General features: G+C 70.5%; 51 protein-coding genes and 1 riboswitch (1 of these 52 only partly in view). Of the genes, 32 read left to right on the top strand and 19 right to left on the bottom strand.

The genetic code is table 11. The features are described from left to right. Nucleotides 1-1,005 carry the 3' portion of a S8/S53 family peptidase gene (locus SK224_RS12250; protein ID WP_320434957.1) on the top strand. The gene continues 225 nt to the left of window position 1, outside the view, so 1,005 of the gene's 1,230 nt are visible here — the last part of the coding sequence; the start codon falls outside the window, past its left edge; it ends in the stop codon at nucleotides 1,003-1,005. Nucleotides 1,006-1,035: 30 nt separating this feature from the next. On the opposite strand, the gene SK224_RS12255 is transcribed toward SK224_RS12250, so the two are convergent. From SK224_RS12255 to cofG, 9 genes are read right to left on the bottom strand one after another with little or no spacing between them, the layout of a single operon-like run. Beyond that, the gene (locus SK224_RS12255) at nucleotides 1,036-1,431 is read right to left on the bottom strand and encodes an SseB family protein (protein WP_320434958.1); all 396 of its coding nucleotides are present in this window, start codon (nucleotides 1,429-1,431) and stop codon (nucleotides 1,036-1,038) included. After that, nucleotides 1,424-1,657, bottom strand: coding sequence for a hypothetical protein (locus SK224_RS12260; protein WP_137418815.1), 234 nt, complete (start codon nucleotides 1,655-1,657; stop codon nucleotides 1,424-1,426). The genes SK224_RS12255 and SK224_RS12260 overlap by 8 nt, the downstream gene beginning before the upstream one ends. Further along, nucleotides 1,633-2,949 carry a hypothetical protein gene (locus SK224_RS12265; protein ID WP_320434959.1) on the bottom strand — a complete coding sequence of 439 codons (1,317 nt, stop codon included), beginning with the start codon at nucleotides 2,947-2,949 and terminating at the stop codon, nucleotides 1,633-1,635. The genes SK224_RS12260 and SK224_RS12265 overlap by 25 nt, the downstream gene beginning before the upstream one ends. Continuing rightward, entirely contained in the window at nucleotides 2,946-3,263 is a 318-nt protein-coding gene (locus tag SK224_RS12270) for a hypothetical protein (protein ID WP_320434960.1), read from the bottom strand. The genes SK224_RS12265 and SK224_RS12270 overlap by 4 nt, the downstream gene beginning before the upstream one ends. Beyond that, a complete protein-coding gene (locus SK224_RS12275; RefSeq protein ID WP_320434961.1) occupies nucleotides 3,263-3,667 on the bottom strand; it encodes a YbaB/EbfC family nucleoid-associated protein in 405 nt (134 codons plus the stop codon). The genes SK224_RS12270 and SK224_RS12275 overlap by 1 nt, the downstream gene beginning before the upstream one ends. Before the next feature lie 10 nt (nucleotides 3,668-3,677). Further along, nucleotides 3,678-4,301, bottom strand: a complete 624-nt coding sequence (gene cofC / locus SK224_RS12280) for a 2-phospho-L-lactate guanylyltransferase (RefSeq protein ID WP_320434962.1) — start codon at nucleotides 4,299-4,301, stop codon at nucleotides 3,678-3,680. After that, nucleotides 4,298-5,308 (bottom strand): glucose-6-phosphate dehydrogenase (coenzyme-F420), encoded by a 1,011-nt coding sequence (gene fgd, locus SK224_RS12285; RefSeq protein ID WP_320434963.1) that lies wholly within the window; start codon nucleotides 5,306-5,308, stop codon nucleotides 4,298-4,300. Before fgd ends, cofC begins: the two co-directional genes overlap by 4 nt. Continuing rightward, nucleotides 5,305-6,789, bottom strand: a complete 1,485-nt coding sequence (locus SK224_RS12290; RefSeq protein ID WP_320434964.1) for an NAD(P)/FAD-dependent oxidoreductase — start codon at nucleotides 6,787-6,789, stop codon at nucleotides 5,305-5,307. Before SK224_RS12290 ends, fgd begins: the two co-directional genes overlap by 4 nt. After that, nucleotides 6,786-9,377: a 7,8-didemethyl-8-hydroxy-5-deazariboflavin synthase CofG gene (gene cofG / locus SK224_RS12295; protein ID WP_320434965.1), complete on the bottom strand. Its 2,592-nt coding sequence runs from the start codon at nucleotides 9,375-9,377 to the stop codon at nucleotides 6,786-6,788. The genes SK224_RS12290 and cofG overlap by 4 nt, the downstream gene beginning before the upstream one ends. A 114-nt stretch (nucleotides 9,378-9,491) precedes the next feature. Here cofG and SK224_RS12300 point away from each other — a divergent pair, with 114 nt between their 5' ends. Next, the gene (locus SK224_RS12300; protein WP_320434966.1) at nucleotides 9,492-9,884 is read left to right on the top strand and encodes a hypothetical protein; all 393 of its coding nucleotides are present in this window, start codon (nucleotides 9,492-9,494) and stop codon (nucleotides 9,882-9,884) included. A 24-nt stretch (nucleotides 9,885-9,908) separates the two neighbouring features. Here SK224_RS12300 and SK224_RS12305 read toward each other — a convergent pair whose 3' ends face one another. After that, on the bottom strand, nucleotides 9,909-10,739 hold the full coding sequence (locus tag SK224_RS12305) for an ABC transporter permease (RefSeq protein ID WP_320434967.1): 831 nt from the start codon (nucleotides 10,737-10,739) through the stop codon (nucleotides 9,909-9,911). Continuing rightward, on the bottom strand, nucleotides 10,736-12,058 hold the full coding sequence (locus SK224_RS12310; RefSeq protein ID WP_320434968.1) for an ABC transporter ATP-binding protein: 1,323 nt from the start codon (nucleotides 12,056-12,058) through the stop codon (nucleotides 10,736-10,738). Before SK224_RS12310 ends, SK224_RS12305 begins: the two co-directional genes overlap by 4 nt. A gap of 115 nt (nucleotides 12,059-12,173) precedes the next feature. Here SK224_RS12310 and SK224_RS12315 point away from each other — a divergent pair, with 115 nt between their 5' ends. The 6 genes from SK224_RS12315 (at nucleotide 12,174) to SK224_RS12340 (ending at nucleotide 17,344) form a co-directional block, all read left to right on the top strand. Further along, on the top strand, nucleotides 12,174-13,232 hold the full coding sequence (locus tag SK224_RS12315; protein ID WP_320434969.1) for an enoyl-CoA hydratase/isomerase family protein: 1,059 nt from the start codon (nucleotides 12,174-12,176) through the stop codon (nucleotides 13,230-13,232). Nucleotides 13,233-13,234: 2 nt separating this feature from the next. Further along, nucleotides 13,235-14,059, top strand: coding sequence for an LssY C-terminal domain-containing protein (locus tag SK224_RS12320; protein WP_320434970.1), 825 nt, complete (start codon nucleotides 13,235-13,237; stop codon nucleotides 14,057-14,059). Beyond that, a complete protein-coding gene (locus SK224_RS12325) occupies nucleotides 14,056-14,574 on the top strand; it encodes a hypothetical protein (protein ID WP_320434971.1) in 519 nt (172 codons plus the stop codon). Before SK224_RS12320 ends, SK224_RS12325 begins: the two co-directional genes overlap by 4 nt. Nucleotides 14,575-14,645: 71 nt before the next feature. Continuing rightward, entirely contained in the window at nucleotides 14,646-15,572 is a 927-nt protein-coding gene (locus tag SK224_RS12330; RefSeq protein ID WP_320434972.1) for a J domain-containing protein, read from the top strand. 52 nt (nucleotides 15,573-15,624) lie between these two features. Next, entirely contained in the window at nucleotides 15,625-16,932 is a 1,308-nt protein-coding gene (locus SK224_RS12335) for an SLC13 family permease (protein ID WP_320434973.1), read from the top strand. A 34-nt stretch (nucleotides 16,933-16,966) separates the two neighbouring features. Further along, nucleotides 16,967-17,344: a PPOX class F420-dependent oxidoreductase gene (locus tag SK224_RS12340; protein ID WP_320434974.1), complete on the top strand. Its 378-nt coding sequence runs from the start codon at nucleotides 16,967-16,969 to the stop codon at nucleotides 17,342-17,344. 18 nt (nucleotides 17,345-17,362) lie between these two features. Here the strand turns inward: SK224_RS12340 and SK224_RS12345 are convergent, their stop codons facing one another. After that, nucleotides 17,363-18,943, bottom strand: coding sequence for a D-alanyl-D-alanine carboxypeptidase (locus SK224_RS12345; protein WP_320434975.1), 1,581 nt, complete (start codon nucleotides 18,941-18,943; stop codon nucleotides 17,363-17,365). A 37-nt stretch (nucleotides 18,944-18,980) separates the two neighbouring features. Beyond that, a riboswitch (TPP riboswitch) is annotated at nucleotides 18,981-19,091 on the top strand. Between SK224_RS12345 and SK224_RS12350 the strand changes: the two genes are divergently transcribed. The 7 genes from SK224_RS12350 to SK224_RS12380 all read left to right on the top strand — a co-directional run bounded on the left by SK224_RS12350 (nucleotide 19,084) and on the right by SK224_RS12380 (nucleotide 26,017). Next, nucleotides 19,084-19,722 carry an ECF transporter S component gene (locus tag SK224_RS12350; protein WP_320434976.1) on the top strand — a complete coding sequence of 213 codons (639 nt, stop codon included), beginning with the start codon at nucleotides 19,084-19,086 and terminating at the stop codon, nucleotides 19,720-19,722. Its footprint overlaps the riboswitch before it by 8 nt. Continuing rightward, complete coding sequence (locus SK224_RS12355; RefSeq protein ID WP_320434977.1) at nucleotides 19,719-21,182, top strand: ABC transporter ATP-binding protein; 1,464 nt, start codon at nucleotides 19,719-19,721, stop codon at nucleotides 21,180-21,182. Before SK224_RS12350 ends, SK224_RS12355 begins: the two co-directional genes overlap by 4 nt. Further along, complete coding sequence (locus tag SK224_RS12360) at nucleotides 21,179-21,964, top strand: energy-coupling factor transporter transmembrane component T (RefSeq protein WP_320434978.1); 786 nt, start codon at nucleotides 21,179-21,181, stop codon at nucleotides 21,962-21,964. The genes SK224_RS12355 and SK224_RS12360 overlap by 4 nt, the downstream gene beginning before the upstream one ends. Nucleotides 21,965-22,067: 103 nt before the next feature. Then, nucleotides 22,068-22,829, top strand: coding sequence for an SDR family NAD(P)-dependent oxidoreductase (locus SK224_RS12365; protein WP_320434979.1), 762 nt, complete (start codon nucleotides 22,068-22,070; stop codon nucleotides 22,827-22,829). Continuing rightward, nucleotides 22,826-23,596 carry an enoyl-CoA hydratase/isomerase family protein gene (locus tag SK224_RS12370; protein WP_320434980.1) on the top strand — a complete coding sequence of 257 codons (771 nt, stop codon included), beginning with the start codon at nucleotides 22,826-22,828 and terminating at the stop codon, nucleotides 23,594-23,596. The genes SK224_RS12365 and SK224_RS12370 overlap by 4 nt, the downstream gene beginning before the upstream one ends. Before the next feature lie 32 nt (nucleotides 23,597-23,628). Continuing rightward, nucleotides 23,629-24,471: an NAD(P)-dependent oxidoreductase gene (locus SK224_RS12375; RefSeq protein WP_320434981.1), complete on the top strand. Its 843-nt coding sequence runs from the start codon at nucleotides 23,629-23,631 to the stop codon at nucleotides 24,469-24,471. A 64-nt stretch (nucleotides 24,472-24,535) separates the two neighbouring features. Continuing rightward, on the top strand, nucleotides 24,536-26,017 hold the full coding sequence (locus tag SK224_RS12380; protein ID WP_320434982.1) for a DUF4407 domain-containing protein: 1,482 nt from the start codon (nucleotides 24,536-24,538) through the stop codon (nucleotides 26,015-26,017). A gap of 156 nt (nucleotides 26,018-26,173) precedes the next feature. Here the strand turns inward: SK224_RS12380 and SK224_RS12385 are convergent, their stop codons facing one another. From SK224_RS12385 to SK224_RS12405, 5 genes are all read right to left on the bottom strand, one after another. After that, complete coding sequence (locus tag SK224_RS12385) at nucleotides 26,174-26,707, bottom strand: hypothetical protein (RefSeq protein WP_320434983.1); 534 nt, start codon at nucleotides 26,705-26,707, stop codon at nucleotides 26,174-26,176. Nucleotides 26,708-26,856: 149 nt separating this feature from the next. Then, nucleotides 26,857-27,699, bottom strand: a complete 843-nt coding sequence (locus SK224_RS12390; RefSeq protein ID WP_413816800.1) for a Cof-type HAD-IIB family hydrolase — start codon at nucleotides 27,697-27,699, stop codon at nucleotides 26,857-26,859. Between the two features lie 116 nt (nucleotides 27,700-27,815). Beyond that, complete coding sequence (locus tag SK224_RS12395) at nucleotides 27,816-29,234, bottom strand: glycoside hydrolase family 1 protein (protein ID WP_320434985.1); 1,419 nt, start codon at nucleotides 29,232-29,234, stop codon at nucleotides 27,816-27,818. Nucleotides 29,235-29,304: 70 nt separating this feature from the next. Then, the gene (locus SK224_RS12400) at nucleotides 29,305-31,161 is read right to left on the bottom strand and encodes a beta-glucoside-specific PTS transporter subunit IIABC (protein WP_320434986.1); all 1,857 of its coding nucleotides are present in this window, start codon (nucleotides 31,159-31,161) and stop codon (nucleotides 29,305-29,307) included. Between the two features lie 187 nt (nucleotides 31,162-31,348). After that, nucleotides 31,349-32,278: a PRD domain-containing protein gene (locus tag SK224_RS12405; RefSeq protein ID WP_320434987.1), complete on the bottom strand. Its 930-nt coding sequence runs from the start codon at nucleotides 32,276-32,278 to the stop codon at nucleotides 31,349-31,351. Nucleotides 32,279-32,358: 80 nt separating this feature from the next. On the opposite strand from SK224_RS12405, the gene rlmN reads away from it, so the two are divergent. From rlmN to SK224_RS12465, 12 genes are all read left to right on the top strand, one after another. Then, entirely contained in the window at nucleotides 32,359-33,612 is a 1,254-nt protein-coding gene (gene rlmN, locus SK224_RS12410) for a 23S rRNA (adenine(2503)-C(2))-methyltransferase RlmN (protein WP_320434988.1), read from the top strand. Nucleotides 33,613-33,677: 65 nt separating this feature from the next. Then, on the top strand, nucleotides 33,678-35,636 hold the full coding sequence (locus tag SK224_RS12415) for an ABC1 kinase family protein (protein WP_320434989.1): 1,959 nt from the start codon (nucleotides 33,678-33,680) through the stop codon (nucleotides 35,634-35,636). 74 nt (nucleotides 35,637-35,710) lie between these two features. Then, nucleotides 35,711-36,175 carry an NUDIX domain-containing protein gene (locus SK224_RS12420; protein WP_320434990.1) on the top strand — a complete coding sequence of 155 codons (465 nt, stop codon included), beginning with the start codon at nucleotides 35,711-35,713 and terminating at the stop codon, nucleotides 36,173-36,175. A gap of 113 nt (nucleotides 36,176-36,288) precedes the next feature. Then, the gene (locus tag SK224_RS12425; protein ID WP_320434991.1) at nucleotides 36,289-36,969 is read left to right on the top strand and encodes a GntR family transcriptional regulator; all 681 of its coding nucleotides are present in this window, start codon (nucleotides 36,289-36,291) and stop codon (nucleotides 36,967-36,969) included. Continuing rightward, a complete protein-coding gene (locus tag SK224_RS12430; RefSeq protein WP_320434992.1) occupies nucleotides 36,966-38,489 on the top strand; it encodes an MmgE/PrpD family protein in 1,524 nt (507 codons plus the stop codon). Before SK224_RS12425 ends, SK224_RS12430 begins: the two co-directional genes overlap by 4 nt. Beyond that, nucleotides 38,489-39,385 carry a methylisocitrate lyase gene (gene prpB / locus SK224_RS12435; RefSeq protein ID WP_320434993.1) on the top strand — a complete coding sequence of 299 codons (897 nt, stop codon included), beginning with the start codon at nucleotides 38,489-38,491 and terminating at the stop codon, nucleotides 39,383-39,385. The genes SK224_RS12430 and prpB overlap by 1 nt, the downstream gene beginning before the upstream one ends. 26 nt (nucleotides 39,386-39,411) lie before the next feature. Then, entirely contained in the window at nucleotides 39,412-40,602 is a 1,191-nt protein-coding gene (locus SK224_RS12440; protein ID WP_320434994.1) for a bifunctional 2-methylcitrate synthase/citrate synthase, read from the top strand. Between the two features lie 4 nt (nucleotides 40,603-40,606). After that, nucleotides 40,607-41,785: a thiolase family protein gene (locus SK224_RS12445; RefSeq protein WP_320434995.1), complete on the top strand. Its 1,179-nt coding sequence runs from the start codon at nucleotides 40,607-40,609 to the stop codon at nucleotides 41,783-41,785. A 61-nt stretch (nucleotides 41,786-41,846) separates the two neighbouring features. Further along, on the top strand, nucleotides 41,847-42,623 hold the full coding sequence (locus tag SK224_RS12450) for an enoyl-CoA hydratase-related protein (protein ID WP_320434996.1): 777 nt from the start codon (nucleotides 41,847-41,849) through the stop codon (nucleotides 42,621-42,623). Between the two features lie 45 nt (nucleotides 42,624-42,668). Next, entirely contained in the window at nucleotides 42,669-43,445 is a 777-nt protein-coding gene (locus SK224_RS12455) for an electron transfer flavoprotein subunit beta/FixA family protein (protein ID WP_320434997.1), read from the top strand. A 12-nt stretch (nucleotides 43,446-43,457) separates the two neighbouring features. Continuing rightward, on the top strand, nucleotides 43,458-44,423 hold the full coding sequence (locus SK224_RS12460; RefSeq protein WP_320434998.1) for an electron transfer flavoprotein subunit alpha/FixB family protein: 966 nt from the start codon (nucleotides 43,458-43,460) through the stop codon (nucleotides 44,421-44,423). An 866-nt stretch (nucleotides 44,424-45,289) separates the two neighbouring features. Next, nucleotides 45,290-46,297 carry a cytochrome b/b6 domain-containing protein gene (locus SK224_RS12465; protein WP_320434999.1) on the top strand — a complete coding sequence of 336 codons (1,008 nt, stop codon included), beginning with the start codon at nucleotides 45,290-45,292 and terminating at the stop codon, nucleotides 46,295-46,297. 109 nt (nucleotides 46,298-46,406) lie between these two features. Here the strand turns inward: SK224_RS12465 and SK224_RS12470 are convergent, their stop codons facing one another. Further along, nucleotides 46,407-46,913, bottom strand: coding sequence for a GNAT family N-acetyltransferase (locus SK224_RS12470; protein ID WP_320435000.1), 507 nt, complete (start codon nucleotides 46,911-46,913; stop codon nucleotides 46,407-46,409). Nucleotides 46,914-47,065: 152 nt separating this feature from the next. On the opposite strand from SK224_RS12470, the gene SK224_RS12475 reads away from it, so the two are divergent. The 3 genes from SK224_RS12475 to SK224_RS12485 all read left to right on the top strand — a co-directional run bounded on the left by SK224_RS12475 (nucleotide 47,066) and on the right by SK224_RS12485 (nucleotide 51,967). Beyond that, nucleotides 47,066-47,629, top strand: a complete 564-nt coding sequence (locus SK224_RS12475) for an acyl-CoA thioesterase (protein WP_137418857.1) — start codon at nucleotides 47,066-47,068, stop codon at nucleotides 47,627-47,629. A 67-nt stretch (nucleotides 47,630-47,696) separates the two neighbouring features. Then, nucleotides 47,697-51,395 carry a bifunctional proline dehydrogenase/L-glutamate gamma-semialdehyde dehydrogenase gene (locus SK224_RS12480; protein WP_320435001.1) on the top strand — a complete coding sequence of 1,233 codons (3,699 nt, stop codon included), beginning with the start codon at nucleotides 47,697-47,699 and terminating at the stop codon, nucleotides 51,393-51,395. Nucleotides 51,396-51,562: 167 nt separating this feature from the next. After that, entirely contained in the window at nucleotides 51,563-51,967 is a 405-nt protein-coding gene (locus tag SK224_RS12485; protein WP_320435002.1) for a DUF4259 domain-containing protein, read from the top strand. A 135-nt stretch (nucleotides 51,968-52,102) separates the two neighbouring features. On the opposite strand, the gene SK224_RS12490 is transcribed toward SK224_RS12485, so the two are convergent. Next, nucleotides 52,103-54,016, bottom strand: a complete 1,914-nt coding sequence (locus SK224_RS12490) for an MDR family MFS transporter (RefSeq protein WP_320435003.1) — start codon at nucleotides 54,014-54,016, stop codon at nucleotides 52,103-52,105. 167 nt (nucleotides 54,017-54,183) lie between these two features. Between SK224_RS12490 and SK224_RS12495 the strand changes: the two genes are divergently transcribed. Continuing rightward, the gene (locus tag SK224_RS12495; RefSeq protein WP_320435004.1) at nucleotides 54,184-55,209 is read left to right on the top strand and encodes a LacI family DNA-binding transcriptional regulator; all 1,026 of its coding nucleotides are present in this window, start codon (nucleotides 54,184-54,186) and stop codon (nucleotides 55,207-55,209) included. A gap of 158 nt (nucleotides 55,210-55,367) precedes the next feature. Continuing rightward, complete coding sequence (locus SK224_RS12500; protein WP_320435005.1) at nucleotides 55,368-56,702, top strand: ABC transporter substrate-binding protein; 1,335 nt, start codon at nucleotides 55,368-55,370, stop codon at nucleotides 56,700-56,702. Nucleotides 56,703-56,725: the final 23 nt, after the last annotated feature.

The following is a 56,725-nucleotide window of genomic DNA, read 5'->3' on the forward strand; positions in this document are numbered from 1 at the left end:
TGTGTCGGCAAGGATCCGTCGACGTCGGTTGCGAGTGCTGGTGCTCAGCACGGGTCGACCGTGACGGCGATGCTCATCGGCAATGGTACGGGGGTTGCCGGCACGAAGGGCATCGTTCCGGATGCGTCGGTCATGTTCTATGGCGTCGGCGCGACCGCGGACTGCGATCCGCTGCCGGAGGTCGCTGAGTCCAAGCTGACTCCGATCATGTGGATGGTGAAACGCGCGCTCGATGACGGCGCCGACATCGTGTCGGTTTCGATGGTCGAGGGCGATGCGACTCTCCCCGGCGATCTGGTTCTCGCGGAGGCAGCGGCCAAGAAGGTCCCAGTCGTCGCAGGGAATCCGAATGATGTTTTCAAGGAAGGCCTCAACCCGGCGGGGCTCAACACCGTGGTCGGTGTAAGCGCCGTCGACTCGGAGCAGAAGCTTCCGATGGGTGCACTGGGTGTGGAGAACCAGGTTGCCTTCACGACGGTGGTGACTCCGGGGGTGAACATCGCAACGATTGGCGATGGTTCGGATTCGGGGTCATGGGATGTGTCGGGGCGAGCAACGGGTTCATCCTTGGCGACGCCGCTGGTCGCGGGGATTCTTGCTGCGGCGAAGCAGAAGTACCCGGACGCGACCGGCAATCAACTGATCCAGTCATTGACCCGCAACACGGGTTCCGAGGATCACGCGGTTCAGTACAGCGAGAGCGACGGGTTTGGATACGGCGTCGCATCACTGCGTCACACGCTCAGCAAGGACCCCACGCAGTACGAGGACGTCAATCCGCTGTTGGAAAAAGGGATCGGGCCGACGCAGGAGGACATCGATGAGGCCGCAGCGGCGTTGGCGCCGCCTCCGGCAACGGATCAGCCCTCGCCGGAGGGGATCGCTGCTTTCCTGCCCGTGATCATCGGGATCGCGGTCGGCGTGCTCGTACTGATCGTGGTGGGTGTGGTCGTGGCGGTGGTGCTGGTGCGGCGGGGCAACCGGTCGCGGCAGGCGAACCCTTAGCGGCTCCCCGCGGAGCGGGCTGCGTCTGGGTCAGGACTGGGCGAGACCCCGTGCGCCGTCCAGTTCCTGCCGGAAGGCGGCCAGGCCAGCCGCGGGGAGTTCGAAGCCCACGCTCGAACCAGCGTTCACGACGAGTCCCTCGCCTGCCGGCATCCGACGGATGAGGTCGGCACCCGTGAACGTCACCATCCACGGGGCGAGGGCGTCGAGCTCGCTCGCGAGGTCGGGGTCGGTGAACACGGCCAGCACGCGCTCGGACGCGCCCGGGTAGTACACCGGCTGGAAGCCCCGGAAGTCTTCGCCGGGGTCGCCGCCGCTGGGCACGTAGACGGTGGATGCGGCGAAGGTCCACAGCACGGTCTGCATTGTGAGGCGCTGTTCGCGCGCCTGGAGAATCGCCAGATCGACGACGGTCGGTTCAGTCATTGCCCACCTCGTTCGGGAAGCGCTCCCGCGCCTCCTCGTCTGTCATCGGACGCAGTCCTCGACTGTTGTCGAACCACCACGTGTGGCACACCTCGCAACGATAGAGCAGGTCAACCGGCGAGGTCGACGTCACGAAGCGCGGCTGCCCACCGCTGTACGCACCCTCGCGGCACACGGGGCATCCGAGCTCCGTCGCGGCGCTCAATACCGTCTCACGAGCACCCACGCTCCATTCTCCAGCTTCGTCAGCACCGCATTGCTGCGCATCGCGTCGCCGCCGGCGATGAGCGTCTCACGCGTGGAGTTCACCAGGTACGCACCCGTGCCCGTGTTGACGGCGGTGTGGCCGTAGGTGGTGCTCGTGTTCGTGGGGTCGGGATAGAAGTGCTCCCACCCGCCGGAATCCGCCACCGTCGGACGGCGCAGCTCACTGGGGTCGACCGGGAAGTGCACGGCGTAGATGTCGCCGCCGTTGAGGTACGCGTCCTGTGCCATCGGCGCCATGCCGGTCTCGCGCGCCGCCTGCGCGGGCGTGTGGATCTTGGCCGCATCCTCCGTCGGCATCGCCCACACATCCGAGCCCGAGCGGCCGAGCGTCGCCGCCGAGTGGTCGTAATGCTGCACGACCTTGTCGCTGAAGATCGACGTGTGATACCCCTCGTCGATCATGCTCTTCAGGTCGGTGGGCGAGAGCGGCTCACCGACGCGGGCATGGATGGTGACCCCGTCCGGCACGCGCACCGACGGCCCCGAAGCGCCGCCCTTCAGCACGCTGCTGAACAAATCGCCAGCCCGCTGCAGCAGGCCCTTGAGGTCGTCGAGGAGCTTGCCGAGGTTCTTGCACGAGCGCAGCACCTTCGTGACCGTCTCGCCGACCGTGGTCGCGAGCTGGCTGACGCGCGTCGTCACCTGGCCGATGACGACGGGCGTCGCCAGGCCCACCGTCACCACCAGCTCGGCGACCCACGAGATGATGGCGCCGGCCAGCTGCGACAGCACATCGCGGACGAGATCGTGCACGACCTGCACGATCGTCGACGCCATCTGCAGACCCGTCGACATCGCCCCGGCCCAGGATGCGGCCCCGGACAGATGCCGCGCGGCATCCTGCTGGAACCGGCGGTAGGCCGCCATCGCCTCGCCCGACATCTCGTCGACCTGGCCGACCACGTGGGCGAGCTCCTGCGCCGAGGTCTCGAGCTGGGTCTGGATGTTCGACCACGTCTGCGCAAAGGCAGCGACCTCGCCCGCATTGCCCGCGAAGTCGTTGAGCCAGCCCTTCAACGGTTCGAGATGGTCGATGATCCAGCCAAGACCCGCCCCGATCAATGACCCCAGCGGATCGATCGCGGTCGCGGCCACATCGATCGCGAAGCCGACGCCTGCAAGGCCCCCCTCGACCCAGGAACCGGAGTCCACCGCGGCGACGAGCTGGCTGCCCGAATCGAGCAGGCCCGCGCCGCTGAACGGCGTCGCCGTGTCGACCGGCGCCGCCACCAGCACGTTCACGGTGCTCAACCGAGTCCCTGACCGAGCGTCTGGATGCCTTGCACCACGTCATCCTCGAACGAGGCCATGTCGCTGCCGACGCCGCGCAGCTCGGCCGCCGATCGGCGCAGCATCTGCTCGGCCGAGCCGATGGCCTGCTGCGCCATCGCCGCCGCGATCTGCGCCGGCGGAACGAGGAACGAGCACAGCACCCCGAACGCGCCACCGCTCATGTTGGTGGAGCCGGCCGCATCCCGCGCGACCGACACATCTGATGCCACGAGCTCGACCCGCGACGCCTGCGCGGCGATCAGGTCGCCGTCGAGGGCGATGTGATCGGCCATCACGCCCACCGCACGTTCGTACCGCCGCCCTGCGGCAGGGCGTCTGCGATCTCGGCACGCAGCCGTTCGGTGGCGCCGGCCTGCTCGCCGAACAGCTCGGCGGCAATGCGCACCGCCTGCTCACCCGCCTGGCGCTGTGCGGCGCGGGCGGTGTCGACGAGCAAGCGGGACAGAGCCTGCGCAGAGAGCTCCATCGCCGCATCCGACAGGTCCGCATCGAGCAAGCGGCCCGACGCGTCGACCGTCACGCGAAGCTCACGCCGGGGCGAGCCGGCCGTGGCACGCACGTCTGCGACGTCGCGCTGGAACTGCTGGCCGCGCCGCGCCTGCTCCTGGGCGGCCGCGATCTGCTGCTCGACGCGGGCGATCGACGCGTCCGCGTCCCGCATGAAATCGTCGCTCACCGTTGGCACGTTACGCCTCTCGGCGAGGGCCTCCCTGCGAAAGGGAGCTACCTGTGGAGAACCGAACGGAGCGGGGCCCGAGTCCCAGCGCGGCAGCCTCGACGAGCTGCGCCATCGTATCGACATCCCGGCGCAGCGAGGAGTGCTCCGGCACGTCCAGCCGCACGCATCCGAGCGCCAGATGGCGGGCCAGGGAATCCGCGCCGAACGCGCTTTCCCACGCCACCCCCGCCCGCGCGGTGACGAGGGTCGAGCCGGTTCCCTCGGCGTCGGCGACCACGGCGCGGTCGACGGACGCGGCCGCATCCAGTGCTCTGCTCAGGTCGTCGGGGCGCAGAGCGGGGAGATCGCCGAGGAGCGCCGCGCGCGGACCGTCCGTCGCACGCATGCCCAGGGCGATCGCCGCGTTCAAGCCGCGCGGCTCCTCTTCGGTCACCACCGTCACGCGGTCGATCGCTGCCGCATCCGCCGCCGTCTGCGGATCGGCCGTCACGACGACGACGCGCGCCGCTTCGGCGGCCGCCGCCACCGTGTCGAGCCCGATCGCCCGCACGAGGTCGGCACTCGCGCCCAGTCTCGACTTGCCGGATGCCGCCGCCTTCAGGGGGACGACGACCGTCCAGTCGAGGCTCACGCGAAGCGCGCGCGCAGACGCGGAAGGATCTCCTCGCCGTAGGTGCGCAGGAACTGCTCCTGGTCCTCACCCGGATCGTGGAACACCAGGTGCTGGAAGCCGAGGTCGACGTAGCGGGCGATCTGCTCGACGTGCTCGTCGGGATCCGTGGAGACGATGAAGCGGGATGCGGCGCGCTCGATCGGAAGCTCCGCGGCGCGCCGCTGCATCTCGATCGGGTCGTGGATGCCCATCTTCTCCTCGGCGCTGAGCGCGAGCGGAGCCCAGAAGCGCGTCTTCTCCAGAGCCGTCTTGCGATCGGCGGCGTACGAGACCTTGACCTCGATGAGGGTGTCGACGTCGTCGCTGGAGCGTCCCGCCTTCTCGATGCCCTCGGCGAGGGCCGGAAGCAGCGTGTCCGTGTAGAGCTTCGGGTCCTTGCCGCTCGTCGTGATGAAGCCGTCGGCGATGCGCCCGGCCAGACGCGTGGCCGCAGGCCCCGCCGCGCCGATGTAGATCGGCACCGGGGTCGTCGGGCGGTCGTAGACCGTCGCGTCGCTCACGCTCCAGAAGTTGCCCTCGAAAGTGACGCGCTCGCCGGCCCACAGCTTCTCGATGAGGGTGATGGCCTCCTTGAGGCGCTGGAAGCGCTCGGGCGGTTCGGGCCAGTCGAGACCCAGGGTCACCTCGTTGAGCGCCTCACCCGTGCCGACGCCCAGGATCACGCGCCCGGGGAACATCACCCCGAGCGTCGCGAACGCCTGCGCGACGACGGCCGGATGATAGCGGAACGTGGGCGTGAGCACGCTCGTGCCCAGCAGCACTCGCGAGGTGCGCGCGCCCACGGCCCCGAGCCAGGGCAGCGCCGCGGGGGCGTGGCCGCCCTCGTGCATCCACGGCTGGAAGTGGTCGGAGATGAAGACCGAGTCGAACCCGACCTCCTCCGCCAGCACGGCGAAGTCGGCGAGTCGATCGGGGGAGAACTGCTCGGCCGAGGCCTTGTAGCCCAGACGCAGGGGAACGGTCATGACTCTCCTCTCGCCCGCGACGCGTCGCGGTGCAGTGGGGCCGGGAGGAACTCCGACCCGTCGGTGGAATCCAGCATGGCGCGGAACGCGTCGACCGTGTCGGGCCACAGCAGAGTGAGCCTGCCCGACCGGACGTCGACGTACCAGTTGTCGCAGCCGCCGGTGAGCCAGGGGCGGGATGCGGCCGCCGCATCGATGCGGGCCGTGTACGCCTGCTCCGCATCCGGGCGCAGCCGCAGAACACCGTCGCCCGCGCGGTCGAGGCAGCGCGCGACGTACTCCGCCTGCGCCTCCAGCATCAGCAGCGACGAGTTGTGCCCGAGCGACGCGTTGGGGCCGTTGAGCACGAACAGGTTCGGAAAGCCCGCGACGACCGTGGAGGCGTAGGAGGTCATCCCCTGGCTCCAGTGCTCGGCGAGCGTGGTGCCCTCCTCGCCCGTCACGAGCTCGGCATACGGCTGCTCGGATGCGGCGAAGCCGGTCGCCAGCACGAGCATGTCTGCCCGGTAGCGGGCGCCGGATGCGGCGACCAGCTCGCCGCCGTCCACGCGCGCGAGCGCCGACGGCTCGAACGCGACCGCATCCGAGGCGACGGCAGGGTAGAACTCGTCCGACAGCAGCACGCGCTTGCACCCGAAGGCGTAGTTGGGGGTCAGCGCGCGGCGGAGCGCCGGATCCGCCACCTGGGCTTCCAGGTGGGCGAGCGCGACCGCGCGGGCGGCGCGCGCCGCATCCTCATCGCCCGAGCGCGAGGCGAAGCGTTCCTCGCCCTCGCGGTACAGCTCGTCGCGCAGCTGCGCCAGCTCGTCCGGATGCTGGGCGAAGCGGCGCCGGTCGGCTGCCGTGTAGTCCACGTCGCCGCGCGGCACGATCCAGGCGGGCGTGCGCTGGAACAGCACGACCTCGGCGCCCTGTGCGACGAGCGCGGGCACGAGCTGCACGGCGGACGCGCCCGTGCCGACCACGGCGATGCGCCGGCCGGCGAGGGGTGCGGTGTGGTCCCAGCGCGCGGAATGGAACAGCGGCCCCTCGAAGCTCTCGAGTCCAGGGATCTCGGGGATCGACGGTTCCGTCAGTCGCCCGCACGCGAGCACGAGGCGGCGGGCGCGCACATCCTCGCCGCGTCCGGTCTCGACGACCCAGCGCTCGCCGTCCCACGCCGCGGACTGCAGCGGGGTGTCCAAGAGAAGGCGTTCGCCGAGCTGCTCCGCCTCCGCGATGTGCTGCAGGTAGCGGTGGATCTCGTCGCCGCGGGCGAAGAGTCCCGACCAGTCCGGCCACGGGTGGTTCTCGAGCCCGTACAGGTGAGAGGGGACATCGCACGCGACACCGGGGTACGTGTTGTCGCGCCAGGTGCCGCCGACCGAGGCGCCCCGGTCAAGCATGGCGAACGACTCGCGCCCGGTTCGCCGCAGTGCCGAGGCCATCGCGAGCCCGCCGAAACCCGCGCCGACGATTGCGACATCGACCTCGCGCGTCATCGCACCGCCGCCTTGCGCTCGTCCGGCGGCTCGCCGTAGACCGTGGTGCGCTGGCGCAGCGGGCGGAAGAGACGTCGAGCGACCCGCGCCGCATCCGTCAGCGGAAGCTCGTTGCCCGCCTCGATGCCGGCCTCAGGGCGCACGCCGCCGTCGAGCAGCGTGCCGCCGAGGTCGTCGCCACCCGACTGGAGCAGAACGGCGCTCGTTTCGAGCCCATGCCGCGTCCACGGGATCTGGATATGGGGGATGCTGCCCGACAGGAGCAGGCGTGCGACCGCCGCCATCGCGCGGTGCTCGTCGAGCGCGGAGCGGCCGGGGACCAAGCCGACGCCGCCCGCGGGCCCGGGGAGGGGAATCGGAACGAACTCCGTGAACCCGCGCGTCTCGGACTGGATGCGGCGGAGGGCGCCGAGGTGGGCGATGCGCTCTGCCGCGGTCTCGACGTGGCCGTAGAACAGCACGCTCGTCGAGCGGAATCCGGCACGGTGGGCTGCCGTGATCGTGTCGACCCAACGGTCGATCTCGAGGTCGCCGGGGGCGATGAGCCCGCGGACCCGCTCCGAGAGCACCTTGATCCCGGTGCCGGGAACGGTGTCGACACCCGCATCCCGCATCGCGGCGAGGGCCTCGTCGAGCGTGAGGCCGTTGCGAGCGGCGAGGTCCTGCACATCCTGCGGACGGTAGGCGTGCAGGTGGATGCCGGGGGCGGCCGCGCGCGCGGCGCGGATGATGTCGAGGTAGGCCGTCGGGGCCTCATCCGGCGCGATCAGGCCCTGGATGCAGAGCTCCGTCGCGCCGAGGTCCCACGCATCCGCGGCGATCGCTGCCGCATCCGCGAGGTCGAACTGGTCGGTCGTCTGTGCTCCCGCGGCGCGGAAGCCGGTCGAGGTGAGATTGCGGTTGACGGCTATCGTGATCGCCTCGCCCACCGTGTAGCGGCGCACGTCGTCGGCGATACGTGCGAGGTCATCCAGCTCGCCGCCCGTCGCCTCGAGCAGCCGCTGCCACTCCGCGTCGTCGAGCGCGAGCGGGTCGGCGGCCGCCCGCTCCGCCAGCCCCCGCACGGTGTGCGCGCCCGTGCCCGCGTGTGCCCCGCTCATGCTCGTGTGTGTGCCGCTCGTGCCCGTGCTCGTGCCCGTGCCCGTGTGCGTGTCGCCCATGTTCGTGCCGCGCGTCGTCCCGTGTTCGAGGGACGCGTCTTGCGGCTTCGGGGCGCTCACCGTCGCGTTTCGGGTCCCCTGAACATGATCGACAGCGCCGATTCCCTGCTGAAGGGACTCTCTTTGCGCCCCGGAGCCCGCGGACGCCGCGTTTCGGGTCCCTTGAACAGGGGGTGCGGTGCGAGCGAGGTGGGTCGCGGGGTCGGCGAGGGCGGCTGCCGGTGCGTGCATCGCCGCGTCGAGCCAGGTCTCGGGATCGGCGAGGTATTCGGGGTGGGCGGTCAAGCGCTCGCGCAGCTCGTAGCCGAGGGATGCGGTCGCCGCCGCCAGATCGTCGACGTGCGGCCACGGACGCTCGGGGTTCACGTGGTCCGCGGTCAGCGGCGACACCCCGCCCCAGTCGTCGATCCCCGCGCCGACGAGCAAGGAAAACTCGGTCGGGTCCGACAGGTTCGGCGGCACCTGGATCCGCATCCGCGCGCCCATCACGATCCGCGCCGCGGCGACGACGGTCGCGTACTCGAGGAGGTCCGCGTCCGGGGCGTCCTGCATCGCGGTGCGCGGCTTCGCGCGGAAGTTCTGCACGATCACTTCCTGGATGTGGCCGTGCCGCTCCTGGGCGTCGCGCAGCGCGATGAGCGACTCCGCCCGGTCCAGCGGGGTCTCGCCGATGCCGACGAGAATGCCGGTCGTGAACGGGATGCGGGCAGCCCCCGCATCCTCGATCACCTGCAGGCGGAGCGCGGGATCCTTGTCGGGAGAGCCGAAGTGCGGCTGGCCCGGCGTCTCGAACAGGGCGCGAGAGGTCGTCTCGAGCATCATCCCCATCGACGGGGCGGTCGGTCGGAGGGCCTCGAGCTCATGGGCGTGCATGACGCCCGGGTTCAGGTGCGCGAGCAGGCCGGTCTCGGCCGTCACGAGGCGGGCGATCGCGGCGACGTAGTCGAGTGTCGACGCGTACCCGTGCTCATCGAGCCACGCACGCGCCTCGGGCCAGCGTTCCTCGGGGCGGTCGCCGAGGGTCAGCAGTACCTCCTTGCATCCGAGTGCTGCCCCCTGGCGCACGACCTGCAGCACCTGCTCCGGCGACATGTACGCGGGCTTGTTCTTCTTCAGCAGCTGGCCCGGGGTGTCGACGAAGATGCAGTAGTGGCAGCGGTCGCGGCAGAGGGTCGTGAGCGGCACGAACACTTTGCGCGAGTAGGTGATGACGCCGGGGCGCCCGGCGAGAGCGAGGCCCTCGTCGCGCAGAGCGGATGCGGCGGCGAACAACAGATCCCGGTCGGTGTCGTCCGCGGTCACGAGGGCCAGAACCTCGTCGACGCGCAGTCGCTCTCCGGCGCGCGCGCGATCGATCACGTGGGCGACGAGCACGGGAGCCTTCTCGGGCCCCACATCTGACCGGAGGTCGGTTCGAGGCGTGGGCACCGCTACAGTCTTCCACCGCCGTGCGGGGTCGGGGTCGCACGAAGCTGGCGGATCGTTGTCCGTCTGTGAGCAAATTCGCTGCCGCCGCCGAAGGGTCGCTGGCAGACTTGGACCATGGTGACGCTCATGCTCGACTCGGGACACCTCGAGATCGTGCTGTCGGGCGCCGAGAAGGCGCTGGCATTCCGCAAGCGGAATGTGACGCTCGATCGTGCCGCGATCTCGCGGGTGCAGCTGACGGACGACCCCTGGACGTGGCTGCGCGGGGTCCGTTCCCCCGGCACGTTCATCCCCGCGACCCTCGCCATCGGAACCTGGCGGTACGCGGGCGGCAAGGACTTCGCCGTCATCCGCAAGACGCGTCCCGGCGTGGTCATCGACCTCGAGGGCGACACCGAGTTCCAGCGGCTCGTGCTCGGCACGCGTCACGGCGAGGCCCTCGTGCGTGCGCTCCGCGTCGATGCGGGCGACGACCCGACCGACATCGTCGAGCTCGCCTCCAGCTGAGCCGAGTCTGCTCCGGGCCGAGGGTCAGCCCACGTCGCGGCGCCAGCTCGAGAAGTAGCCGAGCACGGTGAGCAGCAGGCCGTAAGCGAGCAGCACGAGGCCGCCGACCCACCACTCGAGCGGCTGGCCCGCCTCCCCTCCCGCGCTGGCCGAGAACAGGCTCGCGCCGACGAGGGTGTCGCTCGCGGCGCCCGGCAGGAACCGGGCCGCGTCGCTCAGGCCGGACACGAAGGCTCCGCCCAAGCGCAGCAGGGGCTCGACGAACTGCGTGAAGGCGAGCACGATCACGACGGCCGCGACCTGGTTGCGCACCACGAGCCCCACGCCGATGCCGACCACGACCCACAGGACGAAGGCGATCACGATGCGCCCCAGCATCGCCCACGTGTTCGAGGAGTCGAGACCGGTGTGCTGCCCGAACCCGGCCAGGATGCCGGCGGCGGGGCCGACGGTGACGATCAGCGCCAGTGCGGCGTAGACCAGACCCATCACGGCCCCGGCCAGGACCTTCGCCGTGAGTACCCGTCCGCGCTTCGGAGTGGTGAGGAACGTCGGGGTGAGCGTGTTGTGGCGGAACTCCCCGGTGACGAGCAGCGTGCCGATCAGCAGCGGGAACACGTAGCCGACGGATGCGGCGAGGCTGTAGATCAGTGCGCTGACATCACCCGGCACGCCCGTCGCCGTCAGGCCGCCGCCGCTCGAAGGCAGCGCGCCGCTCGCGGCCAGCGCGAACACCACGGACAGGCCCGCCGCCGTGAACCCGACGTATCCGGCGAGCACGATGCCCAGGATCCACCAGATCGAGGTGCTGAACTGCTTGGTCAGCTCGGAGCGGGTGACGTTCACGAGGCTCATGCCCGGCCCCCTTCCTCGTGGTCGTCGGCTTCGGGATGCGGCTCGGCCTCATCCTCCGGTCCGCTGATCCGGATGGCCTCGGTCGGGGCCGGCTCGGCGTCGTCCGCCTCGTCTTCCGCGGGTTCGACGTCGGATGCGGGAGCGTCGGCATGGTCATCGCCCGAGGGTGCCGCGACCTCGTCGGAGACGGTGACTTGCTCCTCGTCCGCCACCGCGACCTCCTCGACCGGCGCGCCCTCGGCGGCCGCAGCATCCTCACGGGCGGCTTCGACCGCACCCTCGGGAACAGGCGTGTCCAGCGGCACCTCCACATCGGGCGCCTCGGTGACCTCCGACGTATCCGGGGCGGGGTCGTTCTCGGGCGCGAGCGGTGCGGCTTCGTCGACCGCGGGGATGGCCGCGACCTCGCCCACCGGCGGGTGCACCCGCGTGCCGTCGACCAGGGCGAGGAAGATCTCCTCGAGCTCGGGGCCGCGGCGCTGCAGCCCGGACAGGGCGATGCCGGATGCGGCGGCGAGTGCGCCCACCTCGACGGGCTCCGCTCCGCGCACGGTGAGTCCCGATCGCAGCACCTCGAACGAGTGTCCCGCCGCGGTGAGTGCGGCCTCGAGGGCCGCGCGGTCGGGAGCATCGACGACCGTCGCATACTCGTCGGGGTCGGCGAGGTCTTCGATGCCGCCGTCGAACACGAGTCGTCCGCGGGCGAGGATGAGCAGGCGATCCGCGGTCTGCTGGATCTCCATGAGCAGGTGCGAGGAGACGAGCACCGTGCGGCCTTCGTCGGCGAAGGCGCGCAGCAGCATCCGCATCCATTTGATGCCCTCGGGATCGAGGCCGTTGGAGGGCTCGTCGAGCACGAGGACGCCCGGGTCGCCGAGGAGCGCGGTGGCCAGGCCCAGCCGCTGCCGCATGCCGAGGGAGTAGCCGCCGACCTTGCGTCCGGCGGCGTCGGAGAGGCCGACGAGGGCGAGCGTCTCGTCGATGCGGCCGGTCGGCAGTCCCGCCGCCTGCGCGTACACCTTCAGGTGGTTGGCGCCGCTGCGACCGGGGTGGAAGCTCGACGCTTCGAGTGCGGCGCCGACGGTGCGCAGCGGATCGCGCAGTTCGCTGTAGTGCGATCCGCCGATCGTCGTCGTGCCCGAGGTGGGCCGGACGAGGCCCAGCAGCATGCGCAGAGAGGTGGTCTTACCGGCGCCGTTCGGGCCGAGGAATCCGGTCACGAGGCCGGGCTCGATACGCGCGCTCAGCCGGGAGACGGCATCGATCGTGCCGAATCTCTTGGTGACCTCGGAGAACTCCAGGATCTGGCCGTCGGGCATGGGAACCTCCGTCAAGGTCAGAACGTTTCTCCATTCTGGCGGAAATCCGCGGAAAATCGCGGATCGACTCTCATAGATCCCGTCCGGGTAGTCCGGCGGCGCTAACGTGGCGGGCATGAGCGGTACGGATGCGACGGTGCTGGTGCGGTCGGATCAGGGGGTGGGGCGGCTGACGCTCAACCGTCCGCGCGCGCTCAACGCGGTCGACATCGATATGGTGCGCCGGCTCGCCGAGGCCCTGGATGCGTGGGAGCACGACGCCGATGTCGAGGTCGTGCTGCTCGACGGCGCGGGTGATCGCGGCTTCTGCGCGGGCGGCGATGTGCGCCTCCTGCGCGAGCAGGCGATGAGCTCCGATGCGGAGCGCACCGCCGACTTCTTCCTCGCGGAGTACGCGCTGAACGCCCGCCTCGCCGAGTACCCGAAGCCGGTCGTCGCGATCGCCGACGGGATCACGATGGGTGGCGGCGTGGGTCTTGCCTCGCACGTCGGGCACCGCGTGGTCACCGAACGCTCGCAGCTGGCGATGCCCGAGACGCGTATCGGCTTCACCCCCGACGTCGGCGGCACCTGGCTGCTCGCGCGCGCGCCCGGGCGCATCGGCGAGTACCTCGCGCTGACCGGCGGCACGATGGATGCGGCCGACGCGATCTACGCGGGCTTCGCCGACCACTTCGTTCCGTCCGACCGCATCGATGCCTTCCGCGACGCGCTCGAGACCCGCGCGGACCCGCAGGGGCCCGCGGAGCTGGTGCTCCTGTTCGACGAGACGCCCGACACCTCGCGCCTCGAGACGGCGAGGGCGTGGATCGACGACGCGTTCTCCGCCGACTCGGTGGGCGAAATCCTCGCGCGGCTGCGCGCGCATCCCGAGCCGGATGCGGCCGCCGCCGCCGAGCTGATCGCCGCGCTCTCGCCCACGGCGCTGACGGTGACGCTCGAGGCCGTGCGTCGCGCGCGGCGCAAGCGGTCGCTCCGCGAGGTGCTGGAGCAGGAGTACGGCCTCGTGATGTGGTTCGCCCTCACCCAGCCGGACCTCGTCGAAGGCATCCGCGCGCAGCTCGTGGACAAGGACCGTTCCCCGCGTTGGCATCCCGCCTCGCTCGATGAGCTCGACCTCGGGGTCGTCGATCAGGCCTTCGCCTTCCGGCCTCCGCGGCCGCTCTGGGGTTGATCGTGGCCGCGGGGGAGAAGACGAAGCGCCGGACCTACTCGATCGGCGTCGCGCTCGACGGCTTCTTCTTCGTCTTCGCCGGCCTCGCCTCGATCTGGCTCGCCTATCTGAGCTTCACCGAGACCTTCCGCGTCGGATGGTGGGGCATCCCGCTCGCCATCGCGTTCTGGATTCTGCTCGCATATCTCGTGCTGCCGCGGCTGCACCGCATCCTGACGATGATCTACGTGCCCGACTACTTCATCGGCCGCACACGCACGAGCGACGGATTGCTCGGCGACCCGGTCAATCTCGCGTTCATGGGCAGCGCCGAGCAGATCGAGGAAGTGCTGCGCCGCGCGGGCTGGACGAAGGCCGACCCCGTGACCCTCGCCTCCTCGTGGCGCATCATCACATCGACCCTCACCAGGCGCAGCTACGACGAGGCGCCCGTCAGCCCGCTGTTCCTGTTCTCGCGACAGCAGGACTTCGCCTACCAGCAGGAGGTGGACGGCAATCCCGCGCAGCGCCACCACGTGCGCTTCTGGCGCTGCCCCGACGACTGGCTGCTGCCGGGCGGGCGCCGGGTGGACTGGCTGGCCGCCGGCACCTTCGACACCGCCGTCGGGCTGTCGCTGTTCACGCTGCAGGTGACCCACCGGATCGACGCCGACACCGACATCGAGCGCGACCACATCGTGCAGACCGTCACCGCGGCGGAGCCCCGGGTGCGGGTCGACGTGATCGCCGACTTCTCCACCGGTTATCACGCCCGCAACGGCGGCGGCGACAGCATCCGCACCGACGGCGATCTGCCGATCGTGGACGTGCGGGAGGTGACGGCATGAGCGAGAAGGTCCCCCGCAAGCGCACGGCGTTCGAGTCACCGGTGCGCCTCGCCCGTCCGCTCACCCACGACCCGAACATGCCGCGGCCCGCGGCGACCGTCGCCGGCGGACTCCTCGTCCTGCTGCGCGTGCTGGCGGGAGTGATCTGGCTGCTGTCGATCACGTTCGAGTGGCGTCATATCGTGCACGACGCATCGGTCATGATCGACGGGGTTCCCCTCAGCGAGGAAGAGCGGGCCCTCGGACTGGGGTTCGTCTGGCTCGTGGGTGGCTCCGTCCTGCTGTTCGACGCCGTCATGGCGATCTTCGTCCTGCGCGGCGGCAACCGTTCACGGGTCACCGTGCTCCTCTTCTCGGTGCTGTCGATCAGCTTCGCCTTCTCGACCTGGTGGGTGCAGGGCCAGGACATCCGCATCAGCAGCACCCTGTTGAACCTCGGCCTCGACATCCTGGTGCTCCTCGCGTTGTCCAGCCGCAAGGCCGCCGCCTACGCGCGACGCAACGAACGCCGCTGAGCTCACGGCGCCCGAACAGGCGCGGGCCGGTAGCCTGGACGCTGCCGTGCGGCAGGTGAAAGCGAGGCGGCGTGTTCGACAGTCCCCTCTCCGCATCCGCGTACGACATCCTCCAGGTCGCAGCCGATGCCGACGACGAGGCCCTGCGGCGTGCGTTCCGGGTGCGCCTGCGCGAGACGCATCCCGACACCGGCGGCGACGCGGTGCGCTTCGTCGAGGTGCAGCGCGCGTGGGAGCTCGTGGGCACGCCCGAGGCGAGAGCGGCCTACGATCGCGGCCGAGGCGCGGTGAGCGCTGCGCCCGAGGCGGAGGGGGCGTGGACGCCGCCGCGCGCGCGGCAGGACACCCGTCCGCGCGCCCGATCGGCCGGCCAGCCCGGGGGATGGCGGCGCGAGCGCTACCTGACCCTCATCCGGGAATGGGTGGGCCGCGGTGCCGAGGTGCCCGACCCCTACGATGCGCAGCTGGTGCGTTCGGCGCCGCGCGAGATCCGGCGTCTTCTGGCCGACGCGCTCGCCGAGGAGGCGACCGCCCGCATCGTCGCCGACCTCGGCATGGGCTACAGCGTCTGGCACGACGTCGCCGCATCCGGTCGCAGCGGCGACCTCGACGAGAAGCTCGATCACATCGTGCTCGGCCCGAGCGGCCTGTACGGGGTGCTCTCGGAGGACTTCGGCGGCCCGGTCGGCTTCCGTCGGGGCGAGATCATCGGCCCCGCCGTCGTCGGCGCTCCCGTCAGCGATCTGCTGTCGCGGATGCGTGTCGTCGCCCGCGCGGCGCGGGTGCGCTTCAGCGGCGCGATCGTCGTGCTGCCCGACAACGACCTCGCCCAGCAGATCACCGAGCTCGGCACCGTGCGCGGCACGCCCGTCGTGGTCGCCGGGCGCTCGGCGCTGGCCACCGTGCTGCGGCGAGGCGTGAGCGGCGCGCGCGACATCGGCGGCAACGAGGTGTTCGACGTGCGCACGCGTCTGGACGCCACGGTGCGCTTCGTCTGATCGCGCGGTCCCGCACCGGATGCGGCGAACAGCCCGCCGCTAGCGTGGAGGTATGGACCCGATCGCTGCGACGTTCCTCATCCTGGGGCTGGCGGTGCTCGCGTTCGTCTCCGGCCGCGTGCCCCTCGAGGTCGTGGCGATCGGCGTCGCCCTCGCCCTCTGGGCGACGGGCGTGCTGACCCTCCCCGAGGCCCTCTCGGGATTCGGCGACCCCACGGTTCTGTTCATCGCCAGCCTGTTCGTCGTGGCCAGCGCGCTCGAGCGCAGCGGCATCACCCGATGGCTGGGGGGTCTGATCGTCGCGCGCGCCGGCCATCGCCGAGGTCCGCTCATCGCGGCACTCGGCGCCCTCGTGGCCGTGCTGACCGCCTTCCTCAGCATCAACGGCGCCGTCGCCGCCCTCGTCCCCGTCGCCGCGGTGATCGCCCGGCGTGCCCGCATCCCCGCGTCGAAGGTGATGATCCCGCTGGCCTTCCTCGCATCGGCCGCGTCGTTGCTCACCCTCACCGGGACGCCGGTGAACGTCGTCGTCTCCGAGCTCGCCGAGGCGGAGACCGGGCGCGGATTCGGCTTCGCGGAGTTCGCGCTCGTCGGTCTGCCTCTGCTGGGTGCCGGCCTCGCGGTCATCGTCCTGTTCGGAGACCGTCTGCTGCCCTCCCGGCCCGACGCCCTCGCGGATGGCGCACCGGGGCCGCGCGAGGCGGAGACGTTGTCGCTGGTTCCCGAATCGGTGCGTACGGGCGCCGTGCGAACCGTGCGCACCGGGATGCGGCGCGGAGCCCGGCGCACACTCGTCATCACCGGCATCATGGTCGTGCTGCTGGCGACCGGACTCACTCCGCCCGCGGTGGCAGGCCTGTTGGCGGCAGGCGCCCTCGTGCTCGCGCGCGTCGTGACGCTCCCCGCCCTGTATCAGGACATCTCGTGGACGACGCTGGTGCTCATCGCCGGCATGATCCCGCTCTCCGCCGCCTTCTTGCAGACCGGCGCCGCGGAGGTCGTGGCCGACGGGGTGCTCCACGTCGTGGGCTCGACCGATCCGCACCTCGCGCTGCTCGCCGTCTGCGTGGTCACCGTCGTGCTCGGCCAGTTCATCTCGAACGTGGCGACGGTGCTGATCGTCGCGCCGGTCGCCACGGCGATCGCGGTGAACCTCGGGGTCAGTCCCGTCACCTTCCTGATGGCGCTCGCCGTCGCGGGCGCCGCGTCCTTCCTGACACCCGTCGCGACCCCCGCCAACCTCATGGTGCTGGGCCCCGGCGGATACCGTTTCGGTGACTATTGGCGTCTCGGGCTCCCGCTCGCTCTTCTGTTCCTCGCCGCGGCCGTGTTGTACGTGCCGCTCATCTGGCGTTTCTGAGCCGATGCCTACCCGGCTCTGGCAGGCTGAGGCGGTGATCACAGACGCCGCGCGCGAGTTCCTGTCCGAGTACCATCTCGCCACGCTGTCGACGCTGGACCGTCACGGCCGCATCCACTCCGTGCCGGTCGGCATCACGTACGAGGACGGGATCGTGCGCGTGATCGGCTCACGCGGCACACAGAAGTTCCTCAACGTCGAGCGCACCGGCCGTGCGAGCGTCAACACCGTCGACGGCCGCCGCTGGCTGAGCTTCGAGGGGCCCGCGCGCGTCGTCGAGGACGCGGATGCGGTCGCCCACGCCGTCGAGCTCTACACCCGTCGCTACCGCGAACCGCGTCCGAACCCGGATCGCGTGGCGCTCGAGATCACCGTGGAGCGTGTGCTCGGGTCCCCCGACTTCCGCGCCTGAGAGCGGGCTCCGCGCGGCTCAGACGAGGCCGAAAAGCTCGAGCGGATGCGTCAGCCGCCACCACGGGCTGGGGCCGTCCAGCTCGCCGTCGAGCACCACGTCGACGGTCGTCGCGTTCTTCGGGCCGGTCGCGACGAGGGAGCCGACGACCTCGCCCTGTTCGCGGGCGTCGCCGAGATCGAACGAGGTCGCGAGTGTCGCCGCGGAGCCGTTCCACAGCACCACATCGGCGTCGGCCGCGGTCACGATCGGAACGGTCGCGCCCCACCGTGTCTCGACCCGACCGACCATCGTGCCGGCCGCGACCGAGGGCGTGAGCTGCAGTTCCTGCTCGACCTGGGCGAAGAGGGCGCGGGTAGCCGCATCCCGCGTCTCGACGTCGGGCTGGCCGAGCGTCGCGGCGTAGATGCGCACGGTGGTGTCGCCGATCGTGACGTCCTTCGCGGCGAGCAGATTGTAGGAGTCGAGCGTGCCGGTCTTGAGGCCGACGACGCCGGGGTCTGCGAGCAGATTGTTCGTGTTCTCGACGAGGCCCGCTCCGGGAAGTTCCACGGAGGGGGTGCGCACGATCTCGGCGATGACGGGATCGGCGAGCGCGCGCTTGGCGACCTCCAGCAGAGCTGCGGGGGTGGCCGCGTTCTCGGCCTCGATGCCGGCCGGGCCGGCGATCGTGATGCCCGTCAGCCCGTGCGCTGCGAGCCAGTCGTTGGCCGCTCGCGCGTAGACCGCGTTGTTGGGCCAGATGGTGTCGGCGAGGCGGTCGGCGTAGTTGTTCGCGGACCCCATGAGCATGCCCTGCAGCATCTGGTACTCCGTCAGCGTGCCGCCCACCGGAACGTCGAGCGCCGACTCACCGTTGCGGCGGTACGACCAGTACTCGCGCTCGTCGGCCGCGCTGAACGCGAACTCCCGGCCCTGTTCCCCCGCGGCCAGGGGCATCTGGTCGAGCACGACCATCGCGGTCACGACCTTGGTGATGCTCGCGATCGAACGGGCATCGGCGCTGGAGGTGAGGGGGGAGCCAACGCCGTCGACGACGACAGCGGCGCTGCCCTCGCCCGGCCACGCTCCGACGGCCGCCGCCGCGGGTGTGGGCTCGACGACCGATGCCTGCACGGTTGGGGTGATCGCGTGCAGCGGCCAGAGCAGAGTGGTGCCGCAGTACGCCGCGATCACGGCGACGATCAGCGCGATCGGAACAAGGACGCCGGGACGCCACGGCGTGCGGCGGGGGGCACGCGCGAGCAGGTCCGCAGCGACAGGGGTGAACGAGGCGGCCCCCGCAGCCTCCAGCTGCGGAACCGCCCGGGACGCGCTGGTGACGGTGGCCTCATCGACCCAGCTCAGCGCCGTCGTCGCCGGTGGTACGACGACCGGCACGGATGCGGCGGCATCCTGTGCGGGCGCGGCGGCATCGGTCGTGTCGTCGAAGCTCGCGGCGGCGATCATCGCGGGCGTGGATGCCGCGTCGACGGGCGCGGACGGCACCTCGATCTCGAGATCGTCGGGCGGCAGAGGAGCCTCGTCGACGAATGGCTCGGCGTCTCCGCCGCGGCGCAGCGAACGCCGAGTGGGCGGGGTCGGGCCAGTCACGGTCACCCGCCTACGGTAGCGCGAGCCGCGGGTCTATACTCGGCACGTCAACCACGGGAGTCCGGTGAGCCGGGCTGAGAGGAAGCGGATCCACGCTTCGACCGTCGAACCTGATCCGGATCATGCCGGCGCAGGAAGGAGCATCAATGCACACGTCCACGTCCACATCCGCTCGTTCTTCTCTCACCTCGCGCTGGCGCTGGCGGGTCGTCGACATCGTCGTCGCCAGCGTGATCGGCGTCGCCGCCGGCGTCATCTTCTGGGTCTGGGGTCAGGCCTGGACGCCGCTGAGCACGGCGCTCGCGTTCCTGCCGGGGCTCGAGGGTCTGCTGGCCGGCGGTTGGCTGTTCGCAGGTGTCCTCACGGGGCTCATCATCCGCAAGCCGGGCGCAGCGCTGTACGGCGAGATCGTCGCCGCCGTCGTCTCGATGGCACTCGGCACGCAGTGGGGCTTCACGACCTTCATCTGGGGCGTGGTGCAGGGGGTGGGCGCCGAACTCGGCTTCGCGCTGTTCGCCTACGCGAACTACCGGGTCTGGGTCGCTCTCGTCTCGGGCGCGCTCACGGGACTGGCCGTGGCGCTTCTCGACACGAACTTCTCCTCCATCGCCGCGTATGACGCGGGGCCCCGCGCGATCTACTTCGTCTCGGCGATCGCCTCCGGCATCGTCATCGCCGGGCTCGTCTCGTGGCTGATCGCGCGTGCGCTCGCCGCAACCGGAGCACTCGACCGGTTCGCCTCCGGACGCCAGGCGCGCATCGTCGAAGCCGCCGACGCGGCGTGACTCTCGGCGCGCGGGTCGTCGCCCGCGGGTGGGGGTGGCGGCACGCGGGTCGCAGGCGCTGGGCCGTCGCCGACATCGATCTCACGATCGAGCCCGGTGAACGCGTTCTCTTGCTGGGGGCGAGCGGTGCGGGCAAGTCGACGCTGCTGCGCGCCTTCGCCGGCGTGCTGGGCGGCGACGAGGACGGCGAGGCGACGGGGGAGCTGACCGTCGACGGTGCGCACCCCGCATCCGTCCGCGGCGCCGCGGGCATGGTGCTGCAGGATCCGGACGCGCAGGTGATCCTCGCCCGCGTCGGCGACGATGTGGCGTTCGGGTGCGAGAACCTCGGGGTGCCCGCCGACGCCATCTGGCCGCGGGTCGGCGAAGCGCTGGATGCGGTGGGGCTGTCGGTGTCGCTCGACCACCCGACCTCCGCGCTGTCGGGTGGACAGAAGCAGCGGCTCGCGCTCGCCGGTGCACTGGCCATGCGCCCGAAGCTCCTGCTGCTCGACGAGCCGACGGCCAACCTCGATCCCGACGGCGCCCGGCAGGTACGGGATGCGGTCGCCGCCGTCGCCGCCCGCACCGGGGCGACGCTCGTCGTCGTCGAGCACCGCGTCGACCTGTGGGCCGAGCTCGTCGACCGCGTCGTCGTGCTCGCGCCCGACGGCGGCGTGCTGGCGGACGGTACCCCCGCCGACGTCTTCGCCGCTGCGGCGGACGCCCTGACGCAGGCGGGCGTTTGGGTGCCGGGAGTCCCCGTTCGGATCACGCCGCGCCCGCGCGCAGGAGAGGCATCCCCGCTCGTCGTCGGCGCCGCTCTCGCGGTCGGGCGCCGACGGGTCGGGCGCCGCGAGGCGCTCGCCGCCGCGTCCGGAATCGACGTGCGGCTGAACGCCGGCCGGGCGCTCGCGATCACGGGAGCCAACGGCGCCGGCAAGTCCACGCTCGCGCTCACCCTCGCCGGGCTGCTGACGCCGGTCGGCGGCGAGGTGCGGGCGGCGGATGCGTTGGCCGCCGGCGTCGGATCCGACCCCTCGCGCTGGCGCGCAGCCCAGCTGCTCACGCGCATCGGCACCGTCTTCCAGGAGCCGGAGCACCAGCTGCTCACCGCGCGCGTGCGCGACGAGCTCGCTGTCGGTCCTCGCGCCCTGGGGCTCTCCGATGCGGAGGTGGCCGCGCGGATCGACCCGCTGCTGGAGCGCCTGCGTCTGGGGCGCCTCGCCGAGGCGAACCCCTTCACCTTGTCCGGCGGGGAGAAGCGCCGATTGACGGTCGCGGCCGTGCTCGCGACCGCGCCCCGCGTCATCCTGCTCGACGAGCCGACCTACGGGCAGGACGCGCGCACCTGGCGGGAGCTCGCGGATCTGATCGACGAGCTCCGTGCCGACGGCACCGCGATCGGCTTCGTCTCGCACGATCCCTCCCTCGTCGCGCAGCTCGCCGACGACGAGCTTCGGCTGGGGCAGCCCTCATGAGCCTGTTCGCGATCGACGCCTCGGCGAGCCCTCTGGGCCGGATCAACCCGGTCACCAAGCTCGTCGCGACCCTCGTCGTCTCCGTCACCCTGCTGCTGTCGATCGACCCGGTCTCGGCCGCGGTCACGCTCGGGTCGACGCTCCTGCTGCTGGCGTGCTCGCGGTTGCGGGCTCGGGAGGTGTGGCTGCGCGTGTGGCCGATCGGCGTCGCGGCGCTCATCGGCGGTGCAGCGACGGTGCTGTACGGGCGCCCCTCCGGCGCCGTGTTCTTCGAGTGGGGGCTCGTGCGCGTCAGCGAGGGGTCGCTCTCGCTCGCGGCCGCCATCGTGCTGCGTGTGCTGGCGATCGCGCTGCCGTCGGTCGTGCTGTTCATCACGACCGACCCGACCGACCTCGCCGACGGCCTCGCCCAGTTGCTGCGCCTGCCCGCCCGGTTCGTGCTCGGTGCGCTCGCGGGCCTGCGTCTGGTGGGACTGCTCGTCGATGACTGGCGCGAACTCGCGCTGGCGCGGCGCGCACGCGGGGTGGCCGACCGCGGCCGCATCCGTCGGTTCCTCGGACAGGCGTTCGCCCTCTTCGTGCTCTCCATCCGTCGCGGCACGAAACTCGCGACCGCGATGGAGGCCCGCGGCTTCGGATCCGACGCGCCGCGCACCTGGGCGCGGCCGTCCCGGCTCGGCTGGCGCGATGCGGTGCTGGTCGCCCTCGCGGCGGTGATCGCCGCCGCATCCGTGACGGCCGCGGTGCTCGCGGGCACGTGGACCCTCGTCTTCGCCCTCTGACGCGTCCCCGGCGCGCGGTTGGAGTGGGACCGGAGCGGGGCGTGACGGTGGGACCCGGTGCCGCGTAGGGTGGAACCCGATACCGACGTACGAGGGAGAACGTATGGATGTCGCGGGTGCATCCGCGCTGATCACGGGCGGCGCGAGCGGACTCGGCTGGGCGACGGCTCAGCGACTCGCCGCCGACGGGGCGCACGTCGTGCTCGTCGACCTGCCGTCGTCGGCGGGTGCGGAACGCGCGGCCGAGCTGGGCGGCACGTTCGCCGCGGCCGACGTCACGAGTCCCGAGCAGATCGCGGATGCGGTCGCCGCCGCATCCGCCGCCGCGCCGTTGCGCGTGGTCGTCAACTGCGCGGGCATCGCTCCGCCGGCCAAAGTGCTGGATCGTGAGGGCGCTCCGACGCCGCTCGCCGACTTCGAGAAGCTCGTGCGCGTGAACCTCGTCGGCACCTACAACGTCATCGCCCAGTCATCCGCCGCCATCGCCCGCACCGAGCCGGCGGCGGGCGGCGACCGGGGCGTCATCGTGAACACGGCGTCGGTCGCCGCGTTCGACGGCCAGATCGGGCAGCCCGCGTACTCGGCGTCGAAGGGCGGGGTGCACGCGATGACCCTGCCGATCGCCCGCGAGCTCGCCCGCCACGCGATCCGCGTCGTCACGATCGCGCCGGGCATCATGGAGACGCCCATGCTCGCGGGCCTGCCGCAGCCGGCTCAGGACTCGCTCGGCCAGCAGGTGCCGTACCCCGCCCGCCTCGGGCGCCCGGACGAGTATGCCGGCCTGGTCGCCGAGATCGTGCGCAACGGATACCTCAACGGCGAGACGATCCGTCTCGACGGCGCGATCCGGATGGCTCCGCGATGAGCGTCGACCCGATCCTGGTGGAGGTGGCCGGCGGCCTCGCCCGCGTGACGCTGAACCGTCCCGATCGACTGAACGCGATGGACTTCGCGATGGGCGAACGCTGGCGGGATGTCGCACGCGACGTCACCTCCGACCCTGCCGTCGGTGCCGTGCTCCTGGATGCGGCCGGCCCCGCCTTCTGCGCCGGCGGCGACGTGATCTCCATGGCGACCTCCGGCGCCGACGGCAGCGATGTCACGGCTGCGGCGCACGTGATCCACGAGGGCATCCGCGCATTCACCGAGTCCCCCGTGCCCGTCGTCGCCGCCGTCCAAGGCGCGGTCGCCGGGGGCGGTCTGGGTCTCATGCTCACGGCGGACTACATCGTCGCGGCCGAGGGGGCGAGGTTCGTCAGCCGCTACGCCAACATCGGCCTCACGCCCGACCTCGGTGTCTCGACCCTGCTGGCCGCAGCCGTCGGCCCGCGCCGCGCGCTGCAGCTGCTGCTTCAGGACCGCACGCTGTCGGCATCCGATGCGCGCGAATGGGGACTCGTCGCCGAAGTCTGCGCCGACCCCGCATCCCGCGCTCTCGAGATCGCGCGCTTCTGGCTCGAGGGCGCGACGGATGCGTTCGGCCAGGCGAAGCGGCTCGTCCGCTCGGGCGCCGACCGTTCGTTCGCCGACAACCTCGACGATGAGGCGCGCACGATCGGCGCCGCCTTCGACGCCCCCGACGCGAAGGCCCGCATCCAGGCCTTCGCCGCCGCATCCGCCCGCCGCGGGTGAGTCCGACGCCCCCGACGCACCAAGGAGATCCCATGACCGAGCAGAAGCCGCTCGCCGGCAAGACCATCCTCATGTCCGGCGGCAGTCGCGGCATCGGCCTCGCGATCGCGTTGCGCGCCGCACGCGACGGCGCGAACATCGCCCTGCTGGCCAAGACCGACACCCCGCATCCGAAGCTCGAGGGGACGGTGCACACCGCAGCGGCCGCGATCGAGGAGGCTGGCGGGCATGCGCTGCCCCTCGTGGGCGACGTGCGCAACGAGGACGACATCACGCAGGCCGTGCTGACCGCCCACGGTGAGTTCGGCGGCATCGACATCGTCGTCAACAACGCCTCGGTCATCGACCTCTCGGGGTCTCTCGAGCTCGCGACGAAGAAGTACGACCTCATGCAGGACGTCAATGTGCGCGGCACCTTCCTGCTCTCGCGCGCCGCGGTGCCGATGCTGAAGGATGCGGCGAACCCGCACATCCTGTCGCTGTCGCCTCCGCTGAACCTCTCGCCCAGGTGGCTCGGCGCCCACACCGGCTACACGCTCGCCAAGTACGGGATGACGATGGCGACCCTCGGCATGGCGGCCGAGTTCGCGGATGCGGGCATCGCCGCCAACACGCTGTGGCCGCGGACGACGATCGCGACCGCCGCTGTGCAGTTCTCCCTGGGCGGTGAGCGGATGATGGCCGTCAGCCGTACCCCGGAGATCTACGCGGATGCGGCGTACGAGGTGATCACGCGGCCCGCGCGCGAGTACACCGGACAGACGCTCATCGTCGAGGACGTGCTCGCCCAGGCCGGCGTCACCGACCTCTCCGGCTACGCCGCCGTGCCCGGCACCCCCGACGCGGAGATGTTCCCCGACATCTTCCTCGACTGAGCTCGCGGACGCGGCGGCGTCCGCTCGCACCTGTCACACAGGCAGGGCCTCCTACCCTTGCGCAGTGTCATTCTCCGCGCATCGACCCGGCCGCTTCGGCTCCGACGGCCGCATCGACCTCGAGTCGCAGCCCGAAGAGGAGGCGTTGTACCTGAGCGACGTCCGTCCTTCCGACGACATCGCGACCGGTCCGACCGAGGTGATCGACCCGATCGACGAGCCCGAGCAGGAGCCGCAGCCCGAGGCATCCGTTCCCGACCCCACGCCCCCCGTGGTGCGCGAACGTCGAAGCCCGCGCCGCCGTCCGCGCCAGCCCCTCTCGCGCACCCTCGCGGTGCTCGGCGGCGCCGAAGGCGAGGTGCTGGACGACGTTCCGAGCGAGACGCCGCGTTTCGTGCAGATGTTCTTCGTGCTGGTCGGCACCGCGCTCGTCTCCGCCCTCTCGATGGGCTTCGCGCTGGTCACCGGGGTGCAGATCGCCGCCTGGGCCGCCGTGCCGCTCGCGATCATCTGGGCGCTCATCATCTTCAACCTCGACCGCTTCCTCACCTCCACGATGCGCTCCACCCGCAACGTGTGGCGGTTGCTCGGTCTCGCCTTCCCCCGCGTCATCATGGCCGCGCTCATCGGCATCGTCGTCGCCGAGCCGCTCGTGCTGCAGGTCTTCCACAACGACATCGCGCGAGAGGTCAACTCGACCAACGTGGTGCAGGCGCAGTCCGACCAGGATGCGGTCACGAACGGTCCCGAGAAGCAGGCGCTGGATGCCGCATCCGCCTCGCTCGCCGCCCTGCAGAACCAGGCGGCGACGGGCATCGTCGCGGGAACCTCCTCGACCTCGGCCGAGTCGGTGGCCGCGCAGGCGAACGTGGACCAGCTCACCCAGCAGCTCGCCGCGCAGCAGGGCGTGATCGACCAGGCTCGTGCGCTGTACCAGTGCGAGCTGACCGGCGAGGGTGCCGGCACCGTCCCTGGATGCACGGGTGTGCAGGGATCGGGCACGAGCTCGGACGCCGCCCAGGCGCAGCTCACGCAGGCGCAGTCCGCGTACGACGCCCTCGCGACGCAGCTGAGCCAGGCGCAGGCCGCCCTCACCTCGGCCAACGCGGCCGGGACGGATGCGGCCGCCGCATCCGCGGATCAGAACAAGAAGCAGGCCGAGGACCAGCTGCCCGCGGCGCAGGCGCAGTACGACGCCGCGCTCGCCGCCTACAACGATCGCGCCGCATCCATCGCCGGCGGCAACGCGCAGGCGGTCGGGCTGCTCAGCCAGATCAGCGCGCTCGAACGGCTGTCCGAGCGCGAGCCCACACTGGCATGGGCGCACTGGCTGATCGCCGCGCTGTTCTTCATGATCGAGCTGCTGCCGGTGCTCGTGAAGGTGCTGACGAGCTTCGGCGACCCGTCGATCTACGAGAAGGCCGATGCTCTGCGCCGGCAGGTCTCCCTCGACCGGGTGACCGCCAAGACGTGGCACGAGCGTGCGGCGATCGTCACGGCACCTGCGCCGCCCGCATCCGGTCCTCCCGCCGCGGCGCGCTCGTAGCGTGCCGGCCGGGGCTGGGCCCCGCTCGCCCGGCCCGGGGCCCGCTCGCCCCATTCCACCCACGAGACTGCACTTCGAGCACGAGATCACGGGATTTACCCATGATCTCGTGCGGAATATGCAGTCTCGCGCGTCGGGAGGCTCCGCGGATGCGGGCTACGCCGGGCTCCAGCGCAGCACGGCATCGAGCAGGTCGATCGTCGGGTGGATGCCGTCGAGCCGGAGGACCGGTTTGCCGAGTGTGGCGAGCCACGCTTCGTGGGTGGTCCGGCTCCGTCCGTCGAAGTCCGGATCGTCGTAGCTCTGCGCCCAGTCGCGGAAGACGGCCCACGCCTCGTCCTCGAGGGGGCGTCCGTCTCGCCGGCGCCGCTCGCGTGCCTCGAGCCGCCGCATCCGCTCGACCGGATCCAGCGTGACGAAGACGACCGCGTCGCACTCCGCCGCGATGCTGTCGCCCCAGCCCATCATCGATCCGGAGAGCACCCAGGCGGGCCGCGGTGCGAACACCGCCCGCATGAGCGCCAGCCGATCGGCCTCCGCGCGCTTCTTCATGAAGGGCGGGTCGGTGGGCAGCCAGAAGTAGTCGTCCGCGTCCGCGTGCGGCACGCTCCAGGCCGAGGCGAGGGCCGCGCCCAGCGTCGTGGTGCCGCTGCCGCTCGCTCCCAGGATGTGGATCCGTGCGCGTCGCATGCTTCCCATCCTCGCAAGAGGTGCGGCATCCGTCCCGGCCCCACGTGTCGCGACACGATTGCGCAACCGCGCCCGTCGATGACAGCCGCGCCTGCGCAGAAGTGGCGCAGTCGCGCAACTGCGACGCAACTCGGGCGGGGAAAGCGGGGTCAGATGAGGCCGTGGCGGACGAAGGCGTTGTGGATGCCGTCGTCGAGCACCGCGGTCGTCACCTCGTCGGCGAGGTCCTTCAGCTCCTGCGCGGCGTTGCCCATCGCGATACCCGTGCCGCACACCTGGAACATCTCGACGTCGTTCCAGCTGTCGCCGATGCCGATCGCTTCGGCGGCGTCGATCCCGAGGTGGTCGAGCACCGCCGTGATCGCCGAGCCCTTCGTGACGCCTTGCATGCCGATCTCGCCGTTCGTCCCGCCCGGAAGCGGGATGCTGCCTGGCACGACGTGGAAACGGTCGCCCAGTTCGGACTGCGCGCGAGAGACCGCATCCGTCGAGTCGCTGAGGAACACCGCCTTGGCGACCCGAGTGCGATCGATCGTGGCCAGATCCCGGAAGCGCGGTGCGCCCTGCGGGGCCGTCTGGGGCTCGTCGCCCGTGAGTCGAGGACGCAACGAGAGGAGCATCGCGGCGACGGCGGCCTGCACCTCGACGGATGCGTACACGGCCTCCTCGGTCTGGAGGAAGTAGTGAATGTCGTGGGAGTCGAAGAACCGCTCGAGGCGCTCGACCGCATCCGCCGGCATCGGATCGGCGACGATCTCCTCGTCGCCGGCAACGGCGTACGCGCCGCCGTTGGTGATCGCGCCGTCGAAGCCGATCTCACGCACGGCCGGGTGGATGTCGCCGGCCGAGCGTCCGGTGCTGAGGTAGACGAGGGCGCCGCGCTCGCGGGCGGTGCGGATCGCGGTCACCGTCGAGGGCGCGATCGTGGTGCCGTGATCGAGGATCGTGCCGTCGACGTCGAGGAATGCGATGCGGGGAGGGGTCACGATGATCCATTCTCCCCGGTGCCGCCTGAGAGGTGCGTCGGGGTGGGGTCGGGCAGGACGGCACACGCGTGTGCCCACGACACGTCCGCGAGGGACGATCGTGGGCACACGCGGGGGCGGCGTCAGCGGGTGAGGCTGGCGCCGTTCGTGCGGATGACCTCGGCGTACCAGCCGAACGACTTCTTCTCGTAGCGTTCGAGCGTGCCGCTGCCGTCGTCGTTGCGGTCGACGTAGATGAAGCCGTACCGCTTGCTGAGCTGCGCGGTGGAGGCGCTGACGATGTCGATGCATCCCCATGAGGTGTAGCCGAGCACCTGCACGCCATCGGTGATGGCTTCGCCGACCTGCACGAGGTGGTCATTGAGGTAGGCGATGCGGTAGTCGTCGATGACGGTCTTGACGCCGTCCACCTCGACCAGCTCGTCCTTCGCGCCCAGGCCGTTCTCGACGATGAACAGCGGCTTCTGCCACCGGTCCCAGAACTGGTTGAGCACGAGGCGCAGACCCACCGGATCGATCTGCCAACCCCACTCGCTCGCCTCGAGCGTGGGGTTGGGTACGCCGCCCATGATGTTGCCCTCGCCCGTGACCTTCTTGGCGGGGTCGGCGGTCTGAGCGACCGACATGTAGTAGCTGAACGACACGAAGTCGACCGTGTTGGTCAGGTCCTCGCGGTCCTGATCGGTGATCTCCAGCTCGATGCCCTTCTCGCGGAGCGTCCGCAGGAAGTATCCGGGGTACGCGCCGCGGGTGTGCACGTCGCCGTAGACGAGGTTGGAGTGGTCGAAGTCCATGACGGCGAGCGCGTCGGCCGGCGACGGGGTCAGCGGGTACACGGGCATCGAGAGCACCATGCAGCCGATCTGTGTGTTCGGCGCGACTTCACGGGCGATGCGCGTGGCGCGGGCCGAAGCGACCAGTTCGTGGTGCATCGCCTGGTAGAGCTGCCCGTCGCTCAGCTGCTCCTTCGGGGTGTTGATGCCGCCGGACATGAACGGTGCGTGCAGCAGCGAGTTGATCTCGTTGAAGGTCAGCCAGTACTTCACCCGCGAGCCGTAGCGCTCGAACAGTGTGCGCGCGTAGTTCTCGTAGAACCCGATGAGCCGACGGTCGGTCCAGCCGTCGTAGGTCTCGGCCAGGTGCAGCGGCGTCTCGTAGTGCGAGATCGTCACGAGCGGCTCGATGCCGTGCTTCTCCAGCTCGTCGAGCACCCGGTCGTAGAACGCGAGGCCCTCTTCGTTGGGCTCGGCCTCGTCGCCCTTCGGGAAGATCCGACTCCACGCGATCGAGAAGCGATAGACGCCGAATCCCATCTTCGCGAACAGGGCGATGTCCTCCGCGTAGCGATGGTAGAAGTCGATGGCCTCGAGCTTGAGGTTGTCGGCTGTGGGCTCAGCCGTGCGCGGGGCGACGATGCCGCGGGGCATGACGTCCTGGACCGACAGACCCTTACCGCCCTGGTCGTAGGCGCCCTCGACCTGGTTGGCGGCGGTGGCGCCGCCCCACAGGAAGCCCTCGGGGAACGGGGTGGTGGTGCTCATGGTTCTCTTCCGTTTCGTATCTCGGATGCGGCGTGCGGGCGGGAGCCTCGGCCCCCGCCCGCACGGGGTGTCACTTGGCCGCGACGGCCTGCTCGACGGCGACGGCGAAGAACAGGGGTTCGCCGTGCGCGATCGGACCGGATGCGGGCGAGCCGACGGTCGGGTACAGGTCGGCGTTGGTGACGATGACCGGGGTCGTCAGGTCGTAACCGGCCGCGGCGATCGCCTCGAGATCGAACTCGACGAGCAGGTCGCCCTTGCTCACCTGCTGTCCGCCGGTGACCTTGAGGCTGAAGTGCTCACCCGCGAGCTTGACGGTGTCGATGCCGATGTGGATCAGCACCTCCGCACCGTCGGCGTGACGCAGGCCGATCGCGTGACCCGTCGGGAACGCGGCGGCGACTGTCGCGTCGAACGGGGCGTAGAGCGCTCCGCTGCGGGGGATGATCGCGACGCCCTGGCCGAGCGAGCCGTCGGCGAAGGCCGCATCCGGGGTCTCCGACAGCGGCACCACGGTGCCGTCGATCGGGCTGAACACCTCGAGGTCCGTGCTCTCCGCCGGGGTCACGGCGGCCTCGGCCGGCTCCTTGAAGCCGACGATCACTGTGAGCAGGAACGGGATGATGATCGCCGCACCGAGGCCCAGAAAGAGGAACACCATGTTGCCGTTGCCGAGCAGTGCGGGGATCGCGAGGCCCGACGGCACCACGAAGGCCGTCGAGAACACGCCGCCGAGCGAGATGATCGCGCCACCCACGGCGCCACCGACGATGCCGAAGGCGAACGGGCGCTTGAGCGGCAGGTTCACACCGTAGATGGCGGGCTCGGTGACACCGGCCAGAAAGCCCGAGAGCGTCGCCGGGGCGGCGAGCGACTTCAGGTTCTTGTTGCGAGCGCGCAGCCACACGCCCGCCACGGCCGCGGCCTGTGCGAGGACGGCCGCGAAGACGGGGGCGATCAGCAGCATCTGACCCGTGGTCTGAAGCTCGAGCTGGAACAGCGGCACGAGGCCCCAGTGCAGGCCGAAGATCACGAAGACCTGCCACAAGCCGCCCATGACGGCGCCGCCCAGCCACGGCACGGTCTCGAAGACCCAGCCGATGCCCGAGCCGACCCAGCCGCTGATGATCGAGGAGAGAGGGCCGATGACGACGAAGACGAGCGGCACCGCGATCAGCACGACGATCATCGGGGTGACGAAGCGGCGGACCGAGGCGGGCAGCTTCGCGTAGAGGAAGCGCTCGGCGTGGCTCTGCAGCCAGACGACGATGATGATCGGGATCACGCTCGAGACGTAGCTGACCATCGTGAACGGGATGCCGAAGAAGGTGAGGTCGGGAGCTCCGACGAGTCCCGTGATGCTCGGATAGACGAGTGCACCGGCGATGGCGAGCGAGGTGAACTCGGATGCCTTGAAGTAACGGGCCGCCGTGATCGCGAGCGCGAGGGGCAGGAAGTTGATGAACGCATCCGACAGCGCGTTCAGCACGATGTAGGTCGAGGTGGTCGTCTCGATCCAGCCGAACGTTACAGCCGCGGCCAGGAATGCCTTCAGCAGACCGGTTCCGGCCAGGGCCCAGAGCGCCGGAGTGAAGATGGCCGAGATCATCGAGATGAACCGGTTGAACAGGTTCCCCTTCGGGGCGTCCTCTGCGGGGGCGGAAGCGTCGCCGGACCCGCCGAACTTCGAGATCTTGCCCATAGCGGCGAAGACCTCGGGAACCTCGTTGCCGATCACGACCTGGTACTGACCGCCGGCCTGGGCGGTGGTCACGACACCGGGGACGGCCTTGATGGCTGCGGCATCCGCCTTGCTCTCGTCCTTCAGGACGAACCGGAGGCGCGTCATGCAGTGCACCAGCGAGGTGACATTCTCCTCGCCGCCGACGCCCTTCAGGACGCCTGCTGCTGTCTTCGAGTAGTCCATCTCGGACTCCCTCTTTCCGCCGCATCAGCGCGGCACTCGAGTGGGGGACGCGCCGGGTCGGGTCGTTTCCGGGCAACAAAAAAACCTGAACTCGTTCACCGTCGGTCAAGACGATGTGAGTTCAGGTTTTGCCTGCTGCCGCAGTAACAATCCGTCGCGTCCGCAGAGCGACGACGCCCTGCGCGAGTTACCGTAGCACCTCTTCGATGCCGCCGCCAGCGTCGCCCGGATCGGTCTTGGCGCCCACCTGGGATGCGAGTCGCTCGACGTGCACGATGAGATACAGCAGCTCCTCGTCGGTCAGATCAGACCCCGTGGCCGCGCGCACATAGGCCTTCACCTGCTCGGCGATCGCGTAGGAGCGCGGGTAGCTGTGCTTGGCGAACTCGAAGAACGAGGTGTCGCTCGATCGCAGCATGGTCTTGGAGACCAGCCGCTGCAGCAGGAACTGCACGTGCAGGATGAACCGCGCATAGTCGGGGCTCTCGACGTCGAGGGTGACCCCGAGTCCCGTCTCGACGATGGTCGCCACGTGCTGCACGCGTCGAAACAGGAGCGCTGCGGTGCCGTTGGGTTCGTCACGCGTCGCATTGAGCAGGTGCATCGTGAGGAAGACGGCCTCCTCGGGCGGCAGCTCCCGGTCGAGCGCGGCGCCGATGTGCGCGGCCATGTGCTCGGCGGCGCGGAACTCGTGCGGATGCAGCACGCGCAGCTCGGGCATGTGCGTGGCGGGGATGCGCACGCCCTGGTCGAGCCGTTCCAGTACGTACTGGATGTGGTCGATGACCGGGATGACCAGCCGGCGACCGAGGTGGTGGCCGAGTTCGCGTTCGGCCAGATCGACCGCGCCGGTCACCGCTTCGATGACGGGGTAGGGCACGTCCGTGAGCAGCTGCCGTTCCCGATCGCCCTCGGCTCCGGAGTCGAGCACGAAGGTCTTCTCGACTTTCGCGGGATCCAGCCGGTCGTCGGGCTTCAGCTGGAAGCCGAGGCCGCGACCCATCAGCACGCGCTCGCGGCCGTGCTCGTCGATCGAGATGACGACGTTGTTGTTGAGGACCTTGTGCGCGACGACGTGATTCTCGCGCGCGCCGTCGCGCCCTTCGGGTGAGGGCATGCGTGCATCCTAACGGGGAGGGCGATCCTCGACGCCCTCGCCCAGGGCCCTGGCAGCCGTGCACCGGTAGCCTGGAGGGCATGACCGACCAGCCCCCCATCCGCCAGGCCGCGGCTCGCGACGCCGCATCCGCCGTGCGCCAGGTGCGCCCCCGCACCGAAGGCTGGTCGCAGCAGAAGGACGACAGTGGCCGGCCGCTCCTGCAGTTCGCCAGCCCCAAGCGCGGCAAGCCGCCGGTGCACCTGGCCGACCTCACGCACGAGCAGCGTGCCGAGAAGCTCGTCGAGCTCGGGTTCCCGAAGTTCCGCGCTGCGCAGCTGGAGAAGCACTACTTCACGCATTACACGAGCGACCCCTCGCTCATGACGGACCTTCCCGCATCCGGTCGCGAGGAGCTCGTGGCGGGCCTGCTGCCGCCGCTGCTGACCGAGGTGCGCCGGCTCGAGACCGACCGCGGCGACACGATCAAGTTCCTGTGGAAACTGCACGACGGGGCCCTCGTCGAATCCGTGCTCATGCGCTATCCCGGCCGCATCACGCTGTGCGTCTCGTCGCAGGCCGGATGCGGCATGAACTGCCCCTTCTGCGCCACCGGTCAAGCGGGGCTCACCCGCAACATGAGCGCCGCGGAGATCGTCGAGCAGATCGTCCGCGCCAACCGGTTGATCCGCGACGGGGGGCTCGGGCCCGCCGAGCACCCGGACGAGCGCGTCACCAACATCGTGTTCATGGGCATGGGGGAGCCGCTGGCGAACTATGCCCGCGTCATGCACGCGGTGCGCGTGATGACCGACAAGAAGCACGGGCTGGGCATGAGCGCGCGCGGCATCACGGTCTCCACCGTGGGGCTCGCTCCCGCCATCCGCAAGCTCGCGGACGAGGACATCCCGGTGACCTTCGCCCTGTCACTGCATGCGCCCGACGACCAGCTGCGCGACGAGCTCATCCCGGTGAACTCGCGGTGGAAGGTCGACGAGGTGCTCGACGCCGCGCGCGGCTACTTCGAGAAGACGGGCCGGCGCGTGTCGATCGAGTATGCGCTGATCAAGGACATGAACGATCACGCGTGGCGCGCGGATCTGCTGGCCGAGAAGCTCAACGCGCGCGGTCGCGGCTGGGTGCACGTGAACCCGATCCCGCTGAACCCGACGCCCGGTTCGGTGTGGACCTCGTCCGAGCGCCCGGTGCAGAACGAGTTCGTGCGGCGTCTGAACGATGCCGGCATCCCGACGACGCTGCGCGACACCCGCGGCAAGGAGATCGATGGGGCGTGCGGGCAGCTCGTGGCGACCGAGGAGGACCAGGCGGTCGCCGCGGCGACCCCGGTCGACTGACCCGCCACGGATAGCCCCCGGTCTCGCCACCGACGCGATAGCGTCGTCGCACAGGGGAGGGTGCGATGCCGCAGATCGTGTGGGTGATTCTGTTCGTCCTCGTGTTCGCGAGTGTCGCGGCGTGGGTCGCGCGCCGGCTCCTGGGGATGCCGATCGGGTGGATCCGTCCGTTCGTCACCGGAGCGCTCGTCGTGGTGGCGGGCTCGCCCCTCGCGCTGTGGGCGCTGCAGCAGGCCGGGGTCGTCGACGGCGACGTGCTCGCCGTCCACGACGCGATCGGCGTGCTGTTCCTGCTGCTCACGATCGGGTGGCTCTTCGCGATCGACGTGATCGCGATCGTCGCACTGGAGTTCCTGTGGCCGACTCGACCGATGCGCAATCCTGTCGTCGTCGTGCGAGAGCTGTTCCGGCGTCGTGATCGCGCTCGCCGCTACGCCGAGATCATCTCCATCGCCTCGCGGCACGGGCTCGGTGTCTACCGCGGGCGGCACCGCCCCGATCGCGAAGAGCTACCCGCGGCGATCGTCGCCGCACTGAACGACGCCGGCGTCACCTTCATCAAGATCGGCCAGGTGCTCTCCGCCCGCGACGACGTGCTGCCGCCGGAGTTCACGACCGCGCTGTCGACGCTTCAGATGGAGACCGTGCCGATCCCGTGGGTCGAAGCGCGTCACGCGATCGAGACGCAGCTCGGCAGACCGCTCGAAGAGGTCTTCGCGTGCGTCGACGAGACGCCGTTGGCGGCCGCATCCGTCGCGCAGGTGCACGCGGCGACGCTGCAGGACGGCCAGGAGGTCGTCATCAAGATCCAGCGCCCGAGCGCGCGCGCCCAGGTCGCGACCGACCTCGACATCGTCGAACGTCTGGCAGCGGATGCGGAGCGCCACACCACGTGGGCGCGCGATTACGGCGTGACGGCGCTGGCCGCGGAGTTCGCCAGATCGCTGCGGGAGGAGCTGGACTACCGCATCGAGGCCGCCAACACCGAGATGCTGCGGGGGGCGGCGTCCCGCTCGAAGCTGACGCCGCTCGCCGTGCCGAAGGTCTTCGCGCAGTACACGACCGCGCAGATGCTCGTGCAGGAGCGCGCCGAGGGCATCCCGTTCGGCCACGTCGACGCGTCGACGCTCGACCCGGATGCGGCGACGAGGATCGCCGACGCGGTCGTCGACGCCGTCTTCGAGCAGATCGCCGTCCGGGGTGTCTTCCACGCCGACCTGCATCCGGGCAACCTCATGCTCGCGGCCGACGGCACCGTCACCCTCATCGACTTCGGCTCCGTCGGGGTGCTCGAGAAGAGCATGCGTCGCCTGCTGCTGCCGCTGCTGGTCGCGATCGCGAACGAGGACGACGTCGCCGCCACCGACATCGTGCTCATGCTCGTGACCCCGCCCGACACCGACACCTTGGACCAGGTTGTGCTGCAGCATGACATCGGCGTGATCCTCACCCGCATGCACAACGCGGGTGTCGACCAGAACGTCTTCGCCGCCCTCGTGGACGTCATGCGCCATCACCGGCTCGCCCTGCCGCCCTCGCTCCTGCTGGTGTTTCGCACCCTCGCCTCGCTTGAGGGGTCGCTGCGGCGCCTGCGCCACGACTACGACATGGTCGGCCGGGCGTTGTCGCAGGCCCCGAGCTTCATGCGCGCACTGACCTCGCCGAAGAGCTTCGCGCTCACGGCGCAGACGCAGGCGGCGATCGTGAGTGAGCAGCTGCGGCGAATGCCGCGGACGCTCTCCACCCTCAGCCAGCAGCTCGAGGACGGCACCTTCTCGGTGCGCCTGCGCAGCTTCGACGACGCAACCGGTCGCGGGTTCGTGGAGCAGCTGTTCTCGCGCTTCACGACAACGCTGGTCGGCATCGCCCTCGTGATCTCGGCGGTCCTGCTGGGTGTCTCGGATGCGGGTCCGCACCTCACCGCGCAGGTGCCGCTGTTCCCGTTCCTCGGTGCGGTGGTCGGACTCGGCGGGCTGCTCCTGCTCTTGAGGAGCCTTCGCGCCGCCTTCGAGCGGCGGCGATAGCGCCCCGGCGACCCTCGCGGTCTCAGACCCGGCTAGCGTGGACGGGTGCGGCGAAGAAGCGACGGGGTGCGGCCATGACCGCGTACAGCGCGGGGCTCCTCCTCTTCCGGCCCGACACCGCCGAGGTCCTGATCGCGCACATGGGTGGGCCCTTCTGGCAGCGCAAGCAGGCGGGGGCGTGGTCGATCCCGAAGGGGGAGTACGACCCCGCATCCGAAGACCCCCTCGCCGCCGCGGAGCGGGAGTTCGAGGAGGAGCTGGGCCTCACCCCGCCCGCCGGGGAACGGGTGGAGCTCGGCGAGTTCCGCTACTCGTCGGGCAAACGCCTCCGGGTGTTCGCGCTCGACGCCGACGGTTTCGCGCTGGTCGGGATGAGGTTCGGTCAGTTCTCGCTCGAGTGGCCGCCCCACTCGGGGCGCAGGGAGTCGTTCCCCGAAGTGGATCGCGCCGAGTGGGTGAGGATCGACGACGCGCGCGAGTTGCTGGTGGCCGCTCAGCGCCCCGTGCTCGACGCCCTCGCGCCGCACCTCGACGACTGAACGCTCCTGACGCATTGTGTATACCCAAGCCGCCGAAAGCGTCGCCGGCTGGCGTCTGGGGGTGGTTTATGCATACACTGTGCGAGTTCAGCGGCGATAGCAGAGGAGGCGGGATGCGGGCGAGCGACCGTGCGTACCGCACTCTTCTCGAGCAGATCCAGTCCGGTGACCTTGCGCCGGGCACGGTGCTCGCCGAGGTGGAGCAGGCGCGACGGCTCGGCGTGAGCCGCACGCCGCTGCGAGAGGCCATCGGGCGCCTCGCCGCCGACGGTCTCGTCGCACAGGCCTCGCCGCGGGTCACCGTCGTGACCGACATCGACGCCGACGACATCCGCGCTCTCTTCGCCGTGCGCCGCGCGCTCGAGGAATCGGCCGCCCGCATCGCGGCGGAACGCGTCGCCGACGGGGCTCCGGGCGAGCCGTTCGCCGCGCTCGCCGAACGCTGGTCGGCCGAGGACCCCCAGGCGGATGCGGACGCCTACTACGCCACGATCGCGCAGTTCGATCAGGCGCTGGATGCCGCCGTCGGCAACGACTATCTCATCGCCGCACTGCGGACCGTGCGCACCCACCTCGTCCGCGTGCGCCGCCTCGCGCGAGACAACCCCGCACGCCTCGCCGCCTCCGCCGCCGAGCATCGCCTCATCGCGCGCGCGATCGCCGACGGCGACGCCGAACTCGCCGCGCACGCCACCCACGTGCACCTGCACCACGCCCTGACCGCCATCCTCGCGTCGCTCGCCGACGCATCCGACGCCCCCCGCGTCGCACGATCCACCCCGGGAGCAGCATGATCACGCACCACCTCCGCGTCCACACGAGCGAAGAGAAGCTCGCCCGCGAGGGCCAGCTCGCCTGGCACATCGCCGAGGTCGCCACCGATCCCGTGGCGGTCGACCCGGACGTCGTCGACATGATCGTCAACCGGCTCATCGACAACGCGGCGGTCGCCGCCGCATCCCTCACCCGTCGTCCCGTCGTCGCCGCTCGCCAGCAGGCGCTCGATCACGCCGTCTCGGTCGGCGGCGCGGGCGCGACGGTGTTCGGATGCGCGCTCGAGCGCCGCACCTCGCCCGAGTGGGCGGCGTGGGCCAACGGCGTCGCCGTGCGCGAGCTCGACTATCACGACACCTTCCTCGCCGCGGACTACTCGCACCCGGGCGACAACATCCCGCCCATCCTCGCCGTCGCGCAGCACGTCGGCGCCGACGGTGAGGCGCTCGTGCGCGGCATCGCGACCGGTTACGAGATCCAGATCGACCTCGTGCGCGCGATCAGCCTGCACAAGCACAAGATCGACCACGTCGCGCACCTCGGCCCCTCGGCCGCCGCCGGCATCGGCACTCTGCTGGGCCTGGACACCGAGACGATCTACCAGGCCGTCGGGCAGGCGCTGCACACGACCACCGCCACCCGGCAGTCCCGCAAGGGCGAGATCTCCACCTGGAAGGCCCACGCGCCTGCGTTCGCCGGCAAGATGGCGGTCGAGGCCGTCGACCGTGCGATGCGCGGCGAGACCTCCCCTTCGCCGATCTACGAGGGCGAGGACGGCGTCGTCGCGTGGCTGCTCGACGGCAAGGATGCCTCGTACGACGTGCCGCTTCCCGCTGCGGGCGAGCCCAAGCGGGCGATCCTGGACTCCTACACCAAGGAGCACTCCGCCGAGTATCAGGCCCAAGCGTGGATCGACCTGGCCCGCAAGCTCGGCACCGAACGACCCGAACTGCGCGATCCCGCGAGCATCGCCTCGATCGTGCTGCACACCAGCCACCACACGCACTATGTGATCGGCTCCGGGGCGAACGACCCGCAGAAGTACGACCCGACCGCATCCCGCGAGACGCTGGACCACTCGATCCCGTACATCTTCGCGGTCGCGCTGCAGGACGGCACCTGGCACCACGTCGACTCCTACGCGCCCGAGCGTGCGGAGCGCGCGGACACCGTCGAGCTGTGGAACAAGGTCACCACGGCAGAGGATGCCGAGTGGACCCGCCGCTACCACTCCGAGGACCCCGACGAGAAGGCTTTCGGCGGGCGCGTGGTCATCACCCTGACCGACGGATCAATCATCGAGGACGAGATCGCCGTCGCCGACGCGCATCCGCTGGGAGCCCGGCCCTTCGCCCGCGAGGACTACGTCCGCAAGTTCCGACTGCTGGCGGAGCCCGTGCTGGAGGAAGCGGAGATCGAGCGGTTCCTCGAGCTCGTGCAGCGTCTGCCGCAACTGTCCGCCCACGAGGTGCGTCAGCTCTCGATCGTCGCGAAGCCGGGACTGCTGCTGTCGCAGCCGGCGCCGAAGGGGCTGTTCTGATGCTCGGGTCGACCGCCTCCGCATCCGACAAGCGTCGTGCGCTGCGCGCCGGGCTCGCGTCGGGCGAGCTGATGCGGCTGCCGGGCGCCTTCAATCCGCTGTCCGCGCGCCTGATCGAACGCAAGGGCTTCGAGGGCGTCTACATCTCGGGCGCCGTGCTGTCGGCCGATCTCGGGCTTCCCGACATCGGCCTGACGACCCTGACCGAGGTCGCCGGGCGCGGGGCTCAGATCGCCCGGACGACGGAACTCCCGGCGCTCATCGACGCCGACACCGGATTCGGCGAGCCCATGAACGTCGCGCGCACCATCCAGATGCTCGAGGACGCCGGCGTCGCCGGCGCACACATCGAGGATCAGATCAACCCGAAGCGCTGCGGACATCTCGACGGCAAGGCCGTCGTGGAGGAGCAGACGGCGTTGCGCCGCATCCGTGCCGCCGTCGACGCGCGCCGCGATCCCGACTTCCTCGTCATGGCGCGTACCGACATCCGCGCCATCGAGGGGCTGGAGGCGGCGATCGACCGCGCGAAGGCGCTCGTGGATGCGGGCGCGGACGCGATCTTTCCGGAGGCACTGGCGAGCCTCGATGAGTTCGAGGCGATGCGCGGGGCCGTCGACGTGCCGATCCTCGCCAACATGACCGAGTTCGGCAAGAGCGAGCTCTTCTCGGTCGACCAGCTGCGCGACGTGGGGGTGAACATCGTGATCTGGCCGGTCTCGCTGCTGCGCATCGCGATGGGTGCCGCCGAGCGGGCGCTGGACGACCTCGTCGACAAAGGGCATCTGCGGGACAAGCTCGGCGAGATGCAGCATCGCGCCGAGCTCTACGACCTGATCGATTACGAGCAGTACAACAGCTTCGACGACAGCATCTTCACCTACACGCGTCCGTGACGCGCGGCCCAGCACGAAGGAGTGACATGACCGAGCAGGACCAGATCCGGAAGGGACTGGCGGGAGTCGTCGCCGACGAGACCGCCATCTCCAAGGTCAATCCCGAGACCAACTCGCTGCTGTTCCGCGGCTACCCCGTACAAGAGCTCGCCGCCACACAGCCGGTCGAGGCGGTGGCGTACCTCCTGTGGCACGGCGAGCTGCCGAGCGACGAGCAGCTCGCCGAGCTCCGCCGCGTCGAGCGGGAGCACCGGCCGCTGACGGCGGCCGTGCAGTCGGCGATCGAGCTCGTGCCGCTCGACGCGCATCCGATGGACGAGGTGCGCACCGCGCTGAGCGTGCTGGGGGCCGCGGATCTCGCCGGTGTCGGGTCGGTGCTGGATGCTGTCGGGACTCCCGAGGAGAACCTTGCGCGGAGCCTCCGGCTGTTCGCCGCGCTGCCGGCGATCGTCGCCTACGGCCAGCGCCGCCGCCGCGGACAGCTCCCGATCCCGCCGCGCGACGACCTGGACTACGCGGCCAACTTCCTCTGGATGACCTTCGGTGAAGAGGCGGATGCGGTGGTCGTCGACGCCTTCAACCGATCGATGATCCTGTACGCCGAGCACTCGTTCAACGCCTCCACCTTCACCGCGCGGGTCATCGCCTCCACGCTCAGCGATCTGCACTCCGCCGTCGTCGGCGCGGTCGGAGCGCTGAAGGGACCGCTGCACGGCGGCGCGAACGAAGCGGTGCTGCACATCTTCGACGAGATCGGCGATGCGGAGAACGTCACCGCCTGGCTCGACGATGCACTCGCGAACAAGCGAAAGGTCATGGGCTTCGGACACCGTGTCTACAAGCGCGGCGACTCCCGCGTGCCCACCATGAAGGCGGCGCTCGACGACCTCGTCGCCCACTACGACCGTCCGGATGTGGCACGGCTCTACGACGCGCTCGAGAGCGAGTTCGTGGCGCGCAAGGGCATCTACCCCAACCTCGACTATCCGTCGGGGCCCGCCTACAACCTCATCGGGTTCGACACGGTGACCTTCACGCCGCTGTTCGTGGCCGCGCGAGTGGTCGGATGGACGGCGCACATCATGGAGCAGTACAGCAGCAACGCCCTCATCCGCCCGCTCTCGGTGTACAACGGCCCCGACGAACGCCACGTCGCCGGCTACGTCCCCGACGAGGCGGCAGAACATGTCAGCGAGCGGCCCGAAGAGAAGGGCTGAGTCCGTGCGCGAGGCGGTGCTGGTCGACGCGGTGCGCACGCCCTCGGGCCGGGGCAAGCCCGGGGGTGCGCTCAGCGGGGTGCATCCCGTGGACCTCGCCGCCGGCGCGCTGCGCGCCCTCGTCGAGCGCAACGGCCTCGAGGACGCCCTCGTCGACGATGTGCTGCTCGGCTGCGTCAGCCAGGTCGCTGAGCAGTCCACGAACGTCGCGCGACAGGCCGTGCTCGCGGCCGGCTTCGCTGAGACGGTGCCCGCCGCGACCTTCGACCGGCAGTGCGGCTCGGGCCAGCAGGCCGTTCAGTCTGCGGCGCACGCGATCATGGCCGGGACGGCCGATGTCGTGATCGCCGGCGGGGTCGAGTCGATGAGTCGCGTGCCCCTGGGCTCGGCGGCCGCATCCGGGTCTCCCGTCTCGCCGCTGCTGCGCGAGCGCTACCCCGAGGGGCTCGTGTCGCAGGGCATCGCCGCCGAGCTCATCGCTGCGAAGTGGGGCCTGTCGCGCCAGGCGTTGGACGCCTACGCGGCCGAGTCCCACCACCGCGCCGCAGCGGCGGCTGCGGCGGGACTGTTCGCCTCGCAGCTCGTGCCCGTCGAGTCGCCGGCCGGTCTCGTCGAGGTCGACGAGACGATCCGTGCGGCCACGACCGCGGACGCGCTGGCGGCCCTGCCTCCGGCGTTTCGCACCGACGCCGCCGCGGCGCGCTTCCCCGAGCTGGATTGGCGCGTCACCGCCGGATCGTCCTCCCCGCTGACGGACGGCGCCTCCGCCGTGCTGCTCATGAGCGCCGAACGCGCGGCGGAACTCGGGCTGCGCCCGCGCGCCGTTCTGCGTTCGTTCGCCGTCGTGGGCGACGACCCGCTCATGATGCTCACCGCGCCGATCCCGGCGACGCGCCGCATCCTGGATCGCGCGGGACTCACGATCGACGACATCGACGCGTACGAGGTGAACGAGGCGTTCGCCTCGGTGCCGCTCGCTTGGCTGGACGAGTTCGGCGCCGATCCCGCGCGTCTGAACCCCTGGGGCGGCGCGATCGCGCTCGGGCACGCGCTCGGCTCATCCGGCACCCGGCTGCTCGGCACGCTCATCGCCTACCTGGAGCACACCGGTGGGCGCCGGGGGCTGCAGGTGATGTGCGAGGGCGGCGGCATGGCGAACGCCCTGATCATCGAACGGGTCTGAGGGGGAATTCCCCGGGGCGCGGCCCTGCCGCGCGCGGGTGCGGTCATGCCACGATGGGCAGATGAGCACCTACGAGACGATCCTCGTCGAGCAGCACGGCCGTGTCGGGTGGATCACCCTCAATCGTCCCGACGCCCTCAACGCCCTCAACTCGACCCTGGTGGGTGAGCTCGCCGCCGCCGTCGCCGGTTTCGACGCCGACGAGGGCATCGGGGCGATCGTGCTCACCGGGAATGAACGCGCGTTCGCCGCGGGAGCCGACATCAAGCAGATGGCCGACAAGTCGACGCGCGACATGCTCGTGGACAACCCGTTCGCCGCCCTCGAGGAGGTGGCGCGGGCCCGGACCCCGCTGATCGCCGCGGTCGCCGGCTTCGCCCTCGGCGGCGGGTGCGAGCTCGCCATGATCTGCGACATCATCCTGGCCGCCGACACCGCGCAGTTCGGTCAGCCCGAGATCGCCCTGGGGGTCATCCCGGGGCTCGGGGGCACCCAGCGGCTCACCCGTGCCGTGGGCGCGTACAAGGCCGCCGAGCTCGTGCTGACCGGCCGTCGCATGGGGGCCGAGGAGGCCGAGCGCGCGGGACTCGTCTCGCGCGTCGTGCCCGCGGCCGAGCTGCGGGATGCGGCGATGGAGGTCGCCGAGGCCATCGCCTCGAAGTCGCTGCCGGTCGTCTACGCCGCAAAGGAGGCGCTGCGGGCCGCACAGGAGACGACGCTGACGGAAGGGCTGAGGTTCGAGAAGCAGAGCTTCGCGACGCTCTTCGCGCTCGAAGACCAGAAGGAGGGCATGGCCGCCTTCCGCGAGAAGCGTGCGCCTGAGTTCCGCCATCGCTGACACCGAGTGTCGTCTAGACTCGTCCTGTCGAAGGAGCACCGCCCCATGAGAATCGTCGTGCTGGTCAAAGAAGTCCCCGACACCTACGGTGACCGCGTCCTGGACCTTGAGACCGGACTCGCCGACCGCGCCGCCAGCGATCGCGTGATCGACGAGATCGGGGAGCGCGCCCTCGAGGCGGCTCTCTCGTACGCAGACGCGCACGCGGGCACCGAGGTCGTGGCGATGATGATGGCCGCCGACGAGGCGACGCCAACGCTGCGCAAGGCCCTCGCGCTCGGCGCGGGCTCCGCCGTGCAGATCGTCGACGACGCGCTCCGCGGCGCCGACCTCGGACTCACCGCCCAGGTTCTCGCCGCCGCCGTCGCGCGGACCGGTTTCGACCTCGTCATCGCGGGCAACCAGTCCACCGACGGTGTGGGCGGCGTGATCCCCGCCATGATCGCCGAGCGGTTGGGGGTCGCCTCCGCGACGGGCCTCGCCCGCGTCGAGCTCGCCGAGGACGCCGTCGAAGGCGATCGTCCCGGCGATGGCGCCGTGCGCCGCATCCGTGCCGAGCTGCCCGCCGTCATCTCGATCACCGAGGCGATGCCCGAGGCGCGCATGGCCGGCTTCAAGGGCGTCATGGCGGCGAAGAAGAAGCCCATCGAGACGCTGTCGCTCGCCGATCTCGGCATCGACGCGGACGACCCCGATGTCGCGCGCTCGATCATGATCGCGATCGCCCCCCGTCCCGCGCGCGCGGCCGGACAGGTGATCGTCGACGACGGCGACGGGGGCAACCGCCTGGCCGAGTTCCTGATCCAGAACCGCCTGGTCTGAGAGGTGACGACGATGACCGACTTCGCCGACGACGCCGTCCTGGTGCTGCTGGAGACCTCGGCGGCCGGGGGGCTGGCCGCATCCGGAGCTGCGCTCATCGGGGCCGCATCCCGCGTGGGCACCCCGGTCGCCCTCGTCGTGGGCGACGCGACGCTCGCCGCGACCGCCGGCGAGTGGGGTGCGCCGCGCGTGCTCGTGGCCCCCGCGGGCGACGGGCTCGGGCTGCCTCAGGTCGACGCGCTCGCCGCGGCGGTGGCGCAGGTGGCGCCCGAAGTGGTGCTCGTCTCGCACTCGATCGACGGGCGCGACGTCGGGGGCCGGCTGGCTGCGCGCCTCGGCGCGGCCCTCGCGGTCGACGTCGTCGGTCTCGATCGCGACGACGAGGGCGTGATCGCTCACCACTCCGTGTACGGCGGCGCGTACTCCGTCGACGCGGCGGCGACCTTCGGACCCCTCGTGGCGACGGTGCGTCAAGGTGCGGTCGAGGACCGCGCGGCGTCCATCGAACCGATCGTCACGGAGCTGCCGGTGACCCCGTCGGGTGCGCCGGCCGCATCCGTGCTGTCCACCGAGGTGGTGGAGAAGGCCTCGTCGCGTCCGGAGCTGCGAGGAGCTGCACGGGTGGTGTCGGGCGGACGTGGACTCGGTTCGGCCGAGAAGTTCGCCCTCGTGGAGAAGCTCGCCGACGCGCTCGGCGCCGCCGTCGGCGCATCGCGCGCGGCGGTGGATGCGGGCTACATCCCCTACGAGCACCAGGTCGGACAGACCGGGGTCTCGGTGTCGCCGCAGCTGTACGTCGCGCTCGGGATCTCGGGCGCCATCCAGCACAAGGCCGGCATGCAGACCGCGAAGACCATCGTGGCCGTCAACAAGGACGCCGATGCGCCGATCTTCCAGATCGCGGACTTCGGCGTCGTCGGCGACGTGTTCCAGGTGGTGCCGCAGCTCATCGACGCCCTCGCGGCGAAGCGGGGCTGAGCGTGGCCGATCGCCCGCGTCGCGTGCGTCGGGGACTCCCGCGCGTCGCCGGCGGGGAGCCGTGGCCCCCCGCATCCGTCGCCGCCGCTGTCGCCGCGAACTTTCCCGCCGAACCCGTCGATGCTCTCGTTGCGGCCGTCGGTGTTCCCGCGGCGCCCGTCGATGTTCCCGCGGCGTCCGTCGGCGTTCAAGGGACGCGTGATGCGGTGATTTCGGCTTCGGAGCCGCATGAGGGGTCCCTCGAGCCTGGGGTCGGAGCCGGTGCGGAAGCGACGCGGTCCGGTTTCGCGGGACCGAAGCGGCGGCGGGGGCTGCCGAGGGTGCCCGGCGGGGAGCCGTGGCCTCCCGCATCCGTCATTCCATCGTCCGCGGGCGCCGCCGTGCGGCCCGCGCCGACGTCGCGGATCGTGCCCGACGAGGCTCCCGCTGACCCCGCCCCTCCCGTTGAAGGGACGCGCGATGTTGCGTTCTCGGGTTCCGAGCCGCATCAGGAGTCCCTCGAAGCGGATGCACGGCCGATCCGGCGGGGCCTGCCGCGCGTCGCGGGCGGCGAGCCGTGGCCTCCGCCGGGACGCACGAGGCCGCCCGCCGCTGCGGCGCCCGCCGCGAACTCCGGCCCCGGCCCGGACCCGAGCGCCGTTGCGGGATCCGGTTCCCCGGCGAACCCCGGTGCCGTCACGGAGTCCGATCCTGCTCCGGAGCCCGGCGACGCCCCGGGGGCCGGTTCCGTCACGGCGGAGCGGCCCGCGGCATCCGCCGCCGGATCCGCGGCTGCCCCCAGCATTCAAGAGACGCGATCTGCGCCGAATCCGGGCGCGGAGCCGCATCCGGAGTCCCTCGAACACGGGAGTGCGGACGTCGAACGGATGCGGGAGCCGCTGCCGTTCACGCGGACGGTCTTCCCCGGCCGCACCGCGTTCGAGCGCCCCGCGCCGCGGCCCGAGCCGCGCCGCTTCGGCCCGTTCACCGCGCTGCAGTGGGTGGGCGCGGGCATCGTGGCCGGCGCGGGGGCGTTGTTCGCGCTCGCGATGATCGTGCTCGCGACGCGGTGGCTCGTCTCGCTCGAGCCGCTGCGCGACTTCCTCGCAACCTACCCGGGCGAGTACCACCTCCCCGAGAACGCCCCCGTGGGGCTGCCCGCCTGGCTGGGCTGGCAGCACTTCCTCAACGCGTTCTTCATGCTGCTGATCATCCGATCGGGTCTGCAGGTGCGGCGCGAGAAGCGGCCGGCGGCGTTCTGGACACCGCGGTGGAACAGCAAGCGCAAGACCAGCCTGACGATCTGGTTCCACCAGTCCCTGGATCTGCTGTGGCTCGCGAACGGGCTCGTGTTCCTCGTGCTGCTGTTCGTGACGGGGCAGTGGATGCGGATCGTCCCGACGAGCTGGGAGGTGCTGCCGAACGCGCTCTCCGCGATGCTGCAGTACGCGTCGCTGGACTGGCCGACCGAGAACGGGTGGGTCAACTACAACAGCCTGCAGCAGCTCGCGTACTTCACCACGGTGTTCATCGCGGCGCCGCTCGCGATCCTGACGGGCGTGCGGATGAGCGGACTCTGGCCGCGCAAGGCGGAGACCTTGAACCGCATCTATCCGATCGAATGGGCGCGCAAGGTGCACTTCCCGGTGATGCTGTACTTCGTCGCGTTCATCATCGTGCACGTCGCCCTCGTCTTCGCGACCGGTGCGCTGCGCAACCTCAACCACATGTACGCCGCGCAGGGGTCGGCGGATCCCACCGCATACGCGGACAACTGGGCCGGGTTCTGGATCTTCGCCGCATCCGTGCTGGTGATGGCCGGCGGGTGGATCGCCGCGCGCCCCCTCGTGCTCGCGCCCATCGCACGGCTCTTCGGCACCGTCAGCTCCCGCTGACCCGCGTCCCCCGCTCAACGGCCGCGAGACCGCATTTCCCGCACGAGATCACGGGTATTACCCGTGATCTCGTGACGAAGAAGCAGTCTCGAGGAAAAGTGAGGGTGTGTCAGCGGGTGAAGCGGACCTCGGTCAGCGTCTCGCCGAGGAACGGCTCGGTGTGCGTCGCGCCGTCGAGGGCGAAGCCGTTGCGCGTGTAGAAGCGGTGAGCGCGGGGGTTGTCGTCGGCGACCCACAGGTACAGCTGCTCGTCGGGCTCGACCGCGGCGTCGAAGAGCTTCTGGCCGATGCCGGTTCCGTGCCACGCGTCCAGCAGGTAGATGAAGTACAGCTCGCGCTCGCGCGGGGCGTCCTCGTCGCGCGCGGGACCGGAGCCGACGAATCCCACGATCTCGCCCTCCACGAGCGCCGCGGACATGCGGTAATCCGGGCCCTGCTCGGCCCAGTGGGTCCAGAGCTCGGCGAGCCTGCGGGGCGAGACGCGCTCCAGTGCGGCCTTGCTGATCAGGTGGTCGTAGGTCTCGTGCCAGCACGTGGCGTGCACGCGACCGAGGGCTTCGGCGTCCACGTCGCGTACCGGGCGGACGATCACATCGGTGGTGAGGTCGGCTTCCATGGCCAGACTCTACGCGGGCGGCACGACCGGCGGAAATCGGCTGCGCCGGGTCATTGCGGGCCACCATCGACGACCCGGATGCGGCCGCCGCCGCTGTCGGATTCGTACAATCGACTGCCGCATCACTCTGTGCTCTCCTACGATCTGTCGTCGTGAACGTGATCTGGCGCACCCTGCTTCTGCTCGCCTCCTCCCGCCGCCGTTACCGTCGCGAAGGCGCGATGGACTCGCTCGGCGTCGGCCGCATCCGACTGACGACGCTTCCCACCGACCTCGACGTCGTGGGGCACATGAACAACGGACGGTACCTGTCGCTGTTCGATCTCGGGCGATTCGATCTGCTCATGCGCACCGGGCTCTGGGACCTCATGCGCGAGCGCGGCTGGTATCCGGTCGTCGCCAACGCGACCATCAGCTACCGCAAGTCACTGCATCTGTGGCAGCGCTTCGACGTGGAGTCGCGCGTCATCGCCGCCGACGACCGCGCCGTCTACCTCGAACACCGCGCCGTCGTCGATGGTGAGATCTACGCGCAACTCATCGCCCGCGGCCGTTTCGTGCGTCGTTCCGGCGGCACGGTCGGCCTCGCCGAGCTGTTCGAAGCGCTGGGCCAGGACCCCGCCACCGTGCCGGCTCCCGAGGAGTGGATGCTGCGCTGGGCCGAGGATGTGGCTCTGCCGTCGACGCGTCGCCCCGCCCCCAGCATCTGGCGCTGATCCGACGCCGCCGGCGGGGCTCGTGTCACGCCGGTGGGGCCGCCAGGCCCCGACGTAGGCTGAGCGCATGTCCTCCAGCACCGAGGCGGGGGCGCCACGAGCGCCGCGTCCCGCATCCCTCGCCGACGACGCGGTCACCCTCGCGCGCCGTTGGGTCACCGAAGCCGCCGACGCCCACGCCGACCCCGCGGCGGAGCGCCTCGCGGGAGTGCTGCGCGACCCGAACGGACTGCCTTTCACGATCGGGTTCGTCGACGGCGTCATGCGCCCCGAGAGCCTGTCGGCGGCGGCGGCGAACCTCAGCCGCATCGCCCCGCTCGTGCCCGACTTCCTGCCTTGGTACCTGCGTTCCGCCGTGCGGGTCGGAGGTGCCGTCGCTCCGGCAGTGCCCACGCCGGTCGTGCCGATCGCCCGCCGCGCCCTGCGCGACATGGTCGGCCACCTCATCGTCGATGCGCGCCCCGACAAGCTCGGTGCGGCGATCGCGAAACTGCGCGAGGGCGGCGCGAAGCTGAACCTGAACCTGCTGGGTGAGGCGGTGCTGGGCGAGAACGAGGCGCGGCGTCGACTCGACGGTATCCACGAGCTCATCCGCCGATCCGACGTCGACTACGTCTCGGTCAAGGTCTCGGCCATCGCCGGGCACATCTCTCTCTGGGCGTTCGACGAGGTCGTCGAGCGCGTCGTGGAGCGTCTGCTGCCGTTGTATCTGAGTGCCGCCGCCGACGGCACCTTCATCAACCTCGACATGGAGGAGTACCGCGACCTCGACCTCACGATCGCGGTGTTCACCCGCATCCTCGAGGATGAGCGGCTCGCCCGTCTCGAGGCGGGCATCGTGCTGCAGGCGTACCTGCCCGATGCGCTCCCGGCTCTGCAGGAGCTGACCGCGTGGGCCCGCCAGCGTGTCGCACAGGGTGGCTCCGGCATCAAGGTGCGTCTGGTGAAGGGCGCGAACCTCGCGATGGAGCGCGTCGACGCGATCATGCACGGCTGGCCGCAGGCGCCGTACGACACGAAGCTCGACACCGACGCGAACTATCTGCGCTGCCTCGACTGGGCGCTGGATGCCGACCGCGCCGCCGCCGTGCGGGTCGGTGTCGCCGGTCACAACCTGTTCGACGTCGCCTACGCGTGGCTGCTCGCAGGAGAGCGCGGCGTGCGCGAGCGCATCGAGTTCGAGATGCTCCTGGGCATGGCCGCGGGCCAGGTCGCCGCGGTCTCGCGCGAGGTGGGCGCCGTGCTGCTGTACGTGCCGGTCGTGCGTCCCGACGAGTTCGACGTGGCGATCAGTTACCTCGTGCGCCGACTCGAGGAGAACGCCTCCAGTGAGAACTTCCTCTCCGCGGCTTTCGACCTCGACACCGACCCCGAATTGTTCGCGCGCGAGCGCGACCGCTTCCTCGCCTCGGTCCAGCGGTCGACGGATGCGGCGCTGCGCACCGGACCCCGGCGCGGGCAGAACCGCCTGCAGAGCGCAGCGGATGCGGCCGAGCCCGCCATCCTGCGAGACCCCGCACCTACGCAGGAGATCGCCGGGCTCACCCAGGCCGTGCTCGGCATCGCCGCCGACCGCACCGAGCCCGACGCGCACTCCGTCCTGTTCGGCGGCGCGGAGTTCGTCGAGACGGCCGTCTTCTCGCCGCGCGAATCGAACGCCGACGTGCACGGAGCACCCGGGTTCCGTCCCGCCGCCGACACCGATCCGGCCCTGCCGGCCAACCGCGAGTGGGCGCAGCGCATCATCGAGCGGATCGAGACCTCGACCGCCGGCGACGCGACCATCGGCGGCGCCCGCATCGGCGACACCGACACGCTCGAGCGCACGATCGCGCGCGTGCGCGACGCGGCCGCCGGCTGGGGGTCGCTGCCCGCGGCCGACCGCGCCGTGGTGCTGCAGGCGGCCGCGCGATCCCTCGAGGCGCGACGCGACCAGCTCGTCGAGGTCGCCGCATCCGAGACCGGCAAGGTTCTGGCCGAAGCGGACGTCGAGGTGAGCGAGGCGGTGGACTTCGCCAACTACTACGCGGCCACCGCGCGCGAGCTGGACCGGGTCGCCGGTGCGGTGTTCGTCCCGGCGCGGCTGACGGTCGTCGCGCCGCCGTGGAACTTCCCGCTCGCGATCCCCGCGGGAGGCGTGCTCGCGGCCCTCGCGGCCGGATCCGGAGTGGTGTTCAAGCCCGCCCCGCAGGCGCGTCGCTCGGCGGCCGTCGTCGCGGAGGCGCTGTGGGAGGCGGGCGTGCCCCGCGACCTGCTCGCCCTCGTCGACATCGATGAGGGCGAGCTGGGGGAGCAGCTCATCTCCCATCCCGCGGTGGATCGGGTGATCCTCACCGGGTCGTGGGAGACCGCGCAGCTGTTCCGCTCCTGGCGACCGGATCTTCCGCTGCTGGCCGAGACGAGCGGCAAGAACGCCATCATCGTCATGCCGTCGGCCGATCTCGACCTGGCAGCATCCGACCTCGTCCGGAGCGCGTTCGCACACGCCGGACAGAAGTGCTCCGCCGCATCCCTCGCGATCCTCGTCGGCTCGGTGGGGCGCTCGGCCCGCTTCGCGCGCCAGCTCGTCGATGCCACGCGCTCGCTCGTGGTCGCGTCGCCCGCCGACGCCGCCGCGGAGGTGGGGCCGGTGATCGAGCCGCCGCAGGGCAAGCTGGCGTGGGCGCTCACGACGCTCGACGACGGCGAGAAGTGGCTCGTGGAGCCCGAGCAGATCGACGGCGCACCCGAGCTGGCGGGACGGCTGTGGCGCCCCGGCATCCGCACCGGCGTCGCGCCGGGGTCGCGGTTCCACCTCGAGGAGTTCTTCGGTCCGGTGCTGGGTGTCATGCACGCCTCGTCGCTGGCCGAGGCGATCGAGCTGCAGAACGCGGTCGCCTACGGGCTGACGGCGGGCCTTCACACCCAGCACCCCGACGACCTCGCGCTGTGGCTCGACCGCGTCGAGGCGGGCAACCTCTACGTGAACCGCGGCATCACGGGCGCGATCGTGCAGCGCCAGCCGTTCGGAGGCTGGAAGCGCTCATCGGTCGGGGCGGGAACGAAGGCCGGCGGCCCCAACTACCTGATCGGACTCGGGAGCTGGCGCCCCACCGCCGTCAGCGGTTCGACCACGCTGCACCTGCGTGGGCTCGACTCGCGCATCACCGCCATCATCGAAGCGGCCCAGCCGTCATTGGACTACGAACGCTTCGAGTGGCTGCGCCGCGCAGCGCTGTCGGATGCGGTGGAGTGGGACCGCGAGTTCGGCCGCATCAAGGATGTGACGGGGCTCGGCATCGAGCGGAACCTGTTCCGGTATCGGTCGGTCGACGTGGCCGTGCGGGCGACCGCGAGCGCGGAGGTGCAGGAGGTGCTGCGCGTCGCTCTCGCCGCCCTGCGCGCAGGCTCCGCCGCATCCCTCAGCACGGCGACGGGGCTTCCGCCCGCCGTACGCCGCGCGCTGGGCGAGGCGGGCCTCACGGTGCACGTCGAGACCGACGCGCAGTGGATCGAGCGGCTCACCCGCGCTCAGGCGGACGCGGCGGGTGTCCACGTGAAGCCGCGCGTCGCACGAGCGCGTCTCGTCGGACCCGCATCCGAGACCGAGATCCTGCACCGCACGCTCGCCGAGGCGATCGTGGGAGACCCCGACCTCGCGGTGTACGCGAACCCGGTCACCACGGCCGGTCGCCTCGAGCTGCTGCCGTTCCTGCACGAGCAGGCCATCGCGATCACCGCGCATCGCTTCGGCAATCCCGACGCCTGGAGCGAAGAGGTCATCTGAGGCGGAAGGTCCCGCGCGCTCCGATCCGACTCGCCGCTCCGGGCGGTTTCCGCATCCGTGTCCCACTTGCTGCAGAAATCAGGGCCGATTCCTGCAGGAAGTGGGACATGCCCTGCGGAAAGTGGGACAGGGCGAGTCCGCTGTCGGATGTCCCGTACTATCCGGCTATGGGGACATGGAGCGGCGAGCCGTTCGGTAATGACATGGCGGCGGATTTCGCCTGGGAGCTCGACGGTCGAAGGCGGTGGAACCTCGTGAAGAATGCCCTTCGCGAAGCGGACCGAGGCGCCGGGCAGCTCGAGGCCGGCACCGCCGCGATCGCGATCGCCGCTGCAGAGGTGGTGGCGCACGGTCTCGGGCATCCGACGCAGTCCGACGCCTATACGGAGAGTGTCGAGGCGTTCGTCGATCGAGCACGAAAGCCATCTCGGCGGCTCGCCCGGCTCGCCCAGCGGGCGCTCGCGATGGCGACCTCCGCGGAGAGTGAACTCGCTGAGTTGTGGGCTGAGGGCGATGCGGAGGAATGGGACGCAGCGAATGCGCGCCTCCGTGCTGTGCTCGCTTCCTCTTAGCTGCGGTCAGCCCGCCCCCGCATCGATGTCCCACTTGCTGCAGAAATCAGGCCCGATTCCTGCGGCAAGTGGGACACGCACTGCGGCAAGTGGGACATGCGTTGCGGGATGTGGGACATGCCCCGGTGACGGAGCTCAGTCTCGGAGGTCTCGCCGGGTGAGCGGGCGGTCCGCGGTGGGCACGGGCCCGGTGTCGGGCGCGATCAACGCACCCGCATCCGCCGCGGCGGCCTGTGCGAGCACGGCCGGATCGTCGGCTTCGGATGCGGCGGCCGCCTCATCCGCCGCCTCCTGCAGTGCGGACTTCGCCCGCAGCGGCGGCGTGCGGAAGAACAGCGTCAACACGAAGGCGAGCAGCACGACGCCCAGCGCCACCCGGTAGACGACCGTCGCCGAGTCGTTGAAGCCGACGAGGATCGGCGCGGTCAGGCGGGGGTCTGCGCCGTTCAGGAACGACGTGTCGTTCATGACCGAGCCGTCGAAGCTCTGGTCGTCGCTCTTCGAGGCGAGGGCCTCCTGCACCTGGGGCACGGCCTGAGCGACGAACGCCTCACGGGCCGCGTCGTTCGACAGATCGACGGATGCGGCACTCGCCGCCTGCTGCAGGTTCGCCACGATCGGGTCGTAGATCGTCTTCATGATCGCCGCGTTCTCGGGAGCCTGGGTGACCGCAGGGTCGAGCGCCGCCTCCAGCGCGTTCGTGACGGTCGTCTCGTCGGCGAACGAGTTCTGGATGTTCGCGGGCACCAGCGTGAACAGGAGCGAGAGCAGCACGGCGGTGCCGAGGGTTCCACCGATCTGGCGGAAGAAGGTCGACGCGCTCGTGGCCACGCCCATGTCGCGCAGTCCGACGGAGTTCTGGCTGGCGATCGTGAGCGTCTGCATGAGCTGGCCGAGCCCGAGGCCGAGCAGCAGCATGGCGCCGGCGAGGAACCAGTACGAGCTGTCGACGCGGAGGAAGGTCAGCAGCACGTAGCCGCCCGAGAGGAACAGAGTGCCCAGGATCGGGAACATGCGGTACCGGCCGGTACGGGCGATGATCTGACCGCTCGCGATCGAGGCGATCATGAGCCCGAGGATCATCGGCAGCATCTGGAATCCGCTCTCGGTGGGCGTAGCGCCCAGCACGAGCTGCAGATACAGCGGAAGCGTCAGCATCGCGCCGAACATGCCGAAGCCCACGAGGACGCCGATGACGGTCGCCATCGAGAACGTCGACGAGTGGAACAGCGTCAGTGGGATGAGCGCATCCGTCTTCATCGCGCGCTCGACGAACACGAACGCGACCGCTCCCAGCGCGCCCACGACGTAGCAGGCGATGGCGATCGGGGAGTCCCAGCCCCACTCGCGGCCCTGTTCGGCCACCAGCAGCAGCGGGACGAGGGCGACCACGACGAGCGCCGCGCCCCACCAGTCGATGCGCACGGATTCGCGCGGGTGGTGCGGGATGTGCAGGAAGCGCACGACGATGAACAGCGCGATGATGCCGATCGGCACATTGATGAGGAACACCCAGCGCCATCCGGCGATCCACAGGATCTGGTTCGCGCCGGAGAAGAGTCCGCCGACGAGCGGGCCGATGACGCTCGAGATGCCGAAGACGGCGAGGAAGTAGCCCTGGTACTTGGCCCGCTCACGCGGCGCGAGGATGTCGCCCATGATCGCCAGCGGCATCGACATGAGACCGCCGGCACCGAGACCCTGCACCGCGCGGAACGCGGCGAGCTGCACCATGTCGGTCGAGAAGCTCGCGAGCACGGAGCCGAGGATGAACACGATAATGGCGAAGAGGAACAGCGGGCGGCGGCCGAAGATGTCGGAAAGCTTGCCGTAGATGGGTGTGGCGATCGTCGAGACGATCAGGTAGGCCGTCGTGACCCAGGCCTGCAGGCTCAGCCCGTGCAGGTCGTCGCCGATCGTGCGGATCGCCGTGCCGACGATGGTCTGGTCGAGGGCGGAGAGGAACATGCCGGCCATGAGGCCGAAGATCACCAGCAGGATGGCGCGGTGCGTCATCACGGGCTGGTCGGTGCGCGCAGTCTCGGACATGGAGCCTCCGGTGGGATGAGGCGGAAAAAGTTGACTATCCGCAACTATCGGACGTCTGATCATAGACCTGTCGTGTGTGCACGGGGCGCCATCGGCGGGGCCATCGCGAGGGACGAGCGGCGGAATCGCGCCAGTACAACGTTGTACAGTGAGCGGATGGGGGACCGATGACACCGACACTGCACGACGTCGCCCGTCTCGCCGGGGTTTCGATCAAGACCGTCTCGAACGTGATCAACCACCATCCGAACGTGCGTCCCGCCACCCGCGAGCGTGTCGAGCTGGCGATCACCGAGCTCGGCTACACGCCGAACCTCACGGCCCGCAACCTGCGCAGCGGGCGCACGGGTGCCTTCGCGCTCGCGGTTCCGGATCTGGGGCTGAGCTACTTCGCCGAGCTCGCGGCGACGATCATCCAGGAGGCGGAGAGTCGTGGGGTGGGGGTGCTGGTCGAGCAGACCGGCGGCGACCGGGAGCGTGAGATCGAGCTCTTGCGCTCGCCCCGGCGCGGGCTGACAGACGGACTCATCTTCAGCCCATTGGGGATGGGGCAGGAGGATGTGGCTCATCTCGATGTCGCCTATCCGCTCGTGCTGCTGGGTGAGCGGATCTTCGACGGGCCGAGCGATCACGTCACGATGCAGAACGTCGAGGCTGCGCGTGCCGCGACGGAGTATCTGCTCGCCCAGGGGCGGCGCAGGATCGCGGTGGTCGGTGCGCACGCGGGTGAGGTCATCGGCTCGGCCGGGCTGCGGCTGGCGGGCTACCGCGCGGCACTGGATGCGGCCGGCCTCGACTACGACGACGATCTCGTCGGATATACGACGATGTGGCACCGCGCCAACGGAGCTGAGACCATGCGCCGGCTCCTCGATCGCGGCGTGGCGTTCGACGCCGTGTTCGGGCTGAACGACACGCTCGCGCTCGGCGCGATGCGCGCCCTGCAGGAATCGGGGCTGCGGGTTCCCGACGATGTCTGGGTCGTGGGCTTCGACGACCTCGATGAAGCGCAGTACTCCATCCCGTCGTTGGCGACGATCGATCCTGGGCAGGACTGGATCGCTCGCACGGCGGTCGAGACGCTGCTGGCGCGCATCGAGGCTCCCGGCGAGCGAGGCCCGGCGCGGCGGCTGTTGGCCGACTTCCGCCTCGTGCGCCGTGAGTCGGCGCCCGGCGCCGCACCGCGCGACTGACCTCTTGACACGATCGGACCTCGCACGGCACCATACATTTACAACGTTTACTTACAACGTTGTAAAGCGGGTGCAGCGTGGCACAGAAGATGCCGGGCTGACCGCATCCACTGACGCGCGACACAGATGTCCGCACCGCGAGAGGAAGCACACAGCCCATGAAGAACAGACTCATCGCCGGCCTCGGCGTCGTCGCCGTGGCCGCCGCGGCGCTCACCGGATGCGCGGCATCCGGCTCCGCCGAGGCATCGTGCACGAACAAGATCCTCAAGCCCGACGCCACGCAGGTCTCGGTGTGGGCCTGGTACCCGTCCTTCGAAGACGTCGTCGATCTGTTCAACGAGAACCACGACGACGTCCAGATCTGCTGGACCAATGCGGGTCAGGGCAACGACGAGTACACGAAGTTCTCGACCTCGATCGAGTCCGGTTCGGGTGCTCCCGACGTCATCATGCTGGAGGCGGAGGTGCTCTCGAGCTTCTCCATCCGCGACGCGCTCGTCGATCTCTCGCAGTACGGTGCAGCCGACGTCAAGGCGAACTACACGGACGGCGCATGGAAGGACGTCTCCAGCGGTGATGCCGTCTACGCGATCCCGGTCGACGGCGGGCCGATGGGCATGCTCTACCGCAAGGACATCCTCGACAAGTACGGCATCGCGGCGCCGACGACGTGGGCAGAGTTCGCGGACGCAGCCCAGAAGCTGAAGGATGCCGGAGCCCCCGGCGTGCTGGCCAACTTCCCGCCCAACGGTCGCGCCTTCACACAGGCACTGTTCGCGCAGGCCGGTTCCACGCCGTTCGAGTACGACAGTGCGTCGCCGCAGGACATCTCGATCGATGTCAACGACGCCGGCTCCAAGAAGGTGCTCTCGTACTGGCAGGACCTCGCCGCCAAGGGGCTGGTCGCCGTCGACGAGGCCTTCACCGCGGACTACAACACGAAGCTGGTGGACGGGTCGTACGCGATCTACGTCGCCGCGGCGTGGGGGCCCGGTTACCTGCAGGGGCTGGAAGGCACCGATGAGAGCGCCCAGTGGCGCGCAGCTCCCATCCCCCAGTGGGATGCGGCCCAGCCGGTGCAGGTCAACTGGGGCGGTTCGACCTTCGCGGTGACCAGTCAGGCGAAGGACAAGGAGGCGGCCGCCACCGTGGCCAAGGAGATCTTCGGCACGGAGGAGGCCTGGAAGATCGGTATCGAGAAGGCGGCACTGTTCCCGCTGTGGAAGCCCATCCTCGAGTCGGACTACTTCCGTGACCTCGAGTACCCCTTCTTCGGCGGGCAGCAGATCAATAAGGAGGTCTTCCTGCCCGCGGCGGCCGGCTACAGCGGCTTCACCTTCAGCCCGTTCCAGAACTACGCCTACGACCAGCTGCAGCAGCAGGTGACCGCGGTCGTCGTGGACAAATCGAAGGATGCCGCTCCCGCACTGGACGATCTCCAGACGACGCTCGAGCAGTACGCCAAAGAGCAGGGCTTCACGCTCGGCTGATCGACCGGTGGGCCGGCCGCGTG

Origin of the sequence: Microbacterium sp. BG28 (genome assembly GCF_034044005.1) — a bacterium.
In the GTDB taxonomy this organism is placed as follows: Bacteria; Actinomycetota; Actinomycetes; order Actinomycetales; family Microbacteriaceae; genus Microbacterium.

Excerpts from the sequence above, each read along its gene's own strand:
- SK224_RS12315 (WP_320434969.1), top strand. The coding sequence starts at position 12,174 with ATGAGCGGTACGGATGCGACGGTGCTGGTGCGGTCGGATCAGGGGGTG.
- rlmN (WP_320434988.1), top strand. The coding sequence starts at position 32,359 with ATGACCGACCAGCCCCCCATCCGCCAGGCCGCGGCTCGCGACGCCGCA.
- SK224_RS12290 (WP_320434964.1), bottom strand. The coding sequence starts at position 6,789 with ATGACGCGCGAGGTCGATGTCGCAATCGTCGGCGCGGGTTTCGGCGGG.
- SK224_RS12460 (WP_320434998.1), top strand. The coding sequence starts at position 43,458 with ATGACCGACTTCGCCGACGACGCCGTCCTGGTGCTGCTGGAGACCTCG.
- SK224_RS12385 (WP_320434983.1), bottom strand. The coding sequence starts at position 26,707 with ATGCGACGCGCACGGATCCACATCCTGGGAGCGAGCGGCAGCGGCACC.
- SK224_RS12365 (WP_320434979.1), top strand. The coding sequence starts at position 22,068 with ATGGATGTCGCGGGTGCATCCGCGCTGATCACGGGCGGCGCGAGCGGA.
- SK224_RS12420 (WP_320434990.1), top strand. The coding sequence starts at position 35,711 with ATGACCGCGTACAGCGCGGGGCTCCTCCTCTTCCGGCCCGACACCGCC.
- SK224_RS12480 (WP_320435001.1), top strand. The coding sequence starts at position 47,697 with ATGTCCTCCAGCACCGAGGCGGGGGCGCCACGAGCGCCGCGTCCCGCA.
- SK224_RS12335 (WP_320434973.1), top strand. The coding sequence starts at position 15,625 with ATGGACCCGATCGCTGCGACGTTCCTCATCCTGGGGCTGGCGGTGCTC.
- SK224_RS12490 (WP_320435003.1), bottom strand. The coding sequence starts at position 54,016 with ATGTCCGAGACTGCGCGCACCGACCAGCCCGTGATGACGCACCGCGCC.
- SK224_RS12450 (WP_320434996.1), top strand. The coding sequence starts at position 41,847 with ATGAGCACCTACGAGACGATCCTCGTCGAGCAGCACGGCCGTGTCGGG.
- SK224_RS12310 (WP_320434968.1), bottom strand. The coding sequence starts at position 12,058 with ATGCCCGACGGCCAGATCCTGGAGTTCTCCGAGGTCACCAAGAGATTC.
- SK224_RS12500 (WP_320435005.1), top strand. The coding sequence starts at position 55,368 with ATGAAGAACAGACTCATCGCCGGCCTCGGCGTCGTCGCCGTGGCCGCC.
- SK224_RS12325 (WP_320434971.1), top strand. The coding sequence starts at position 14,056 with ATGAGCGAGAAGGTCCCCCGCAAGCGCACGGCGTTCGAGTCACCGGTG.
- SK224_RS12255 (WP_320434958.1), bottom strand. The coding sequence starts at position 1,431 with ATGACTGAACCGACCGTCGTCGATCTGGCGATTCTCCAGGCGCGCGAA.
- SK224_RS12370 (WP_320434980.1), top strand. The coding sequence starts at position 22,826 with ATGAGCGTCGACCCGATCCTGGTGGAGGTGGCCGGCGGCCTCGCCCGC.
- SK224_RS12470 (WP_320435000.1), bottom strand. The coding sequence starts at position 46,913 with ATGGAAGCCGACCTCACCACCGATGTGATCGTCCGCCCGGTACGCGAC.
- SK224_RS12405 (WP_320434987.1), bottom strand. The coding sequence starts at position 32,278 with ATGCCCTCACCCGAAGGGCGCGACGGCGCGCGCGAGAATCACGTCGTC.
- SK224_RS12465 (WP_320434999.1), top strand. The coding sequence starts at position 45,290 with ATGCGGGAGCCGCTGCCGTTCACGCGGACGGTCTTCCCCGGCCGCACC.
- SK224_RS12375 (WP_320434981.1), top strand. The coding sequence starts at position 23,629 with ATGACCGAGCAGAAGCCGCTCGCCGGCAAGACCATCCTCATGTCCGGC.
- SK224_RS12400 (WP_320434986.1), bottom strand. The coding sequence starts at position 31,161 with ATGGACTACTCGAAGACAGCAGCAGGCGTCCTGAAGGGCGTCGGCGGC.
- SK224_RS12495 (WP_320435004.1), top strand. The coding sequence starts at position 54,184 with ATGACACCGACACTGCACGACGTCGCCCGTCTCGCCGGGGTTTCGATC.
- SK224_RS12415 (WP_320434989.1), top strand. The coding sequence starts at position 33,678 with ATGCCGCAGATCGTGTGGGTGATTCTGTTCGTCCTCGTGTTCGCGAGT.
- SK224_RS12300 (WP_320434966.1), top strand. The coding sequence starts at position 9,492 with ATGGTGACGCTCATGCTCGACTCGGGACACCTCGAGATCGTGCTGTCG.
- SK224_RS12305 (WP_320434967.1), bottom strand. The coding sequence starts at position 10,739 with ATGAGCCTCGTGAACGTCACCCGCTCCGAGCTGACCAAGCAGTTCAGC.
- SK224_RS12360 (WP_320434978.1), top strand. The coding sequence starts at position 21,179 with ATGAGCCTGTTCGCGATCGACGCCTCGGCGAGCCCTCTGGGCCGGATC.
- prpB (WP_320434993.1), top strand. The coding sequence starts at position 38,489 with ATGCTCGGGTCGACCGCCTCCGCATCCGACAAGCGTCGTGCGCTGCGC.
- SK224_RS12350 (WP_320434976.1), top strand. The coding sequence starts at position 19,084 with ATGCACACGTCCACGTCCACATCCGCTCGTTCTTCTCTCACCTCGCGC.
- SK224_RS12430 (WP_320434992.1), top strand. The coding sequence starts at position 36,966 with ATGATCACGCACCACCTCCGCGTCCACACGAGCGAAGAGAAGCTCGCC.
- SK224_RS12440 (WP_320434994.1), top strand. The coding sequence starts at position 39,412 with ATGACCGAGCAGGACCAGATCCGGAAGGGACTGGCGGGAGTCGTCGCC.
- SK224_RS12485 (WP_320435002.1), top strand. The coding sequence starts at position 51,563 with ATGGGGACATGGAGCGGCGAGCCGTTCGGTAATGACATGGCGGCGGAT.
- SK224_RS12425 (WP_320434991.1), top strand. The coding sequence starts at position 36,289 with ATGCGGGCGAGCGACCGTGCGTACCGCACTCTTCTCGAGCAGATCCAG.
- SK224_RS12270 (WP_320434960.1), bottom strand. The coding sequence starts at position 3,263 with ATGGCCGATCACATCGCCCTCGACGGCGACCTGATCGCCGCGCAGGCG.
- SK224_RS12395 (WP_320434985.1), bottom strand. The coding sequence starts at position 29,234 with ATGAGCACCACCACCCCGTTCCCCGAGGGCTTCCTGTGGGGCGGCGCC.
- fgd (WP_320434963.1), bottom strand. The coding sequence starts at position 5,308 with ATGACCGTTCCCCTGCGTCTGGGCTACAAGGCCTCGGCCGAGCAGTTC.
- SK224_RS12455 (WP_320434997.1), top strand. The coding sequence starts at position 42,669 with ATGAGAATCGTCGTGCTGGTCAAAGAAGTCCCCGACACCTACGGTGAC.